Genomic DNA, 56372 nt, shown 5'->3' with positions numbered 1-56372 from the left:
TGGCGCGGCGCATCTGGTGGTGGCCCGGCATGTGCGCCACCCAGCGGTAGTACCAGGGCGGTGAATCCATGCTCACCAGCAGGTCGGCCGTGCGGCCGGCCAACAGCCGGTCCCACAGCATCGAGCCCTTGCGGTACTTGAAGGCGAAGCCCGGCAGAAAGATGCGGTCGATGAAGCCTTTGAGCAAGGCCGGCAGGCCGCCCCACCAGGTCGGATAGGCCCATGCCAGGTGGCTGGCCCAGAGGATGTCGGCCTGGGCCCGCTGCAGGTCAGGCTCCAGGGGCTGGTCCTGGCGGTAGCCGGCATGCAGCAGCGGGTCGAAGTCCAGCTCGCCCAGGCGCAGCAGGCGTACCTCGGCGCCGCTGTCGCGTGCGCCCTGGGCGTAGGCATCGGCAAGGCCGGCGCACAGGCTGCTGGGCGACGGGTGGCCGAGGATGATCAGGATGCGCTGGGGATGATGGGGGGGCGTGGTGCTTGGAGACATGGCACCCATGTTCGCCTTGCCCCAAGGGGCAGGGTCAAGTCCCTGGATCAAGCCAAGGCGGTTTCGCAGGCGCGTTCTCTGGCATCTGCCGGCTCCAGGCGGCATTCGAGCAGTTCACGCTCCAGTGCCGCCAACTGGGACTGCTGCGCCTGGAGGCGCCGGATGTCCGCCTGAACCTGGATGCTGCGCTCGCGCAGCAGCCGGGCCAGGGCTTCCCAGCTTGTGGCCTCATGGATGCGGTGCAGGCCGTGCAGCTCGTCCAGCCGAAAGCCCAGTCCCAGCGCCTGGCGTATGCGCTGCACAAGCACCAGGTCCTGCTCGCCATAGACACGGTAGCTGCCTGCCCGTGCCACGGCGCCGAGCAGGCCCCGTGATTCATAGAGCCGGACGGCCTTGGGCGAGCAGCCGGCGCGTCGGGCGAGTTCTCCGATATACATGGCGCGATCGTAGTCGTTGGCGACGGGGTATCCGGGGTCCGTGCCGCCTTGGCGCACAATGACCGGATCGCGGCGCTGGCTTCGCTCGAACGGTGCGCCGACCCATGACACGAGGACCCGCCATGAACGCACGCACTCCTTCACAACTGCTGCAGCCCGCAGCCGCGCTGGACCAGATCGGCCGCTCCTGGGACGAGCGCATCGTCCCGGCGCTGACCGAGTACATCGCCATTCCCGCCAAATCGCCCATGTTCGCGCCCGACTGGGAGCAGCAAGGCCACCTGGAGACCGTGCTGCGCAATGCGGCCGACTGGGTGCTGGCGCAGAAGGTGGCCGGCCTGACGCTGGAGATCGTGCGCCAGCCGGGCCGCACGCCGGTGCTGTTCTTCGAAGTGGAAGGCACGCAGGACAAGGCGGCCTCCAGCCCCACGGTGCTGATGTACGGCCACCTGGACAAGCAGCCCGAGTTCGACGGCTGGCGCAGCGACCTGGGCCCGTGGACGCCCAAGTACGAGAACGGCAAGCTCTATGGCCGTGGCGGCGCCGACGACGGCTATGCGGTCTACGCCAGCATCGCGGCCGTGCAGGAGCTCAAGCGCCAGGGCGTGCCGCACCCGCGCATCCTGGGCCTGATCGAGACCTGCGAGGAAAGCGGCTCGCGCGACCTGCTGCCCTATGTCGATGCCCTGCGTCCGCGCCTGGGCGATGTGGGCCTGGTGATCTGCCTGGACAGCGGCGCCGGCAACTACGACCAGCTGTGGCTGACCACCAGCCTGCGCGGCATGGCCAGCGGCACGCTGAAGGTGGAAATCCTCACCGAGGGCGTGCATTCGGGCGATGCCTCGGGCGTCGTGCCGTCGTCCTTCCGCATCCTGCGCCAGGTGCTGGACCGGCTGGAGGACAGCAAGACCGGGCGCCTGCTGCCCGCCAGCTTCCATTGCGAGGTTCCGGCCGAGCGCATGGCCCAGATGCGCGCCACGGCAGCCATCCTGGGCGAGGAAACCTATGCCCGCTTCCCCTGGGCGCACTACGACTGCGGCGGCTCCACGCTGTTCGCCCTGCCCACCACCACCGACCCGGTCCAGGCCCTGGTCAAGCGCACCTGGGAGCCCACGTTGAGCGTGACCGGCGCCGAGGGCCTGCCCGCCCTGCAGGACGCCGGCAACGTGCTGCGCCCGTATACCGCCTTCAAGCTCAGCCTGCGCCTGCCGCCCCTGGTCGATGCCGCCGCCTGCGTGCAGGAGATGAAGGTGCTGCTGGAGGACAACGCGCCCTACCAGGCCCGTGTGACCTGGCAGGGCCTGTCGGGCGCCAGCGGCTGGAATGCGCCGGCCATGGACGGCTGGTTCGAGGACGCGCTCAACGCGGCAAGCCAGGCGCATTTCGGCGCCTCCTGCGGCTACATCGGCCAGGGCGGCACGATTCCGCTGATGAACATGCTCAGCCAGGGCTTTCCCAAGGCCCAGATGATGGTCTGCGGCGTGCTCGGTCCCAAGAGCAATGCCCACGGTCCCAATGAGTTCCTGCACGTGCCCTATGCCAAGAAGCTCACGGCCGCCGTGGCCCAGGTGATCGCCGCCATGGCCTGCGCGCAGGCAGCCGCCGAGGCGGGCGCTGCGGGCGTGGCGTGATGGCAGTGCCGGCCCCCGTCCCGGGACCCGCCTCGCAAGGCCAGCTCACGCGCCTTGCGTCCGGCGACGGTGCCGAGCTGTCACTGCGCGACTGGCCCGTGGACGAGGGCCAGGCGCGCGCCACCGTGCTGCTGGTGCACGGCCTGGGCGAGCACATAGGCCGCTATGAGGCGCTGGCCCGGCGCCTCAATGCCTGGGGCTATGCGGTGCGCGGCTACGACCAATACGGCCATGGGCGCTCGGCAGGGCCGCGCGGCGGCTTGACGGCCGATGGCCGGCTGCTGGATGACCTTGCGGCCGTGGTCGATGCCACGCGTGCCCAGCAGCCCGCTGGCCAGCCGCTGGTGCTGCTGGGCCACAGCCTGGGCGGCCTGGTGGCTGCGCTGTTCGTGGCCCGGGCCATCCGGCCTGTCGATGCGCTGGTGCTGTCCTCGCCGGCCTTCGACGTGGGTTTGTCGCCCATCCAGAAGCTGCTCGTGGGCACGCTGCCGCGCCTGGTGCCCGACCTGCGCGTGTCCAACGGCCTGCAGATTCCCTATCTCTCGCATGACGCGGCGGTCTGTGATGCCTACCGTGCCGATCCGCTGTGCCATGACCGCATCAGCGCACGGCTGGCGCGCTTTCTGGCGCAGGGCGGGCCGCAGGTGCTGGCCCGTGCGGGCGGCTGGAGTGTACCCAGCCTGCTGCTGTGGGCGGGGGACGACAGGCTGGTGGCGCCGGCCGGCAGCCAGGCCTTTTCCGACCGCGCGCCGCCGGCCGTGGTACAGGCGCAGTGCTTTGACGGCGCCTACCACGAGCTGTTCAACGAGCGCGATGACTTCGCCGCGCCCGTGTTCGCGCGGCTGCGCGACTGGCTGGGCCGCTTCAGCCCAGCGTGAGCGCCGCCAGCGCAGCCAGGGGCGCGGTTTCCGCGCGCAGCACGCGCGGCCCCAGCGTGACGGGCACAAAGCTCTGGGCGCGGGCCAGGGCCTCCTCGGCAGGCGACAGGCCGCCCTCGGGGCCGGAGAGAAAGACCACGGGTGCATCCTCGGCCGTGGCATCCAGGATCTCACCCAGCGGCCGCGTGCCCTCGCCCAGCGACAGCAGCAGGCGCAGCGTGCCGGGCGGCAGCTGTTTCGCACCGCCATCCAGCCAGTCCTCCAGGTCTGCAGGGGTGTGCAGCGGGGGAACGCGGTTGCGCGTGCACTGCTCGCAGGCCGATACGGCCACGGCCTGCCAGTGGGCGAGTTTTTTCTCGGCGCGCTCGCCCTTGAGCTTGAGCACGCTGCGCTCGGCCACCAGCGGGGTGATGCTGGCGGCGCCCAGCTCGGCCGCCTTCTCCACCAGCCAGTCCATGCGTTCGTTGGCCGTGATGCCTGCCAGCAGGTGCACGGGGCGCAGGGGCTCGCGTTCCACGGCGTGGTGCGCGCCTATGCGCACGGCCACGTCGCTGCGGCCCATGCGCAGGACCGTGGCCTCGAACTCGCCGCCGCTGAAGCCTTCGCCGGCGCGGCCTTCGAAGAGGGTGATGCCGTCGCCGGGCTGCAGGCGCAGCACCTGCACATGGCGTGCCGCGCCGGGCGGCAGGTCGATGTCGGCGCCGCTGCGCAGCGCAATGGGGCAGTGAAAGCGTGGCATGGCGTATCCGTTCTCAGACGCGCCCGTAGGCCCAGCCGACCTGGGGCTGGATGTTTTCGATCTGGTCCACCAGGCGCAGCAGCGGCGTCAGCTCGCGGTAGCGGCTGCAGGTGGAGCGGATGTAGTGGATGAAGCGCGGCGCGTCGGCCAGGTAGCGGGGCTTGCCGTCGCGCAGCGTCAGCCGCGCGAAGATGCCGGCCACCTTGAGGTGGCGCTGCAGGCCCATCCACTCCACGCCCCGGTAGAACTCGCCGAAATCGTCGCCCCAGCCGCTTTGGCTGCGCGCGCCGACCAATCCCGACTTGCGCGCCTTTTCCCAGTAACGCACGGTAATGTCGATGACAAAGTCCTCTTCCCAGCTGATGAAGGCATCGCGCAGCAGGCTGGCGATGTCATAGGTCACCGGACCATAGACCGCATCCTGGAAGTCCAGCACGCCCAGCGGACCGCTGGCGGTCACGGGCTGCATGAGATTGCGCGTCATGAAGTCGCGGTGCACGAAGACGCTGGGCGCGGCCAGGTTGTGGGCCACGATCTGGTCGAAGGCCTTGGCCAGCGTGGCCTGCTGCTTGTCGTCGAGCACGGTCTCGCGGTGGCGCGCGATGTACCAGTCGGGGAACAGCTGCAGCTCGCGGCGCAGCAGGGCGTCGTCATACGCGGGCAGCACGTCGGGGCGAGAGGCGGTCTGCCAGGCCAGCAGGACCTCCAGCGCCGAGCGGTACCAGGCTTCCGCGTCCTGGGGCTTTTCCGGGTCCAGCGCCTCGATGACGGTGTGGCCGCCCAGGTCGGACAGCAGCATGAAACCGTGCACCGCATCCCAGTCCAGGATCTGCGGCACGGCCAGCCCGGCCGAGGCCATCAGCGCCTGCACCTTGGCGAAGGGCGCGCAATCTTCCTTGTCCGGCGGGGCATCCATGACGATGAGGCTGGCGCCCGCGCTGGTGTCCAGGCGCAGATAGCGGCGAAAGCTGGCATCGGCCGAGGCAGGACGCAGGGTTTCGGGGCGCAGCGCGTGGCGGGCGGACAGCGGGGCCAGCCAGGCGTCGAAGGCGGCGTGGCGGGCGGGGTCGGCCCAGACAACGCCGGCCGTGGGGGTGTTTGGATGGCTCATGGATAATCGCGATTCTACAAACCGCCACCCCGGCGAATGCCCGGCGGTGATGCTAGGCTTGCGCCTTTGTCCACCCGCCGCTGTTGACCACCGTGTACCTCCGACCGCCGCTCCCCGATCCGCTGGCTGCCCGCGCGCCCGCGCGCCCCGCTGTACGCCCGCTGGCCTGGCTTGTGGCTCTCGCATGGGCCGGTGGCTCGACGATGGCCCAGGCCCAGCCCGCTGCAGCCGACGAAGGCATGCTGCAGCAAGTCCGCCCGCTGCGCCCCAGCACGCTGATGCAGGAAACCTATCCCGAGGCGGTGCGCTCCCAGCAGCCCGTCTATGTGCGCGGCGACGCGCTCAGCGGCCAGCCGGACATCAACTCGGTGGTCGAGGGCAATGCCGAACTGCGCCGTGGCGACACCATGATCCGCGCCGACCGGCTTGAATACCAGGTGCCCGACGACCGCGTCAATGCCTCGGGCGCGGTGCACATCAACCAGGCCGGCAACGTCTACGAGGGCACGCAGCTGGACCTGGAGGTCGATGCCTTCAAGGGCTTTTTCGACAACGCCGGCTATCGCTTCCTGGCCAATGGCGCCTACGGCAAATCCTCGCGCGTGGACTTCATCGACCGCGACCATGCCGTGGTCCACGATGCCACCTATACCACCTGCCAGCGCGACGACGAGGCCAGCTGGGAGCCGGCCTGGATGCTGCGCGCCCGGACCCTGCACATCGATATGGCCGAGGAAGTGGGCGTGGCCGAGGGTGCGGCCCTGCAGTTCAAGGGCGTGACCGTGCTGCCCGTGCCGCGCATGAGCTTTCCGCTGTCGGACAAGCGCAAGTCGGGCCTGCTGCCTCCCACCATGGGCCTGGACAAGCTCAGCGGCATCGAATACACGCAGCCCTACTACTGGAACCTTGCGCCCAACCGCGACATGACCCTGTATCCCTCGGTCATGAGCAAGCGTGGCGTCAACCTGGGCGCCCAGTTCCGCTATCTGGAGCCCACCTATTCGGGCGAGGCCTATGCGGCCTACATGCCCGGCGACCGCCAGCGTGACCGGGACCGCTGGGCCTACTCGCTGCAGCACCGGGGCGTCATTGATTCGCCCATCGGTGGCCTGGGCCTGAACATGAACCTCAACCGCGTCAGCGACGACAACTACTGGCGCGACTTCCCGCTGGCGGCCAAAACGCTGCGCGAGCGCCTGCTGCCCAACGATGTGAACCTGTCCTGGGCGCGTGGCGACAACGTGCTGACCCTGCGCACCCTGTACTGGCAGACCATGCAGGATGTGACGGCGCCCATTGCCCCGCCCTACGGCATGAAGCCGCAACTGCAATGGCGCTACACGCCGCTGGACCTGCCGCACGGCCTGGACTTCAGCTTCGTGGCCGACACCACGCGCTTCGAGATCGACAAGCCGCTGGCCGGCATGACCTACAACAATGGCCAGCGCAGCTACATGCTGGCCCAGGTGAGCCGCCCCTTCCTGTCGCCAGGCGCCTTCATCACGCCCAAGATCCAGTTGCACACCAGCAACTACCAGGTGGACAGCCTGATGAGCAACGGCAGCCGCAATGCCTCGCGCACGCTGCCCACGGTCAGCGTGGACAGCGGCCTGGTGTTCGAGCGCGACACCACGCTGTTCGGTCGCCAGCTGCTGCAGACCTTCGAGCCGCGCGCCTTCTACACCTACACGCCCTACCGCGACCAGAGCTTTCTGCCGCTGTACGACACGGCGCGCAACGACTTCAACTTCGCAAGCATCTACTCCGAGAACGACTACAACGGCCAGGACCGCATTGCCGACAACCACCTGCTGACCCTGGGCGCGACCACGCGCCTGATCGACGGGGCCACGGGTGCGGAAAAGGCGCGCTTCGGCATTGCGCAGCGCGTGCGCTTCTCCGACCAGAAGGTCATCCTGCCCGGCGAGGTGCCTGCAACCAGCCGGCTGTCCGACGTGCTGCTGGGCGCGGCCATCAACTGGACCGATGCCTGGTCCACCGAAGGCACGACCCAGTACAACCGCGACCTCAACCGCTCGGTGCGCACGACGTTCGGCGCGCGCTACAGCCCCAGCTCGTATCGCACGGTGAACGTGGCCTACCGTACCCAGTACGACACCGTGGCGCGTACCGACGCCAGCAAGCTGGTCGATGTGGGTTGGCAATGGCCCATCAACGACCTGTGGGGCGACAAGGGGCGCGACCTGGGTGCCGGCCGTGGCCAGGGCGGCGGGCGCTGGTACACGGTGGGCCGGCTGAACTACAGTCTGAAGGATCGCAAGCTCGTCGATACCGTGGTCGGGCTGGAGTACGACGGCTGCTGCTGGATTGGCCGCGTGGTGCTGGAGCGCCTGCAAAGCTCCATCACCCAGTCCAACACCCGGCTGCTGTTCCAGATCGAGTTCGTCGGCTTCTCGCGGCTGAGCCTGGGTGCAGACCCGCAGCGCAGCCTCAAGCAGAATGTGCCGCGCTACCAGTACCTGCGCGAGTCCGTGACGCCTCCCAGCCGCTTCACCAATTACGATTAGAGCCAAGGCTCCAAACACGCTTTTTGCAAGGCATCTCTCCCATGCGTTTTCTTTCCCAGACCCATTGCTGCGCAGCTGCCGCTGTGGCGCTGGCCTTGCTGGCCACCACAGCCCAGGCGCAAGGCCTGCGTGTTCCGGGCCAGTCCAGGGCGCCCCAGGCCGGCGATGCCTCCGTCTCGCGTGCGCTGGACGCCACCAACCTGCCCTCGTCGCGCGATCGCGGCGCCAAGGCCGGCGTGCGTTCGGCCGACTACATCGTTGCCGTGGTCAACTCCGAGCCGGTGACCAACAACGAGGTGCGTGCCCGCATGGCGCGCGTGGCGCAGAACATCGCCGAGCAGGGCGGCCAGATGCCGCCCGAGGCGCTGCTGGCCCGCGAGGTGCTGGAGCGCCTGATCGTCGAAAAGGCCCAGCTGCAGGAAGCCAAGGACACGGGCCTGCGCGTGGATGACTACGCCGTGGACCAGGCGCTGACCAATGTGGCACGGCAAAACGGCCTGGACAAGGCCGGCCTGCAGTCCCGCCTGCGGGCCGAAGGCGTGAACGAAAAGCAGTTCCGCGAAGAGCTGCGCCGCCAGATCACGCTGCAACGACTGCGCGAGCGCGACGTGGACGGCCGCGTGCGCGTCACCGAAGCCGACATCGACCGCTACCTGGCTGAGCAGCGCAGCGGCGGTGCCGACAAGGCACCGGCCGCCGTGAACCTGGGCCACATCCTGATTTCCGTGCCCGAGAACGCCAGCCCTGCCGAAGTGGCCGAGCGCGAGGCCCGCGCCAAGCAGGCCGCCGAGGCCGCCCGCACGCAAGGCGACTTCCTGGCCGTGGTCAAGGAGTTCTCCGATGTGCCCGACGGCCAGGGTGGCGGCGCCATGGGCATGCGCCCCCTGGACCGCTATCCCGAGCTGTTCACCAAGGCCGTGGGCCAGACGCCGCAGGGCGGCATCATCGGTCCCTTCCGCTCGGGCGCGGGCTTTCACGTGCTCAAGGTGCTGGAGAAGTCGCAGGCCGGCATGCCGTCCGTGGTCACGCAAAACCATGCGCGCCACATCCTGCTGCGCATTGGCGACCAGATGACCGAGGCCGATGCCGCCAAGCGCCTGGCCGACTACAAGCGCCGCGTGGACAGCGGCCAGGCCAGCTTCGAATCGCTGGCCCGCGAGTTCTCGCAGGACGGCAGCGCGCGCAACGGCGGCGACCTGGGCTGGGCCTCGCCCGGCCAGTTCGTGCCCGAGTTCGAGCAGGTGCTCGATGCGCTGCAGCCCGGCCAGGTCAGCGACCCGCTGGTCTCGCGCTTCGGTGTGCACCTGATCCAGCTCATCGAGCGCCGCCAGGCTGCGCTGACGCCGCGCGAGCAGCGCGACATGGTGCGCAACGTGGTGCGCGAGCGCAAGCTCGAAACCGACTACCAGACCTGGCTTCAGGAGCTGCGTGGCCGCGCCTACGTCGAGTACCGCGAGCCTCCGCAATAAGACACCCCCCGAGCAGCTGCGGCTGCGGCAGTCCACAATGGAAGGCGGTGCCATGGCGCACCGCCTTGCTTTTTCTATGAAACACATTCCTCGCAAACGCTTCGGCCAGAACTTCCTGACCGATGACGGCATCATCGACGGCATCGTGCGCGCCATCGACCCCCGGCCGGGCCAGCCCATGGTCGAGATCGGGCCGGGCCTGATGGCCCTGACCCAGCCCCTGGTCGAACGCCTGGGCCGGCTCACCGTGATCGAGCTGGACCGCGACCTGGCCGTTCGCCTGCGCCTGCACGAGCAACTCGACGTGGTCGAGTCCGACGTGCTCAAGGTGGACTTCCGTGCCATTGCCGCGCGCCTGGGCGTGCCCAAGCTGCGCATTGCGGGCAACCTGCCCTACAACATCTCCAGCCCCATCCTCTTTCACCTGCTCGAACAGGTGGACGTGGTCGAGGACCAGCATTTCATGCTGCAAAAGGAAGTCATAGATCGCATGGTGGCCTCTCCGGCCACGGCCGCCTATGGGCGGCTGACGGTCATGCTGCAGTGGCGCTATGCGATGGAGAGCGTGCTGTACGTGCCGCCCGAGAGCTTCAATCCGCCGCCCAAGGTGGACAGCGCCGTCGTGCGCATGGTCCCGCGCGAGGCGCCGGCGGCCCTGGATGCCAGGCTGCTGGAGGAGATGGTGCAGGTGGCCTTCAGCCAGCGGCGCAAGATCCTGCGCAACACGCTGGGGCGCTGGCTGGAAGCCAAGGGCTTTGACGGGGAATTCGACCTGCAGCGCCGCGCCGAGGAGGTGCCGGTGTCCGAATACGAGGCACTCGCCGCCCGGTTCACGCGCGCCTAGGCACAGGGGCCCAGCGGCCTGCAGCGCCTGCAAGCGCCCATGGGGCGCTGTGCAATCAATGTCCTGCCCTTACAGGAACGAGTAGAAGCAGCGGAACGGAATCTTGCGCTCGGCCCAGTATTCGGCCGCGTCGCGGAAGCTGTCCAGCAGCTGCTCGCGCACTTCCTTGTCGAACTTGGGCGTGGTCGGGATCTGGTCGAGCACGAGCACAAAGCCCGGCTGCGGGCCGGCCTTGTGGATGGGGTCGGTCAGGCAGTCGTAGAGCGCGTCGAAGTTCTTGCCGAAATGCGCGGGAAAGAAGAACTGCGTGGCCAGCAGCTCCAGGATGTCGGCCTTGGTCTGCGCATGGGCCAGGTTGGCATACAGAAAATGGCACCCCAGCGTCTCGGCCGCCTGTTGCAGATCCTCCACCCTGTAGGCGCGGATCGACTGCACGATGTTGGCGCGCACGTTCCGCAAAGGGGTGTCCGGGATCTTACGAAGTGGTGCATCCATCTCCGTGGCTCTTTCTCTAACGTGGATGTGGCCTGCGGGGACGGGCTCATGGCCTTCGGCGTCCCTTGGCTGTGGATGAAATGCAGACCCCTGCCAGCGCACTGCGTCGGACACGGAGGGTCGAACTGGCTGTAGAGACTGGGTCGAGGTCATTCGATGATCTTGCGAAAGCTGCTGTAGTGGTCGCTGGTGTAGTAGCAGGCATCGGGCCGCTGGGGCTCTCCGCCGCAGACGATGCGGCGGGCTCCACGATCACGCGAACCGGGCGTGCGCACCGTGTACTCACGGTAATAGCCGCGCGACTGGCGCGGCAGGATGCGCTCGCGGTTGCCGAACACCGTGCCGTCCTTGTCGTGGGCAAAAGGCCCGCCGCGCAGGATCAGCGTATACGTGGAACGGCCTTCGCGCGGCAACTCGGACAGGGCGACGGTGGCCACGGCCGCCGTCGCTTCCACGCTCTCGGGCGCCGAGCGGCGCGCATCAGCGAGCGAGGGCGACAGCACAAAGGCGGCCCCGACGATGAGCGCTAGACCGGACTGGTACGCCTTGGCGGCGGCTGCCTTCAGCATCAACTACACCTTTCAGAAATCCAGGGAAGCCCTGAAATCTCGACCCGCTAGTGTGACGGAACACCCCTCAAAATGCAAGTTCTGCCCAAAAAACAGGCAGCTTGACCAAGGAAATGTCTGGGGATTGAACAGTGAGCAGGCAACTCTGCGCCTGAGTTGCCTTCTATTCAATGCAAATGCCGCCCGTTGCCTCAAAAACGCGCGCGGCCAAAACGAGGGACACCGAGCAAGGGCCGCCCCGCAGCGAGGGTGTCGTCCCCCTCCCGCGAAGCGAGAGAGGGGGAAGCGGCGAAGCCGCTCAGGGGGTGCTTACCGATTAGCGTTAGCGTCCGCCACCGTCAGCGCCGTCATGTTGACGATGCGGCGCACCGTCGTGCTCGGCGTGAGGATGTGCACGGGACGGGCGGCGCCCAGCAGCACGGGGCCGATGGCGATGCCGCCGCCAGCGGCCTGCTTGAGCAGGTTGTAGCTGATGTTGGCCGCGTCGATGTTGGGCATGACCAGCAGGTTGGCGTTGCCCAGCAGCGTGCTGTTGGGCATGAGCTGGGCGCGGGCCTTGCCGTCCAGGGCCACGTCGCCGTGCATCTCGCCGTCCACCTCCAGCCACGGGGCCTGCTCACGCAGCAGCTCCAGGGTCTGGCGCATCTTGACGGCGCTGGGCTGGTTGCTGGAGCCGTAGTTGGAGTGCGACAGCAGGGCGGCCTTGGGCTTGACGCCGAAGCGCATCATTTCCTCGGCGGCCATGATGGTGATCTCGGCCAGCTGCTCGGCCGTGGGGTCGTAGTTGACGTGGGTGTCCACCAGGAAGACCTGACGATCGGGCAGCAGCAGGCCGTTCATGCAGGCATAGGTCTGCACGCCGGCGCGGCGGCCGATCACCTGGTCCACGTACTGCAGGTGGTGCGATGTCTGGCCCCAGGTGCCGGTGATCAGGCCATCGACTTCGCCCTTGTGCAGCAGCATGGAGCCGATCAGGGTCAGGCGGCGGCGCATCTCGATCCTGGCGATGGGCACGGTGATGCCCTTGCGCTCGGTCATGCGGTGGTAGGTCTGCCAGAAGTCGCGGTAGCGCTCGTCGTGCTCGACGTTGACCACGTCGTAGTCCACGCCTTCCTTCAGGCGCAGGCCGAACTTCTCGATGCGCTGGGCAATGATGGCCGGGCGGCCGATCAGCGTGGGGCGCGCAATGCGCTCGTCCACCACGATCTGCGTGGCGCGCAGGATGCGCTCTTCCTCGCCCTCGGCGTAGGCCACGCGCTTCTTGGCGGCCTTCTTGGCCGCGGCGAACAGCGGCTTCATCATGGTGCCCGAGGCGTAGACGAAGGTCTGCAGGTGGGCGCGGTAGGCATCCATGTCCTGGATCGGGCGCTGGGCCACGCCGCACTCGGCGGCGGCCTGGGCCACGGCCGATGCGATCTTCATCATCAGGCGCGGATCGAAGGGCTTGGGGATCAGGTACTCAGGGCCGAAAGTCAGTTGCTCGCCCACGTAGGCGGCCGCCACTTCCTCGCTCTGCTCGGCCTGGGCCAGCTCGGCGATGGCGTGGACGGTGGCGATTTCCATCTCGGTGGTGATGGTGGTCGCGCCGCAGTCCAGCGCACCACGGAAGATGTACGGGAAGCACAGGACGTTGTTGACCTGGTTGGGGTAGTCCGAGCGGCCCGTGGCGATGATGGCGTCGCTGCGCACGGCCTTGACGTCTTCGGGAACGATTTCGGGGTTGGGGTTGGCCAGTGCGAAGATCACCGGGCGCGCGGCCATCTTGACCACCATTTCCTGCTTGAGCACGCCGCCAGCGGACAGGCCCAGGAAGACGTCGGCGCCTTCGATGACCTGGCCCAGCGTGCGCAGCTCGGTGGCGCGCGCGAACTGGGCCTTGTCCTCGTCCATCAGCTCGGTACGGCCCTCGTAGACCACGCCGGCCAGGTCGGTGACGAACACGTTCTCGCGGCGCAGGCCGACCTTGAGCAGCAGGTTCAGGCAGGCCAGGGCGGCAGCGCCTGCGCCCGAGGCCACGAGACGGACCTCCTCGATCTTCTTGCCCGCGACCTTGAGCGCGTTGACCATGGCCGCTGCCACGGTGATGGCCGTGCCGTGCTGGTCATCGTGGAAGACGGGGATCTTCAGGCGGCGGCGCAGTTCGCGCTCCACGAAGAAGCACTCGGGTGCCTTGATGTCTTCCAGGTTGATGGCGCCGAAGGTGGGCTCCAGCGCGGCGATCACATCGACCAGCTTTTGCGGGTCCTTCTCGTTGATCTCGATGTCGAAGACGTCCACGCCCGCGAACTTCTTGAACAGGACGGCCTTGCCTTCCATCACCGGCTTGGAGGCCAGCGCGCCGATGTCACCCAGGCCCAGCACGGCCGTGCCGTTGGAGATCACGGCCACCAGGTTGCCGCGCGCCGTGTACTTGAAGGCGGCGGCCGGGTCCTTGACGATCTCTTCGCAGGGCGCTGCCACGCCGGGCGAGTAGGCCAGGGCCAGGTCATGCTGGTTGGCCATGGGCTTGGTCGGCACGATGGTCAGCTTGCCGGGCTTGGGAAACTCGTGGTATTCGAGTGCGGCACGGCGCAGCTGGGCACGTTTATCGGAAGGGGTCGGGGCCGTGTTGTCGGACATCAAGCGTCTCCAGCGAAGGCATGGCCAACGCACGCGCGGTACAGCCCGCGTGCCGTCGGCCGAGGTAGGGGGGAACCGATTGTAGGCCGACAGGCAATAGTCGGGCCCTGCTGTGAAACTGTTGTGATGCCTGGTTGCCCAATGCCCCGCAGCGGCGGCGGTCTTTGCTTGCGCGCCGCTGCAAAGCCGGGCAATCACATGGCGTCCGTCAGATGGCGTCCAGCGGAAACACCGGGCGGCTGACCCGGGCGAACGGAAAGCGCGAATAGTCCGAGGTGGTCACGCCGGGGCTGTCGCACTCGACCAGGCCGGCGGACAGCGGCACGAAGACGGGTCGGCAGTACATGCGCGACTTGAGCAGCACGAAGCGAAAGCGCGTCGGGTCCATGCCCACGCAGTGGAACACGCCCAGGTCCCAGGGCTCGTGCGTCTGCTCGGTGATCACGATCTGCGCTGCGCCCGTGTCCAGGCAGACCGTGCGGCCCATCTGGCAGCGCTGGCCCGTGTAGATGGGGCCGCTGACCGTGTAGGCGCCGTCGCTGACGGCGCGCACCGTGCCGCGCAGCCGCAGCGGCTGCTTGTGCAGGCCGATGCGCTCCAGCGATACCTTGTTGCCCAGCGCGATCTCCACCTCGGCGCCTTCGCCCGCCGCCGTGAGCGAGGCAACCGCTTCGGGGTCGCACAGCGGGCCCACGGCAATGCCTGACAGGCCCAGCTCCAGCGCGGTCTGCAGCACATCCATGGTGTCGCAGGTGCCGCCCGACATGCAGTTGTCCCCATGGTCGAGCAGCAGCACGGGGCGGTCGGCGCCTTCGGCCAGGGCCTGGGCGCGGCGCAGCGAATCGGCCAGCGGCTCGCTGCGGTAGACGTAGTCGGCCCGCCGCTGCCAGATCCGGGCGGCCAGCGCGTCCACGCTCGCCTGGGTGGCCGCGCGCTCGTCGGTCCTGCAGGTGGCGACCACGCTCACGCAGGGCGCGGCGATGTCGGCCAGCGAGAAGCCGCCGAACACCGAGACCGCCGGCAGGCCTTCCGCTTCCAGGGCGCGCGCTGCGTTCACGGCGTCCAGCATGGGGCCGTCCAGCGTGGTGCTGCGCAGCGTGTGGCTCATCAGCGGCAGGCGGTGCCAGCACACGGCGTAGCGCGCGCGGCCGGCCAGCATGTCCAGCAGCAGGCGGCCCGCGTGTTCGCCGGTCTCGTACATGTCGATGTGCGGATAGGTCTTGAAGCCGACCATCACGTCGGCATTGCCCACCATTTTTTCGGTGATGTTGCCGTGCAGGTCCAGCGCCACGCCGATGGGCACGCCGGGTGCGGCGGCGCGCACGCGTTCGAGCAGGTCGCCTTCGCCGTCGGCGCTGTTCTCGGCCACCATGGCGCCGTGCAGGTCCAGCAAGATGGCATCGCAGCCCGGTGCGGCCGCCACGATGCGGCGCGTGAGTTCGTCATAGGCGGCCGCATGCACGGGGCCGCTGGGGTTGGCCGTGGCCGACACGGGCGTGACCAGGGTGGCGCCCGTCGCCTCGGCCAGGTCGATGAAGGCGGCCATGGCCGTGCGCATCCCCTTGTTGGCGGCATGGGCCGCCTCGCCATAGGTGGGCGCAAACGCCGCCATGGGCGTGGGCACGGGCGAGAAGGTATTGGTCTCGTGGTTGAGCCGGGCGATCAGGATCTTCATGCCGGCACCCCGCTGTCCGCTGGCTGCACCACGCCCGCCGCCGCCAGCATGGCGCGCAGCAGCACGTTGCAGCCGGCCTCCAGGTGGGCGGGCTCGGCATCCTCGATCTCGTTGTGGCTGATGCCGTCGGCACAGGGCACGAAGATCATGGCCGCAGGCGCCACGCGCGCCAGGTAGACGGCATCGTGGCCCGCGCCGCTGACCACGTCCATGGCGCTGTAGCCCAGGTCGGCCGCATTGGCGCGTACGGCCTCCACCAGATGCGGCGTGAACGGCTGGGGCGGGAAGTAGACCACCTGCTCCACGTCGATGGACACGCCGCGCGTGGCCGCAATGCGCTCGCAGGCCGCGCGCATTGCGGCGTCCATGTCCAGCAACTGGCCGTCGTCCGGCGCGCGCAGGTCCACGCTGAGCGTGACGCTGCCCGGGATCACGTTGCGCGAGTTGGGAAACACCTGCAGCGACCCCACGGTGCCGCGTGCGTGCGGAAGGCGTTCCATGGCAATGCGGTTGACCTCGGCCACGAGGTCGCTGGCGGCCAGCAGGGCGTCGCGGCGCAGCTCCATGGGCGTGGGGCCGGCATGGGCCTCCATGCCCTGCACGCTGACGTCGTACCAGCGCTGGCCCAGCGCGGCGCTGACCACGCCGATCACGCGCTCATGGTTTTCCAGCACCGGGCCTTGCTCGATATGGGCTTCGAAATACGCGCCCACCGCAGGCGCCGGGCCGGCCGGCCCGGCATAGCCGATGGCGCGCAGCGCCTCGTCCACGCTCACGCCCTGGGCATCGCGCTGGGCCAGCGCATGCTCCAGCGTGAAGGCATTGACGAACACGCCCGAGCCCATCATCACGGGCACGAAGCGCGAGCCTTCCTCGTTGGTCCACACGGCCACCTCCACCGGGGCGCGCGTGCGCACGCCGCCATCGTTGAGCGTGCGCAGCACCTCCAGCCCGGCCAGCACGCCGTAGTTGCCGTCGAACTTGCCGCCCGTGGGCTGGGTGTCGATGTGGCTGCCCGTCATCACGGGCGGCAGCGCATCGTCCAGGCCTGCGCGGCGCGCGAAGATGTTGCCGATGGCATCGACGCGGATGCTGCAGCCGGCCTCGCGCGCCCACTGCACGAAGAGATCGCGCCCCTGGCGGTCCAGGTCCGTCAGCGCCAGGCGGCACACGCCGCCCTTGGGCGTGGCGCCTATGCGCGCCAGGTCCATCAGCGATTGCCACAGGCGGGCGCCGTCGGTGCGCAGCCCGGCCGCAACGGCGGTGGCTGCAAGAGGGGTACTGAGATCCATGAATGACTCCTGGGAATGCGAAAGGCGGTGGATCAGGCGATCCCTACACCGAGATACCGGTCCTTGATGGCGTCATCGGCCAGGAAAGCGGCATTGCCTGCCTCGTGCGCAATCGCACCCTGTTCGATGATGTAGTGGCGGTCGGCCAGCTGGGTGCAGACCTCCAGGTTCTGCTCCACCAGCAAGATCGCCACGCCCGCGGCCTTGATGGTCTTGAGCTGGGCCACGATCTCCTCCACGATCACGGGCGCCAGGCCCTCGACGGGCTCGTCCAGCATGAGCAGCCGCGGCGCGTTCATCAGGGCGCGGCCTATGGCCAGCATCTGCTGCTCGCCACCCGACAGCTGGCCGCCGCCGTTGCCGCGCCGCTCCTTGAGGCGCGGGAAGATGCGGTAGATGTCGGCCAGTTGCCAGGGCGAGCGTTTGCGCTGGCCCAGCAGCAGGTTCTCCTCCACCGTGAGCAGCTTGAAGATGCCGCGGTGCTCTGGCACCAGGCAGATGCCGCGCTGGGCCACCTGGTGCGTGGCCAGCCGGTGCACGGGTTCACCGCCGAAGCGGATCTGCCCCTGCGAGGGCTGCATCACCCCCGCGATGGACTTGAGCGTGGTGGTCTTGCCCGCGCCGTTGCGGCCCAGCAGCGTGACCAGTTCGCCGTCCTGCACCTGCAGCGACACGCCCTGCAGCACATGGCTCTTGCCGTAGTGGGCGTGTATGCCCTCGACCGAAAGCAGGGGACCGCTCATGCCTTTCCTCCCGTGATCATGTTGCCCAGGTAGGCGCTGCGCACGCGCTCGTCGGCGCGGATTTCGTGGGGCAGTCCTTCGGCCAGCACGCGGCCTTGCTGCATGACGGTGATGGTGTCGGAGATGTCCATGACGATGTTCATGTTGTGCTCGATGAGGACCACGGTGTGCTCGTCCCTGAGGCCCTGGATCAGGCGCTTCATCTCGTCCAGATCGTCGATGCCCATGCCCGAGGTCGGCTCGTCCAGGAAGATGGCCTTGGGCCGCGCGGCCAGGGCCATGCCCACCTCCAGCCGCCGCTGCTGGCCATGCGAGAGGTTGCCGGCCGGCGTGTCCGCGTGGCGCTCCAGGCCCAGGCGCGAGAGCACGCTGGCCACGGTATCGGCCAGGGCGCGAGCACCCACGGGCGCGTTCCAGCAGTCCAGCGCCCTGGCGGGCGCCACGCCCTGGGCGGCCAGGCGCAGGTTCTCGCGCACGGGCAGGGTCAGGAACAGGCTGGTGACCTGGAAGGACCGTGCCATGCCACGGCGCACGCGTCGGTGGTCGGGCTCGCGCGTCACGTCGTGGCCGTCGAACACGATGCGCCCGCCGCTCACGCTCTTGGTGCCCGTGAGCATGTGGAACAGCGTGGTCTTGCCCGCGCCGTTGGGGCCGATCACCGAGTGCACGGTGTGGGCGCGGACCTTGAGGTCCACGCCGCCCAGGGCGACGAACTTGTCGTAGCGTTTCTCGACGCCCACGGCTTCGAGCAGGATGGGAGATGCTGCGGCGCTCATGCCTGGCCTCCTTTGGTTCCTGCAGCGGCCGCCTCGGCATCTGCCGGCCCTTTGCGGCGCACCAGGGCCCACAGGCTCTCGCCCAGGCCCCACAGGCCGCGCTGCAGGCCCAGGCTCACGATCATCAGCACCACGCCCAGCAGCAGCAGCCAGCGCGGCCACAGGGTGGACAGCCAGTCGCCCAGCAGCACATAGAAGGCCGCGCCCAGCACCGAGGCCAGCAGGTTGCCCGTGCCGCCGATCACGGTCATCACCAGGATCATTTCGCTGGTGTGGTACTCGGCGTTGGACAGCGGGGCGATGCCCGTCATCATGGCGTGCAGCGCGCCGGCCAGGCCCGTCACGGCGCCCGAGATCACGAAGGCCTGCAGCTTGAGCAGCCTCAGGTCGTAGCCCACGGCGGCGGCGCGTTCCTCGTTGTCACGCACGGCCAGCAGGGTGCGGCCGAACATGGAGTCGCAGACGCGGCGCAGCAGCCAGAACACCACCAGAAAGAGCACGGCCACAAAGCCGTAGTACTGCCAGGGCGTGGCCAGCGGCCACAGCGTCTGGCCGGCCACCGCGAGGGCGGGGCGGGGCACATCGAGCAGGCCGTTGTCGCCGCCGGTGATGCCCGTGGCCGAGTAGGCCAGAAAATAGAACATCTGCGCAAACGCCAGGGTGAGCATCACGAAGTAGGTGCCGCGCTGGCGTATGGCCACCCAGCCGACGATGGCCGCGCCCACGGCGCCCATGGCCGTGGCGGCCAGCAGGGCCAGCGGCATGGGCAGGGGCCAGCGCGTCAGCAGCAGGGCGATGGTGTAGCTGCCCAGGCCGAAGAAGATGCCCTGCCCGAAGGACAGCAGCCCCGTGTAGCCCAGCAGCAGATTGCAGCCCATGGCCGCGAGGCCGAAGATCAGCACCTCGCTGGCCAGCGAGCCCGACTGCATGCACAGCGGCATGGCGACCACGATGGCCAGCGCGAGAAGGAGATGGGAATGCCTGGTCATGGTCTTCATCCTTTGCGGCCCAGCAGGCCATGGGGTCGCAACAGCAGCACGGCGGCCATGGCCACGTAGATCATCAGGCGCGCGCCCTCGGGCCACAGCGTGCTCATCACGCTTTGCACGATGCCGATCAGCAGGCCGCCGACCAGGGCGCCGCCGAAGCTGCCCAGACCGCCCACTACCACGATCACGAAGGCCACGCCCAGCGCCTCCACGCCCATGAAGGGCTCGGCGCCGCGTATGGGCGCGGCCAGCACGCCGGCCAGCGCCGCCGTGGCCGCGCCCAGCGCGAACACCAGGCTGAAGATGCGCAGCACGTTCACGCCCAGCAGGGACACCATCTCGGTCGATTCGCTGCCTGCGCGCACCGCGCTGCCCAGCCGCGTGCCCTCCAGCAGCCACCACAGCAGCACGGCCAGCACGGCCGTGAAGCCGATCACGAACAGCCGGTACTTGGGATAGACGAAGCTGCCCCACATCACCACGCCCTGCAGCAGATCGGGCACGGCCACGCTGTCGCCCAGCGGGCCCCATTGCACGATCACCAGCTCCTGCACCACCAGGGCCAGGCCCACGGTGACGATGATGTGGAACTCATGCGCCTTGGCATACACATGGCGCAGCATGAGCTTTTCCACCAGCCAGCCCAGCGCGCCCACGGCCAGCGGCACCACGACCAGGGACAGCCAGAAGCTCATGCCCCAGCGCGTCATCTGGTAGCAGAAATAGGCGCCCAGCAGGTAGAAGGCGCCATGCGCGAAATTCACGAAACGCAGCAGGCCGAAAACGATGGACAGGCCCACGGCCAACAGGAAATACAGCATGCCTATGCCGATCCCGTTGATGGTCTGAAGCAGATAGATGCTCATACAGGGTCCGAAACGATGGACGAAGAAAGCGAAGTGCCCGTTGGCTCTGAAGCACGCCAGTCATGGTGCTGTACCTATGAAACTGGCGCGGCCTAAGTGAGGGACACCGAGGAAGGGCCGCCCCGCACCGAGGGTGTCGTCCCCCTCCCGCGAAGCGAGAGAGGGCGCCGTGCACACGGGGGAAGGCGCGCAGCGCCTCAGGGGGAGCCCTAAACCAGCTTGCAGCCGGTCTGATCGATGGGGAGGAAGGACTTGCCCGAACTCACCACATCCACGTAGTCGTCCTTGTTCTTCATCTTGGACTTGGCCTTGCCCTTGAGCAGGTAGTAGCTCTTGAGCACCTGGTGGTCGGCCTTGCGCACCTCTTCCTCGCCCGTCAGGCCCTGGTACTTCATGCCTTCCAGCGCGGCGACCACGGCCTTGGGGTCGGCCGTGCCGGCCTTGATGATGGCGTCGATCATCAGCTTGGTGCAGATGTAGTGGCCGGCCAGGCTGTAGTTGGGATTGGCCTTGAACTTGTCGTTGCAGCGCTGCACCAGGTCGCGGTTGAGCGGCGTGTCCACCGTGTGCCAGTACTGGGCGCCGAAGTACACGCCGTCGCACAGGTCGGCGCCCAGCGATTCGAACTGCTCCAGCCCCGAGGCCCAGGCGATCAGGATGGTCATGTTCTTGTTCATGCCGAAGCTGATGGCCTGGCGCAGCGTGTCCGACGACTGGGCGCCGAAGTTCAGCAGCAGCAGCACGTCGGGCTTGGCGGCCACGGCATTGGTCAGGTAGCCGCTGAACTCCTTTTCGGTCAGCGAGTGGTAGCTGTTGCCCACATGCTCGATGCCCTTTTCCTTGAAGATGTTCTTGGCCGCCGTCAGCAGGCCGTCGCCGAACACGTACTGCGGCGTGATGGTGTACCAGCGCTTGGCCTTGGGCAGGGATTCGACCAGCGGGCGCACGGTCTGCTCGATGGCGCCGAAGGTGGGCGCCGACCAGCGGAAGGTGGCGCTGTTGCAGTCCTTGCCCGTGATCTCGTCGGCGCCTGCGGTGGTGATGAAGATGCCGCCGGCCTTCTCGGCCTCCTTGCCCATGGCCAGCGCCTCCGACGACAGGATGCCGCCTGCGAAAAAGCGCGTGCCCTGCTGCTGCGAAGACTCCTGCAGCTTGCGCACGGCCGTGGCGGGCTTGCCCTCGGTGTCCAGCACGGTATAGGCCAGCGGCCGGCCCAGCGCCTTGCCGTACTGCTCGATGGCCAGCTTCATGCCCAGGTCCGCATACTTTCCGTTGGCCGCGAAGGCGCCCGACATGGGCACGGGGCAGGCGAACTGGATGCTGTCCTTGGACTGCGCCCAGACGCTGCGGCCCAGGCCCAGCGATGCGGGCAATGCGCCCAGTGCCGAGAGTTGCAGGAGGTGACGACGTTGCATGGGATCTCCGTGGTGGGGACTGAAGGCGCGGCGGCCCGGGTACGCTTTTCAGAGCAAGTTGCATGCCAGTCGGAATGGGTGCGTGCAGGCTCCTTGATTCATATTTATAGTGATAAATAGAAGAAATAGGGCGCGTGCTAACCCTAGGCGGGCACGGCCACGCGCCATGGCGGTGCATACTGCACCAAACCCGCATGCAGACTGGGCGCGGACACGATCCGGTGCCCTTCCGGAGAACACAGCAATGGATACACCCAAGTCGCCCTCCCTGGCAATCCGGCAGCTCAAGCGCCCGGATCTCGTGGCCCAGGAGATCAAGCGCCTGATCACCGAAAAGAACCTCAGCCCCGGCGACCGCCTGCCGCGCGAAAGCGAGCTGCAGGCACAGTTCCAGGTCAGCAAGGGCACGATCCGCGAGGCCCTCAAATCGCTGGAAGTGCAGGGGCTGATCACCATCTCCACCGGCCCTTCGGGCGGTGGCACGGTCGTCGAGGTGCCGCTGGACCGCACGCTGCAGTTCATGCAGAACTACCTGTTCTTCCAGGAGGTGACCATCGACGACATCTACACGGTGCGCCAGATGCTGGAGCCCGAGCTGGCGGCAGGCGCCGTGCCCCATCTGACCGAGGCGGATTTCGATGCGCTGGAGCACAGCATCGCCTGCTGCGACCCCACGCAAAGCAGCGAGGACCTGGTGAGCCAGCGGCGTGAGGACGTGAACTTCCACGACATCCTTGCAGCAGCCAATCCCAACCCCTTCCTGCGCTTCACCTGCGAGCTCATCAACGAGATGATTCGCCAGCTCATCGTCTTCGCCAACCGCACGCCCCAGTCCGAGCACCGGCGCTTTGGCGAGGCCAATGCCCGGATCCACCGCGACATCGTGCAGGCGGCGCGCGAACGGGATGCCGTGAAGGTGCATGCGCTGATGCAGCAGCACATGCGGGATGCGGCCAGCAGCGTCAAGCGCATGAAGGGCCGCATCCAGGGGCGGCTCATCCTCGATGCCGACAGCCTGCGCAGCCCGCGTCCGCAACGCGCCGTGCAGCCGGTGGAAAAGCCTGCGATGGCAGTGCCGAGGACTGCACCAAAAAAGGCAGCAGGGACGACACCCAGAACGGCAGCAAAGACGGCGCCAAAAACAACGGCAAGGCCGGCCGCAAAGACCACCGCAAAAGCCGTCGCAAAGACCAATGCAAAGCCCACTGCAAAGGCGGCTCCGAAGGCACCTCCGAAGGCGCTGCCCAAGCCACCCTCCGTGCGTGCCGCCGCCGCACGCAAGCGCGCGGCCTCCTGAACTGTCCCGCGCCGGTCATTGCCGCCCCGCGCCACGCGTTTCGCGCCGCCCGCTGCTGGTATGCTGCCGCGCGCTCGGCCTTCACGCATTCCACCCCCTCACGAGACAACAGCATGAGACAAACCCCTTTCGCATCCTCCCGCACCCCTGCCCTGTGGCGCGCCCTGGCCGGCGGCCTGGCGCTGGCGGCCACGCTGGCGGCGCCCCTCGCCCAGGCCCAGGGCGCAGGCAGCTATCCGTCCAAGACCATCCGCCTGGTCGTGCCCTTTGCGCCTGGCGGCTCCACCGACATCCTGGGCCGCCTGCTGGCGCAAAAGATGGGCGAGAGCATGCACACCACGGTGGTGGTGGACAACAAGCCCGGCGCCAACGGCACCATCGGCTGCGACCTGGTGGCCAAGGCGCCGGCCGACGGCTACACCGTGGTGCTGGGCGATGTGGGCTGCATGGCCATGGCCAAGGGCCTGTACACCAAGCTGCCCTATGACCCGCTGCGCGACTTCGCGCCCATCAGCCTGGTGGCACGCAGCCCGCTGGTGCTCACCGTGGGCGCGCAAAGCCCGTTCCACTCGCTCAAGGAGTTGACGGCGGCGGCCCAGGCCCAGCCCGGCAAGCTCAACTACCCCTCGTCGGGCACGGGCGGCCCCAACCACCTGGGCGCCGAGCTGTATGCCATGCAGGCCAAGGTCAAGATCGGCCACGTGCCCTACAAGGGCAGTGCGCCTTCCGTGGTGTCGCTGGCAGCCGGTGAGACCGACTTCGGCTTTCTCACGGCCGTGACGATTGCCGCGCAGCTCAAGGCCGGCAAGGTGCGTGCCCTGGCCGTGGCCCACAACGAGCGTCTGCAGTCCATGCCCGACGTGCCCACCATGTCCGAGGCCGGCCTCAAGGACTTCACGGCCGATGCCTGGTTCCTCGCGGCCGTGCCCGCAGGCACGCCCAAGCCCATCGTGGACAGGCTCTACGCCGAGATCGCCAAGGCCCTGCCCGCGCCCGAGGTCAAGGAAAAGCTGGACGCCATGGGCGTGCTGCCCTCGGGCCTCAAGCCCGATGCCTCGGCCCAGTTCCTGCGCGTGGAAGTGGACAAGTGGCGCGATGTGATCAAGAACGCGGGCATCACGCTGGACTGATTTCGCAGCCTTGCCGTTGCCATGTAAAAAGCCCCTGCGGCCTCACGGCCCAGGGGCTTTTCTCATATGCCGGAGATGCTCAGTGCGTTTCCGTCAGGGCATCGCCCAGGGCGCTGACCAGCCGCTCGATCTCGGCCTTCTCGCTGATGAAGGGCGGCGCGATCTGGATGGTGTCGCCGCCGTAGCGCACGTAAAAGCCCTTGTCCCAGCACTTCATGGCGATCTCGTAGGGACGGCGGGCCGGCTCGCCGGGCAGCGGCTCGATGGTGAAGCCCGCAGCCAGGCCGAAGTTGCGGATGTCGGCCACATGCTTTGCTCCCTTGAGGCTGTGCACGGCCTGCTCGAAGAACGGGGCCAGCGCGCGCACGCGGCCCGGGCCGTCCTCGCGCTGCAGCAGGTCCAGCGCGGCCACGCCCGCCGCGCAGGCGATGGGGTGGGCCGAGTAGGTATAGCCGTGCGGGAACTCCAGCATGTACTCGGGGCCGCCCGCTGCCATGAAGGTGTCGTAGATCTCCTTGCTGGCCACCACGGCGCCCAGGGGCTGGGCGCCATTGGTCACCTGCTTGGCGATGTTCATGATGTCGGGCGTGACGCCGAAGGCCTCGGCCCCGGTCATGGCGCCGCAGCGGCCGAAGCCCGTGATGACCTCGTCGAAGATCAGCAGGATGTTGTTCTGCGTGCAGATCTCGCGCAGGCGCTGCAAATAGCCGGCCGGCGGAATCACCACACCGGCCGAGCCCGAGAAGGGCTCGACGATGACGGCTGCGATGTTGCTGGCGTCATGCAGGGCGATCAGGTCCAGCAGCCTGTCGGCCAGCGCGCGGCCATCGGTGGCAGGCATGCCTTTGTGGAAGGACCCCAGCGCCGGCTGCGTGTGCGGCAGGTGGTCGGCCTCCACGCCCTGGCCGAAGGTCTTGCGATTGCCCACCATGCCGCCGACCGAGATGCCGCCGAAGTTCACGCCGTGGTAGCCCTTCTCGCGCCCGATCAGCCGGGTCTTGCCGCCCTGGCCCTTGGCGCGCCAGTAGGCGCGTGCCATCTTCAGCGCCGTGTCGGCCGCCTCCGAGCCCGAGCCCGTGAAGAACACATGGTCCAGGCCTGCAGGCGTCAGCTCCTTGATCTTGTTGGCCAGCGCGAACGAGGCCGGGTGGCCGAACTGGAAGGCCGGCGCATAGTCCAGCTGCTGGGCCGCGCGGCCGATGGCTTCGGCGATCTCGCGGCGGCCATGGCCCAGGCCCGAGCACCACAGGCCCGACAGGCCGTCGAAGATCTTGCGGCCGTCGGCATCGGTGTAGTAGGCGCCCTGGGCGCCGGTGATCATGCGCGGGCGCGCCTTGAACTCGCGGTTGCCGGTGAAGGGCATCCAGTGGGCGTCAAGCCAGGCGGCATCGGTGCGCGTGGCGGCTGCAGCGCCTTGTTCGGTGGGAACCAGGGTCATGGTGATCTCCTCGGGCCGGGAAAGAAAAAAAGGAACCGGCCCATTGTGATCGTGCCTTTTGATTTCTCGAAGTGCGTGATATCGAGGTTCACTTGCGGATTCCTGCAAGTGAGCAAGGGCTTGCCGATCCGGGCCCCGAGAGAGCGCATTGTGGGAATCCATGGCCGGCGCCGCCATGGTGCTCGCCTATAGTGGCTCCCCAGTAGTGGTGGCCAGTTCCGGCGGGCACCGGGAGGCGAAGGGCGATGGCGGATTTTTCGATGGACAGCACCCCGGGCCGCCCGGCTCGGGACGGGCGCGCACGGGCCGCGCTGGGCCAGCTGGGCGACATGGACCTGCGCCTGCTGCGCGTGTTCAAGGCCGTGGTCGAGTGCGGCGGCATGTCGGCTGCCGAGCTGGAGCTGAACATCGGCAGCTCCACGCTGAGTCGCCATATGAAGGACCTGGAGGAGCGCCTGGGCCTGACGCTGTGCCGGCGCGGGCGCGCGGGCTTCGCTCTCACGCCCGAAGGCCACCGCATCTACGAGGCCACCTTGCAACTGCTCGGTGGCGTGGAAGGCTTCCTGGGCCAGGTGGACGACATCCATGGCCGGCTGGCCGGCACGCTGGACGTGGCGCTGTTCGACAAGACCGTGGGCAACCCGCAGTCGCGCATTCCCGAGGCGATCGGCGTTTTGCACGACCAGGCGCCGCAGCTGCATCTGCGCCTGCATGTGGCCTCCATCCAGGCCATCGAGCGCGGGCTGATGGAGGGGCGCTGGCAGGTGGGCGTGCTGCCATCGGCACCCAGTTCGGGCGCGCTGGACAGTGCCCGGCTGTTTGGCGAGCGCATGCAGCTGTACTGCGCTCCCGGCCATCCGCTGCATGGCGCCGACCATGGCGCGCTGGACTGGGACAGCCTGGGTGCGCATGCCTTCGCAGGCCTGGGCTACCAGTCACCCAACATGGCGCTCAGCCACCAGGCCGGCCTGCAGCGCCAGGCCACGGGGTTCGATCAGGAGGCCATTGCCATGCTGGTGCGATCGGGCCGCTACCTGGGCTTTCTGCCCGATCACTATGCACGGGCCATGCAGGACCAGGGCCTGCTGCAGGCCGTGGCACCGCAACGCTTTTTCTATCTGTGCGATTTCTTCGCCGTCTGGCGCAATGCCGTGGCGCCTGGGCGTGCGGCCCGGGTATTCATTGACGCCTTGCTGGCCGTGCACCATGGATGAACGGGTTCATCACAGACTTGAAAAGAGGAAACCCACAGGTTTGAACTCAGGATGTGCACAGGCTTTTGCACAGTTTGCACCCAGGTTTTTGCAGCGTATGCGCTTGACAATGTTTGGCATTGTGGCCGGGGCCAGGGCTTCAGTCCGCCCCCATTGCGCCGAAATGCATGCATGGATTCCGTGTCGGCCCTGGGTCGCACGAGCAGCGCCTTGATACCAACGATTTCGCATTTCCCGGGTTCTTGCCACCATGCGCCGCCATATCCACCTCTCTTGCCGCCACGGCGGGGCCGGGCTTCAGCCCATGCCGCCATCGACCATCCTGGCCAGGGTCTCGGCCAGCCATTTCCCGAATGAGTCTGCGCCAAGCGGCTGCATGGGTGTTGGTATGGGCATGGTCATCTCCGTACTCCCGGCAGGTTCAGGCTGCAGCCGTGGGCGGCGCCATCACGGCGGCGGCATCGGTACGGCGGCGCAGGCCCCGTTCCCAGAGCTTTTCATGGAAGAAGAAGGCCACGGCCTGGACGGTGGGCTCCAGCAGGCTGAGCGTCAGCGCGGCCCAGAGGTTGCGGGTCACGGCATAGGCCACGGCCGCCGCCACGGTGACGTGGATGACGTAGTAGCTGGCGGTTTTCATCAGCGTGTGGCGATGGTGGTGCAAGGTCTGGCGGATGCGGGTCATGGGGCTTTCCTCGGGGCTTTTCTCGTGATGAGACTCCATGCTAGGCGTGATCAATAGCCAAGGCCAATCGAAAATGATTATCAAAGACATGAAGACTATCGATGGCGGGCAGGCAGGTGCCGTGGCCCTGTGCCATTCAGGGGGCGCGCCATGAATTGGGACGAGATCTTCGTGCTCGGGTGGGCACCCCATCCGCAGTGGTTCCAGTGGCTGCATCCGGGCCTGGTGGCGCTGTCGGTGGTGGTGGCCGTGGCCACGTCGATGATGGCCATGCAGATCGCGGGGCTGGCGCGCAATGCCGCCTCGCCCCGGATACGCCGCACCGGCGTGCTGACCGGCGCCTTCTGCCTGGGCGCGGGCATCTGGGCCATGCACTTCATCGGCATGCTCGCCTTTGTGCCCTGCACCTTCGGCGACTACGACCCCTGGATCACCGCGCTGTCCATGCTGCCCAGCATGCTGGCGTCCTGGCTGGCGCTGGCGCTGATGGTGCGGCCCCGGCTGTCCGTCCAGGCGCTGGTCGGCGGCGGCGTGCTCATGGGGCTGGGCATCGGCTCCATGCACTACATCGGCATGGCGGCGGCCCAGACCTGGAGCCTGATGCTCTACGACCCCTGGGGCGTGCTGCTGTCGGTGATCGTGGCCGCCACCATGGCCATGCTGTCGCTGTGGGTGCGCTTTCGGCTGGGCAACACGGGCCGCCTGTGGCCCACCCTGGTGGCCGGCACGGTCATGGGCCTGGCCATTTCCTGCATGCACTATGCAGGCCTGTACGCACTGCGCCTCAAGCCCGGGATCGATGCGCTGGCGCAGCAGGAGGCGCCCACGCATGCGCTGCTGGTGTTCTCCATCGTGGGCGTGGTGGTGCTGATCTTCGGCCTGGTGCTGGCGGTCAACATGACGCTGCGCTACCGCCAGATCTACCGGCAGGTCCAGCGCAGCGAGTCGCGCCTGCGCGCCGTGGTGGATACGGCCGTGGACGGCATCGTGATGATCGACGGGAGCGGCAGCATCGTCTCGTTCAACGGCGCGGCCGAGCGGCTGCTGGGCTGGACGGCGCAGGAGGTGCTGGGCCGCAGCGCCAGCCTGCTCATGCCTGCGTCGGGCTGCGATGGCGGGGGCGGTTCGCTGGAAAAGCAGCTGGCCGCGGGCTTTGCAGGCCTGCTCGGCTCCAGCCGCGATGTCCACGCCCTGCACAAGGACGGCACGCAGATCGCCGTGCGCCTGGCCGTGGGCCGGGTGGCGATTGCGGGCGATCCGCTGTTCGTGGGCTTTGTGACCGACATCCGCGAGCGCCGCCAGATGCTGCAGTCGCTGCGCCGCAGCGAGGAGCAGTACCGCACCCTGATCAACAACGTGCCCGGCACCACCTTCCGCTGCCTGTACGACGGCAAGTGGACGCCGCTGCTGCTCAGCCGCTCCATCAAGGAGCTGACCGGCTGGACGGAGCAGGACTTCACGGACGGACTCACGGGCTGGGACCGGCTCATCCATGCCGAGGACCGCGACCGGCTGGAGACTGCGGTCTCGCATTCGCTGTCACGGCGCCAGACCTACAACGCCGACTACCGCCTGCTGCACCGCGACGGCAGCACCCGCTGGGTGTCCGAGACCGGGCGCGGCGTCTTCAACGAGCACGACGAGCTGACCTGGATCGACGGCGTGATCATGGACCAGACGGCGGCGCGCGCGCGCAATGCCGAGTTCGAGGGCACGGTGCGCGCCATCGACCTGTCGCTGGCCACCATCGAGTACGACCTGCTGGGCCATGTGCTGCGTGCCAACCGCAATTTCCTGGACCTGTTCGGCTACCGGCTCGACGAGGTCGCGGGCCGCCACCACGGCATGTTCTGCGAGCCCGGCTATGCCCACACGCCCGAGCATGTGCAGTTCTGGCGCCGCCTGGCCGAGGGCGAGTTCCAGGCCGGCGAGTTCCTGCGCTGCGGGCGCGAGGGGCGGCGCATCTGGGTGCAGGCCACCTACAACCCCATACGCGACGCCGACGGCCGGCCCTACAAGATCGTCAAGCTGCTCACCGACATCAGCGCCCAGCGCAAGCTGGCCCAGGAGCTGGTGCTGGCCAAGGAGCATGCCGAGGCGGCCGCCGCCGCGCGCAGCACCTTCCTGGCCAACATGAGCCACGAAATCCGCACGCCCATGAACGCCATCATCGGCTTCACCGAGGCGCTGCGCGAGACCGCCCTGCAGCCCACGCAGGCGCGCTACCTGGACACGGTGCACTACGCGGCGCGCTCCATGCTGCGACTGCTCAACGACATCCTGGACACGGCCAAGCTCGACAAGGGCGCGGTGGAGCTGGAGATCGAGGATTTTTCGGTGCGCGAGCTGTGCCAGCAAATCCTGGCGTCGCTGCGCATCACGGCCGACCGCAAGGGCCTGGACCTGCGCCTGGACTACGACCCGCACACGCCGGCGGCCCTGCGCGGCGACGGCATGCGCGTGCAGCAGATCCTGGTGAACCTGCTGGGCAATGCCGTGAAGTTCACCGAGCGCGGCCATGTGCTGCTGCGCGTGCGCTACGAGCAGGGCGTGCTGCAGCTCGATGTGCATGACACGGGCATCGGTATCGCACCCGAGAAGATCCACCGCATCTTCGACCCCTTCGCCCAGGCCGATGCCTCGACCACGCGGCGCTTTGGCGGCACGGGCCTGGGCACGACCATATCGCGCCAGCTGGCCGAGCTCATGGGCGGCAGCATCCAGCTGCACAGCACGGTGGGCGTGGGCACGGTGTTCGAGGTGCGCCTGCCCTTGCCGGTGGGCGAGAGCCCGCTGTCCGAGCGCGGCGCCGTCAGCCGCGGCCTGCCGCCGCTGCACATCCTGGCCGTGGACGATGTGCCCGAGAACCTGGAGCTGCTGCAGATCAACTTCTCCAGCCAGAACCACCAGATGGTGCTGGCCCACGACGGCGCCGAGGCGCTGCGCTGCGTGCAGGCGCAGGAGCCGCCCTTCGACGTGGTACTGATGGACCTGCAGATGCCGGGCATGGACGGCCTGGCGGCGGCGCGTGCCATCCGTGTCTGGGAGCGGCAGCTGCAGCGCCGGCCCGTGCCCATCGTCGCGCTGTCGGCCAGCGTGCTGGAGAAGGACCGCAGCGATGCCACTGCCGCCGGCATGGACGGCTTTGCCTCCAAGCCGCTGGACATGGCGCGGCTGCAGGCCGAGATTGCGCGGCTGCTGTCGCTGCAGGTGGCGCTCAAGGAGGCCAGGCCGCCCGCGCCGGCCAGCGTCCAGGCGGGGCTGCCCGATGTCACGGTGGACTGGGCCTCGGGCATTGCGCTGTGGGGCCGGGTCGATCCGCTGGTGGCCGCCATTCGGCGCTTTCTGAACGAGCAGCTTGATCTGGCTGATCGCCTGCGCCGCGCCCTGCAGCGCCCGGGGGCCGAAGCCCTGGTGGGCCTGGCGCACCGCGTGCGCGGCGCGGCAGGCAACCTGGGGCTGCAGGCCGTGTACCGCCTGGCATCGCGCCTGGAAGGCCAGGCGCAGGATGGCGCCGCGCAGCCGCAGCTGCTTGCCCTCATCGACCAGTTGCAGCAGGCTCTGGATGCGGTGGCGCAGGAGCTGCGCCAGCGCCATCCGGCCGCCATGCCGGTGGCCGAGGTCGCGGGCCAGACGCTGCCCGGCGGCATGGCACCGGCGCCGCCCGTGGCCGATGCCGGGCCACAGGGCGGCGCGTCCTGCCTGCCGGCCGATGCCCGGCCCTGGCTGGAGCGCATCGTTGCCGCATTGCAAAGCGGGGAGCTGGACGGGCAGGCCATGCAGGCCCTGGTGCGCATGCTGACGGCCGATCAGCTGCAACCACTGCAGCAGGCACTGGATAATTTCGACTTCGAGCGTGCGCAGGAATGCGCCCAGCAGCTGCAGCAGCAACTGCCCTCGATCGATGGAGACAGAGCATGAATGCGCCCAATCTACTGGCAACGGACAAGCGCCCGCGCCTGCTGCTGGTCGATGACGACCCGACCAACCTGCATGTGCTGCGCCAGATCCTGGGCGAGGACTACCGGCTCTCGTTCGCCACGGACGGACGCAAGGCACTGCAGCTGGCACAGCACCAGCCGGACCTGATCCTGCTGGACATCATGATGCCCGAGCTGGACGGCTACGCCGTGTGCCGCCAGCTCAAGGCACAGGCCGACACCGCCCGCATCCCGGTGATCTTCATCACGGCCCTGTCGGACGGGCAGGACGAGGCGCTGGGCTTTGCCTCGGGCGCGGTGGACTACATCGTCAAGCCCGTGCGTGCGCCCGTGGTGCGCGCGCGGGTGCGCAACCACCTGTCGCTGGTCAAGCTCGACGAGCTGCGCAGCACGCGGCTGCAGATCGTGCAGCGCCTGGGCCGCGCGGCCGAGTACCGCGACAACGAAACCGGCATGCACGTGATCCGCATGAGCCACTACGCAAAGACGTTGGCGCTGGCGGCCGGCTGCACCGACGAATGGGCGGACGACCTGCTCAACGCCGCGCCCATGCACGACGTGGGCAAGATCGGCATCCCCGACGCCATCCTGCTCAAGAACGGCCCGCTGACGGCCGAGGAGTGGACGGTCATGCGCCGCCATCCGCAGATCGGCGCCGAGATCATCGGCGAGCACGACTCCCAGGTGCTGCAGATGGCCTACAGCATCGCGCTGACCCACCATGAAAAGTGGGACGGCACGGGCTACCCGCAGGGCCTGGCGGGCGAGGACATCCCGCTGGCCTCGCGCATCGTGGCCGTGGCCGACGTGTTCGACGCGCTCACCACGGAGCGCCCCTACAAGCACGCCTGGACCGTGGACGACGCCATGGAGCACATAGAGCAGCAGGCCGGCGCCCACTTCGACCCGCGCCTTGTGCCGCTGTTCATCGGCCTGCGCCCGCAGCTGGAAGACATACGCGAGCGCTGGAAGGATTGACTGCACCGGCAGCCCCGATTCCGGCAGGGCGTGCTGGGGCATGGGCCATCGCTTACCCTGGCGGGCCTGCCATCGGCGCTCAAATGACCTCTCCATGTCTTCTCCCCCGCCCCTCGCTGACCGCTTCCATGTCCGCGCACTGACCGCTGCCGACCTGTCCGATCTGCTGGGCATCCAGCTGGCCTGCTATGGCGCCGACTATGCCGAGAGCGGCGAGGTCTTTGCGCGGCGCCTGGCCAGCACGGCGAACTGCTCGCTGGCGCTGGAACAGGGCGGCCGGGTGCGCGCCTACCTCGCGGCCTACCGCAGCCGGATGGCCAAGATCACCCCGCTGCACGGTGACTTCGAAGCCGTGGAGCAGGCCGACACCCTCTACCTGCACGACATGGCCGTGCACCCCGAGGCCGCAGGCCAGGGCCTGGCGCGCGCGCTGCTGGCGCCGCTGTGGGAGCGGGCGCGCGCCGAGGGCCTGCGCCACACGGCCCTGGTCTCGGTGCAGGGCTCGCGCGGCTACTGGGAGCGCCATGGCTATGCCGTGCAGGCGCTGGCAAGCCCGCAGCAGCAGCAGCGGCTGGACAGCTACGGCGAAGGGGCCCTGTACATGATCAGGGTGCTCTAGGTTTGCCGGCGCGGCAGGCGCGGAAAAAACGTTTGTCCGGCCGGCGCGCCGCCTGGACAATCCTTGCCACCCCCACACCCGAGCGCGCCGCCATGCCCCTTTCCAGCCTGTTGCGTCTTCTCGCCCTTGCCGCCCTGTGGGGCGGCAGCTTCGTGCTGCTGCGCGTGGTCGTGCCCGCGCTGGGTGCCCTGCCCACGGCCTTCGTGCGGGTGCTGCTGGGCGCGGCAGGGCTGGCACTGCTGCTGGCCGTGCTGCGGCTGCGCCCGCGCTTCCAGGGCCTGCTGATGCCATCCATGGCGCTGGGCGTGGTGAATTCGGGCGTTCCCTTTCTCATGTATGCGCTGGCCGCGCGCAGCCTGCCGGCCGGCTACAGCGCCATCCTCAACGCCACCACGCCTCTGATGGGCGTGCTCCTGGGCGCCCTGGCCTTTGGCGAGCGCATCACGGCGGCGCGGGTGGCGGGTGTCTGCGTAGGCCTGGCCGGCGTGGCCGTCCTGGCCCAGGCCGGCCCGGTGGCGCTGACGGCCGAGGTGCTGCTGGGCATCGCGGCCTGCCTGGTGGCCACGGCCTGCTATGCAGCCGCGGGTTTTCTGACGCGGCGCTGGATCACCGCTGGCGGCGGGCTGGACAGCCGCATCGTTGCGCTGGGCAGCCAGTGCGGCGCGGTGCTGGTGCTGCTGCCCTTCCTGCTCTGGCAGTTGTGGCAGGAGCCACAGGCGCCCATGGCCTGGGTAGCCGTACCCCTGAAGGTCTGGCTTGCCATGCTGGTGCTGGGCCTGTTGTGCACGGCCCTGGCCTATGTGTTGTATTTCCGCCTGATCGCCGATGTGGGGCCGCTGAAGGCGCTGACAGTCACCTTCCTGATTCCGCTGTTCGGCGTGGCCTGGGGCTGGCTGCTGCTGGGTGAGCCCGCCACGCTGGCGCATGCGGGTGGCGGCGGGCTGATCGCGCTGGCGCTGTGGCTGGTGCTCAGGCCCGCGCCGCCGCTGGCCATGCCCAGGGAGCAGGGCAGCGGGGTCCGCTGATGGGGGTTTTGGCCGGGGACGGGCCGGCCGCCTCTGGTCATAATGCGCGCCATGCCCGATCGCTGGAAACCCAATGTCACTGTGGCGGCCATCATTGAGCGCGATGGCCGTTTTCTGCTGGTGGAAGAAGACACGGCCGATGGCGTGCGCTACAACACCCCTGCCGGCCATCTCGACCCCGCCGAGTCGCCCATCACCGCCTGTGTGCGCGAGGTCGATGAGGAGACCGCGCACGACTTCGTGCCCACGGCCCTGGTCGGTGTCTACCTGAACCGCTTCGTGCGCACGCGCACCGGCTCCGACATCACCTATCTGCGCTTTGCCTTCACGGGCGAGCTGGGCGACTTCCGGGCCGGCCAGCCTCTGGATGACGGCATCATCCGCACGGTCTGGATGACGCTGGGCGAGCTCAAGGCCTGCACCGCCCTGCACCGCAGCCCGCTGGTGATGCAAAGCATCGAGGACTACCTGGCCGGCCGCCGCTACCCGCTGGAGCTGATCCACACCGATCCCAGCGTGCTGCAGGCTCCGCTGTCCCACTGAGTCCATGCCGACCCTGTCTGTCACAAAACGCCGCGCTCGTGCGTCTTGATGGCATGCAGAGCCCCTCCGCCACCGATGCTCCCCTGGTGCTGTTCGAGCGCCACCGCCCGCGCCTGTTCGGCCTGGCCTACCGCATGCTCGGCCAGCGCGCCGATGCCGAAGACCTGGTCCAGGAAGCCTGGCTGCGCTGGCATGGCGCCGAGCGTGCCGGCATAGCGCAGCCCGAGGCCTGGCTGGTTTCCGTGACCACGCGCCTGGCCATAGACCGGCTGCGCCGCCTGCGCGCCGAGCGCGAGCACTACCAGGGCTTCTGGCTGCCCGAGCCCCTGGTCCAGCCTTGGGCCGAGGAGTCCGCGCCCTCGGCCGAAGACCTGCTGGAGCGTGCCCACGACGTGTCCACGGCCCTGATGTTCGTGCTCGAGCAGCTCACGCCCGACGAGCGCGCCGCCTTTTTGCTGCGCGAGATCTTCGATGCCGACTATGCCGAGGTGGCCCAGGCCCTGGGCCGCAGCGAGGCCGCCTGCCGCCAGCTGGTGCACCGCGCGCGCAGCCATGTACAGGCCGGCCGCCCGCGCTTTGCGGCGCCGCCCGAGGCCCATGCTGCATTGCTGCAGCGCTTTGCGCAGGCCGTGCAGGGCGGAAACTTCGCACAGATCCAGGCGCTGTTCGCGCCCGATGCCGAACTCATCAGCGACGGCGGCGGCAAGGTGCCCTCCTTCGGCCGCGTGCTGGAGACGGGCCGGCGCCTGGCCCTGCTGTACTTCGCCACCACGCGCCGCATGCGGCGCAACGGCCAGCGCCAGAGCCTGCATCTGGCGCGCGTCAACGGCCTGCCGGGCCTGCTGCGCTGCATCGACGGCGAACTGGAGTCCGTGCAGACGCTGCTGGTCGAGGGCGGCCTGATCCGTCGCATCTACACGCTGCGCAACCCCGACAAGCTGGCCGGCGTGGCCGTGCCGGCGCCATTGCCGTTCCCTGCAGGCCCTGCAGCTTAGTCAGATGGTCAGATGAACTGAAGATCGCGGGGCGTGACGCCCTCGAACACGCGCTGCAGCTGTGCCGGGCTCAATCCATACATGCGCTGGAACAGGCCGCCCAGCACGGCGCGGTACTCGTTGAGCACGGGATGGTCGCGGTTCTGGAACAGGTTTTTCTGGTTGACCTCGACCTGCTCGCCCACGATGCGCCCGCCCGCATGCGAGGACAGCCCGCCGCCCAGCAGCCAGTAGGTCGTGCCGTGGCCGTGGTCCGTGCCCTTGTTGCCGTTCTCGCGGAAGGTGCGGCCGAACTCGCTGATCACCACCACCACCGTATGCCGCCAGGCCTCGGGGCCTATCTCCTGGGCAAAGCCGGCCAGGCCCCGGCCCAGCTCGTCCAGCCGCCCGGCCAGCGCGCCCGTGGCGCCGCCCTGGGCCACGTGCGTGTCCCAGCCTCCCACATCGACGAAGCCCAGGTCGAAGCGCTCGCGCATCAGGGCCGCCATGCGCTGCGCCACCAGGGCAAAGCCGCGTGCGCTGATGGCATTGCGCCCGGCCTGGTCCATCTCTTCCTGCACGCTGCGCTGCACGGCATCACGCACGGCAAAGCCCTCCTGCACGGCCGGGCCCAGGGCGGTGCCCGCGTACATGGCGGCAATGGCCTGGCTGCGGCGATCGTCCAGGCCGCCCTTGCCCACGGATGCCAGCGCCATGTTGGCGGCCGGCAGGCTGCCGCGCAGCAGCAGCGGCAACTGCGGCGTGAAGGCCATGGGCGACACCGGGCCCCGCCCGTCCTGCCCCAGCACCTGGGCCAGCCGGTTCAGAAAGCCCGACTGGTAGCTGCGGCGCCCGTCCAGGTCCTGGCCCAGTTCGATGGAGTCCTGCGTCTCGAAATGGCTGCGCGACAGGTCGTGCGTGCCCGCAAACGGCACGAAGCAGGCCTGGCCGGCCTGGAACAGCGGATGGATGCTGTCCTCCAGCATCGGGTGCAGGCCCCAGCGGCCATCCAGCGCCAGCGCGCCACCGGCCTCGCCGGGACGGGGGATGGCGATGCTGGGGCGGGCCTCGTAGTAGAAGTCGCTGTGCGTGGGCACCAGCAGACTGTTGCAGTCATATGCGCCGCGCAGAAACACCAGCAGCAGGCGCGGCGTGGCCTGCTGGGGTGTGGCCGCCTGCAGCCGGCCCAGGTGGGCGGCAAAGGGCAGGGCCGATGCCATGGTCAGGAAGTGGCGTCGCTGCATGGAAAGTCTCCGGGGTTCAGCGGAACATCATCTCGGGCGCGGACAGGAAGTAGGTATTCCAGTCCGCCGGATTGCGGGCCTGGGCCAGTGCCGCCTGCGTGGCCTGGCTCCACAGCGGCAGGCGCTGGCGCACGCTGGCCCGTTCCGACAGCGTGGGGTAGGGCGGCTTCTCCAGCGCCTCCTTGGGGTCGGCGCGGAACAGCACGGCGCTGCGCGTGGCGATCTGGCGCGCCACCTCGAAGCGCGCCGCCATCTGGCCCGAGCTGGCCCAGTCGGACTGCATCTGCGGATAGCCGTCCGGCGTCTCGTGTGCGTAGAGGTTCTGGCCCAGCCGGTTGATCCAGCCCAGCACGGGCGCCACGTCGGCCGCCACGCGCTGCTCCACCGACAGCCGCGTGGCGGCCAGCACGTAGTGCAGCGGGTCGCGGAACTTGCGGCCAAAGCGCGCGGCCTCGGGATCGGTCAGCAATGCGGCCACGGTGGCCGCGATGTTGCCCCGGCTGCGCGTGAAGGCCTGTGCCGTGCGCTGCACCAGGGCCGGCGGCGGATCGTCGGCAATGAAGAACACCGCCAGCTTGCGCGCGATGAACTGCGCCGTGGCCGGCGAGGCGACGATGCGGTCCAGCGCCTCCTGGACCTCGGCCATGCCGCGTGCGTGCATGGGCTGGCCCAGGAAGGTCTTGGGGCCGTAGTCGTGCCGGTTGGGGTTGAACTCGAAGAAGCCCGAGCGCAGGTAGTCGCCCTGGCGCTCGGGGCGCATGCGTGGCGGCGGCGTGCCTGCCGGCTGCAGGCTGATGCCCACGCCAGTCAGGATGCGCGCCATCTCCTGCACATCGGCCTGGGTGTAGCCGCTGCCCACGCCCATGGTGTGCAGCTCCAGCAGTTCGCGCGCGTAGTTCTCGTTGATGCGGCCCGCCGCATTGCTGGCGTTGTCCAGGTAGCGCAGCATGGCCGGGTGGCGCAGCGAGGCTTCCAGCAGGCCGCGAAAGCTGCCCAGCGCATGCGGGCGTATGGCCTGCTCCTCGTAGTCGCCCACCCAGGCGCGGATATCGGACTTGCGCAGGCTGACGCTGAAATGGTTCATCCAGAACCAGGTCATCTGCTCCTGCAACTGCGCCGGCGAGTACAGGGCGCGAATCACGAAGCGCTTCTGGGCATCGTTGCCCAGCTGGTTCAGCGTGCGCTGGTAGGCCTGCTGCAGCGTGGCCTTCTCATCGGCCGATGCCGCCTCCTGCACGGCCTTGCGCTGGTCGCTCAGTTCCTGCAGTACCTGCTCCATGGGGCGCTGGCTGATGTCCAGCCCGTCAATGCGCTGCTGCGCCTGCGCGGGCAGCGGCTGAGGCCCCGGCTGCAGTTGCCGGGCCAGCCAGGCCTTGAGGCCCAGGCGCTGCAGCTGCGCATCCTCGCTGTCGTTGGCGCCCCAGGTCACGCGGTCCAGCCATTGCTGGCGCTGCGCGGCGGTGAGGGGCGCATCGGGCAGGGCCTGGAGTGCGGGCGTTGCGGAGGAGGGCGGCGCCTGCAGGGGCGCGCAGCCCGTGGCCAGGATGATGGCGCAGAACGTGAGAGCGATGGCGAACGGCGATGTGCGGCGCATGGTGTCTCGGTGGGTAGGGGGCATCCATTGGACGCCAGCATCCTCCGCCCATGTGCTTCGCCCTGTAAAGCGCCGGTAGCAAAAAGTAAAAGGCAAAAAAAAGCGGAGTGTGAAGCACTCCGCTTTTTCTGAGGAACCCGGCCTTACTTGCTTGCCCGGCTTGCGCACTCCGCGCAGTGTCCGTACAGCGCCATCGAATGGTCCTGGATCACCCAGCCCTTGGCCTTGGCGATCAGGTTCTGGCGCTTTTCGATATCGGGATCGTAGAACTCCTCGACCTTGCCGCAGCTGGTGCACACGAAGTGGTCGTGGTGCTGGCCTTCATTGAGTTCGTAGACGGCCTTGCCGCTCTCGAAATTGCTGCGGATGAGGATGCCGGCCTGCTCGAACTGCGTGAGCACGCGGTAGACCGTGGCCAGGCCGATGTCCGAGCGTTCGTCCAGCAGCACGCGGAACACGTCCTCGGCCGTCATGTGGCGTTGCGCGCCCGTCTGGAAGATCTCCAGGATCTTCAGGCGGGGAAGCGTGGCCTTCAGGCCGGTACTCTTGAGTTCGTCGATGTTCTTCATGTCTGGGTCTTTGGCAGAGACTGCCCGCTGGACTGCCACCATGGCAGGCGCGGGGCGGCGAACAAAATGGCCCTGGTGCCAGGGGCGTCGCATGATCGCAAGCCCTAGGGACCAGCCGCTACAATGATCCACGATCATATCCCTATGCTGATACCAATGCATGTTCAAGCCCGTTGCCGCACGAGTGCGGCCCTGATGCTGTCGATCGGGGTGGCGCTGGCAGGCTGCAGCAGCCTCGATGGCGCCGCGCACCGAGTCGCCAATGTCGTCACTCCCTACAAGGTCGAGGTCGTCCAAGGCAACTTCGTCTCCCGTGAACAGGTCGAGGCCCTGCAGCCCGGCATGAGCCGCCAGCAGGTGCGCGACATTCTCGGCACGCCGCTGGTCACCAGCGTATTCCACGCCGACCGCTGGGAATATGTGTTCACCATCAAGCGCCCCGGCGTCGATTCGCAGGTGCGCAAGCTGACCGTCTTCTTCAACGGCGACCTGTTCGCCCGCTCAGAAGGCGACGAGATGCCTACCGAGGCCGAATTCGTCGCCAGCCTGGGCTCCAAGAAGAAGCTGGGCAAGATTCCGCCGCTGCAAGCCAGCGAGGAGCAGCTGTCAAAGTTCCCGGTCGCCAAGCCCGTGGAGGAGCCCGTGGCCGCCGAGCCGCCACCCGCGGCGGCCAGCTACCCGCCACTGGAATCCGGCGCCCGTTGATATCGCCGCCCGCGCGCCGCAAGGCATGCGGGCGTTTTTCCGTGGATGAAGGCCGCCGCGGCGCCTGTCTGGCGCCCCTGTTGCCTGCTGTCCATGCATTGAGCTTGTGTATCCCTTTCCCGACATGAACGCCACGACCGCCACTTCCTCCAGCAACAACCAGCGCCTGCGCGTGGCCGTGGCCGGCGCCTCCGGCCGCATGGGCCGCATGCTGATCGAGGCCATCGCGCAAAGCGATGACCTTGCGCTGGCCGCCGCGCTGGACCGCGCCGACAGCCCTGCGCTGGGCACCGATCCCTCGGCCTTCCTCGGCCAGCCCAGCGGCATCGCCATCGAAAGCGATGTGCGTGCCGCGCTGTCCAAGGCCGATTGCCTGATCGACTTCACGCGCCCCGAAGGCACGATGGATCACCTGGCCATCTGCGCCGAGCTGGGCGTCAAGCTGGTCATCGGCACCACGGGCTTCAGCGACGAGCAAAAGGCCCGCATCGCCGAGTACGCCCAGCGCACGGCCGTGATGCTGTCGCCCAACATGAGCGTGGGCGTGAACGTCACCTTCAAGCTGCTGGAGATGGCGGCCAAGGCGCTGTCCAGCGGCTACGACATCGAAATCGTCGAGGCCCATCACCGCCACAAGGTCGATGCCCCCTCGGGCACGGCCCTCAAGATGGGCGAGGTCATCGCCGAAGCCCAGGGCACGAATCTGGCCGACCGCGCCGTCTACGAGCGCTTCGGCCACACCGGCGCGCGCGAGAACAACACCATCGGCTTTGCCACCGTGCGCGGCGGCGACATCATCGGCGACCACACGGTGCTGTTCGCGGGCACGGGCGAGCGCATCGAGATCTCGCACAAGTCCAGCAGCCGTGCCGGCTATGCGCAGGGCAGCCTGCGGGCGGCGCGCTTCCTGGCAGGCAAGGCAACGGGCCAGTACGACATGAACGATGTCCTGGGTCTGTGATGACACAGACCCAGGGCCGTAGCGCCGCGTACCTCTCTTTGGCCATACGGGCGAGATAAAGACCATGACCGGCCCACTCTGGCTCTGGTGGCAGCAAGGCGACGCCGTGGCGCGCGGCACGGCGCTGCTGCTGCTGGCGCTGTCGGTGGCCAGCTGGGTGGTCATCGTCTGGAAGATCTGGTTCATGGCCGCCAGCCGGCGCCGCGTTCCACAGGCCATTGCGGCCTTCTGGAGTGCGCCGGACCTGGCCACGGGCCAGGCCCGCATGGCCGAGGGCGATCGCCAGCAACTGGTGGCGCCCATGGCCGGGGCCGTGTCCCAGGTCCTCGCGCCCACGGGCGGCAGCGACATGGCGCTCTCGGGGCGCGCAGCGCGCTCCGTGCGCCTCACGCGCGGCCTGCGCCAGGCGCTGCAGTCGGCCAGCCACCAGCTTCAATGGGGCCAGACCCTGCTGGCCACCGTGGGCGCCACGGCGCCCTTCGTCGGCCTGCTGGGCACCGTCTGGGGCATTCACCACGCGCTGGCCACGCTGGCCGGCAGCGGACAGATCGGCATCGAGCAACTGGCCGGCCCTGTGGGCGAGGCCCTGGTGATGACGGCAGCCGGCCTGGCCGTGGCCCTGCCGGCCGTGCTGGCCTATAACCTGCTGGGCCGCGCCGCCGCCCAGATGGAAGCCCTGCTGGAAGGCTTTGCCCATGACCTGCAGGCCATGTTCGGCACCCAGCTGGCGGAGCCGGCGCAGCACGATGACGGCATGGCCGTCGCCGGCCTGCCGGCCGGCCCCATGGAAGCGCCCTGACCGGGCAGCTCACCAGGAGCGCACATGGCCTTTGGACGATTGAGCGGCAAGGAGGGCGCCCCCCAGCCCATGCACGCCATCAACGTCACCCCGCTGGTGGATGTGATGCTGGTGCTCGTCGTCATCTTCATCCTCGCGGCCCCCATGCTGGCTGCCTCGCTGCGCGTGCAATTGCCCCAGGCCCAGGGCACCCAGCCCATGGCCGCCGCTGGCGAGGACGATGCGTTGCTGCTGGAGGTCGACGCGAAGGGCGCGCTCTGGATGCAGGGCCAGCCCACCACGGCGGATGCGCTGCGCGAGCGCCTGGCACAGCTCGGCGCACGCAACCCCCTGGCAGAACTGCAACTTCGCGCCGACCAGGCCGTGCCCTATGGCCGCGTGGCCGAACTCATGGGCTGGGCCCATGCGGCAGGGCTGACGCGCATGGGCTTCGTGGCCGAGCCGGCGCGGAACCAGGATGGAAAATCCGCAGCCGTCCTGGGGCCCACCGGCGCCGGGCGCTGAAGCGCTCAAGCGCCGCCGGGCCTGCGCCCGCACATCTCGTCCTGTCCTTCGGGCCAGCGCTCGTTGCCCGCCAGCCGCAGATGCTGGCCATGGTCCGAGGAACGCTGGTACAGACTGAGCCCGAACAGCGGCAGCATGCCGATCAGGTGATCGAAGATCGCGCCCTGTATGGCCTCGTACTCCACCCAGACCGTGGTGCTGGTGTAGCAAAACAGCTCCAGCGGCACCCCCATGGGCGACGGCTCCATGGTGCGCACCAGCAGGAACATGTTCGGCGTCTTGTGGATGTGCGGATGGCGCAGCAGGTAGGCGTATGCATAGGCCTTGAACGCGGCCAGATTGCTCAGATGCTGCGCTGCCATCTCGCTGCCCGCCGGCGCGTCGGCCATGCGCAGGCCGCCGTCACTGCTCCAATAGTCCTTGAGAGGCTCAAGCAATGACAATTTCTGCCGCTGCTCGGCCGTCAGCAGGCGGATGGTGTGGGCGTCTATGTGCAGCGAGCGGCGGATGCGGCGCCCGCCCGACTCGAACATGCCGCGCCAGTTCTTGTAGCTGTCGCTCATCAGCCGCCAGGTCGGAATGGTGGTGATGGTCTTGTCCCAGTTCTGCACCTTCACCGTGTGCAGCGCGATGTCGATCACGAAGCCATCGGCGCCGACCTGGGGCATCTCTATCCAGTCGCCCACGCGCAGCATGTCGTTGGAGCCCAGCTGCACGCCGGCCACGAAGGACATGATGGTGTCCTTGAAGATCAGCATCAGCACGGCCGAGGCGGCGCCCAGGCCCGACAGCAGCAGCAGCGGAGAGCGGTCCACCAGGGTGGCGACGATGAGCACGATGGCGATCAGGAACACCAGCAGCTTGCCCAACTGCACATAGCTCTTGATCGAGTGGGCCTGCGTGGCCTTGCGCTCTTCCTTGAGCTCGTGCGCCTCGTTCATGGCGTTGAGCAGGGCGCTGATCACGCGGGCCACGTGATAGATGGTGCAGGCGATGGCCAGGTTCAGGATCAGCGTGGCCCACTGCGGCTGCAACTGCGGTATGGCCTGCACGCCCGACTGCATGACCAGCGAAGGAACGGCCTTGGCCAGCCGCTGCAGCACGCTGTCGTGCAGCAGCACCTGCGCCCATTCCATCTCCACCAGCGTGCTGCGCATGCGCGGAAGCACGCGCAGCAGCAGCCATTGCACGACAAACCCCGCCGAGCGGGCCAGCAGCACCAGCGCGCACAGCGCGGCCAGCGCCTGCATGACAGGATCCCAGCCGGAAATCAAAGACCAGTTCAGCAAGAGAAAACTCCAGGGCGCGGAAAAACCTGCCGCGCGAAAGCGGCATGCCCGGGATGTCCGTATTCGTTCCTGCGCAAGTCCGGGCTGGCGATGGCGGAACGTCTGCGGCAAGGCGCCGCAGATGGGCTCCAAGCATACGCAGCGCGGCTTTTCCCAGCGCAGAGGCCGGGCAAGCGCGCCGTGGCCGGCGGGCCGATGACGCAGTACCGCCTGCGGGCTTGTGGGCGGCTTCGGGCGCGGCCGGGCCGGGGGCCTAAAATCGCCGGTTGATTCCGGCAATCCACCTTGTCAGGCCCCTGGGCCGCAGCACCATGCAAGAGAAATACAACCACATCGACGTTGAGCGCGCAGCGCAAGACCACTGGTCCGCCCGCGACGCTTACCGCGTGACCGAAGACCAGGCCAAGCCCAAGTTCTACGCCTGCTCCATGCTGCCCTACCCCAGCGGCAAGCTGCACATGGGCCATGTGCGCAACTACACCATCAACGACATGCTGACGCGCCAGCTGCGCATGAAGGGCTACAACGTCCTCATGCCCATGGGCTGGGACGCCTTCGGCCTGCCGGCCGAGAACGCTGCGCTCAAGAACAAGGTGCCGCCCGCGCAGTGGACCTACGACAACATCGCCTACATGAAAAAGCAGATGCAGGCGATGGGACTGGCCATCGACTGGAGCCGCGAGATCGCCACCTGCGACCCCGACTACTACAAGTGGAACCAGTGGCTGTTCCTGAAGATGCTGGAAAAGGGCATTGCCTACCGCAAGACCCAGGTCGTGAACTGGGACCCGGTGGACCAGACCGTGCTGGCCAACGAGCAGGTCATCGACGGCCGCGGCTGGCGCACGGGCGCGCCGGTCGAAAAGCGCGAAATCCCCGGCTACTACCTGAAGATCACCGACTACGCCCAGGAGCTGCTGGACCATGTCCAGGTGGGCGGCGACAAGGCCACGCTGACCGGCTGGCCTGAAAAAGTCCGCCTGATGCAGGAAAACTGGATCGGCAAGAGCTCCGGCGTGCGCTTTGCGTTCACCCACGACATCCGTGGCGCCGACGGCCAGCCCATCCAGGACGGCCGCCTGTACGTGTTCACCACGCGTGCCGACACCATCATGGGCGTGACGTTCTGCGCCGTGGCGCCCGAGCATCCGCTGGCCCAGCATGCCGCGGCATCGCAGCCCAAGCTCGCGGCCTTCATCGATGAATGCAAGAAGGGCGGCACCACCGAGGCCGAACTCGCGCTCAAGGAAAAGGAAGGCCTGCCCACGGGCCTGTTCGTCACGCACCCGCTGACGGGCGCCCAGGTCGAGGTCTGGGTCGGCAACTACGTGCTCATGAGCTACGGCGACGGCGCCGTCATGGGCGTGCCCGCGCATGACGAGCGCGACTTCGCCTTTGCGAAGAAGTACGGCATCGCCATCCGCCAGGTCATCGCGGTCGAAGGCGAGACCTTCAGCACCGAGGCATGGGCCGACTCGTACGGCGACAAGCAGCGCGCTGCCTGCATCGATTCCGGCGAACTCGACGGCCTGCCCCATGTGGCGGCCGTGGACAAGGTGGCTGAGCTGCTGGCCGCCAAGGGCCTGGGCGAGAAGAAAACCACCTGGCGCCTGCGCGACTGGGGCGTGAGCCGCCAGCGCTACTGGGGCACGCCCATCCCCATCATCCACTGCGAGGACTGCGGCGCCCAGCCCGTGCCCGCCAAGGACCTGCCCGTGGTCCTGCCCCAGGACCTGGTGCCCGATGGCTCGGGCAACCCCCTGGTCAAGAGCGAAGCCTTCCACGCCGGCGTGGTCTGCCCCTGCTGCGGCAAGAGCGCACGCCGCGAGACCGACACCATGGACACCTTCGTGGACTCGTCCTGGTACTTCATGCGCTATTGCGACGCCAGAAACGGCGAGCAGATGGTGGCGGAAGGTGCCGAGTACTGGATGCGGGACCAGAATGCCGCCACCGGCGGCAGCGGCATGGACCAGTACATCGGCGGCATCGAGCACGCCATCCTGCACCTGCTGTACGCGCGCTTCTGGACCAAGGTCATGCGCGACCTGGGCCTGGTCAAGGTCGATGAGCCCTTCACCAAGCTGCTGACCCAGGGCATGGTGCTCAACCACATCTACAGCCGCCGCACGGCCAAGGGTGCCAAGGAGTACTTCTGGCCCAAGGATGTCGAGCATGTGTTCGACGAGACCGGCAAGATCGTGGGCGCCAGGCTCAAGGCCGAGGTGGACAGCGCCGATGGCCTGCTGCCCGTGGGCACGGACATCGACTACGAGGGCGTGGGCACCATGTCCAAGTCCAAGAACAACGGCATCGATCCGCAGGAGCTGATCGAGAAGTACGGCGCCGACACCGCGCGCCTGTACACCATGTTCACTGCGCCACCCGAGCTGACGCTGGAATGGAACGATGCCGCCGTCGAAGGCAGCTACCGCTTCCTGCGCCGCGTCTACAACTTCGGCGCCAGGCTGTCGCAGATGGACATGGCCGGTGCCGTGCAAAGCGTGGCCGGCGCCAAGTCGCTGGACGACGTGGAGTTCGGCAAGGCCGCCAAGTCCCTGCGCCTGGAGATCCATACCGTGCTCAAGCAGGTGGAGTACGACTACCAGCGCATGCAGTACAACACCGTGGTCTCGGGCGCCATGAAGATGATCAACGCGCTGGAGGACTTCAAGTCCTTCGACGACGCGGGCGCCCAGGTGGCGCTGATCGAAGGCTTCGGCATCCTGCTGCGCGTGCTCTACCCGGCCACGCCCCACCTGGCCCATGCGCTGTGGAGCGAGCTGGGCTACGCCGCCGACCTGGGCGACGTGCTGGATGCGCCCTGGCCCCAGGTCGATCCCCAGGCCCTGGTGCAGGACGAGATCTCCCTGGTGCTGCAGGTCAACGGCAAGCTGCGCGGGGCCATCCTGGTGTCCTCGACGGCCGACAAGGCCGAGATCGAGCGCATTGCCCTGGCCAACGAGGAATGCCAGAAGTTCACCAACGGTGCCGTGCCCAAGAAGGTGATCGTGGTGCCTGGCCGTCTGGTCAACGTCGTGGTCTAGGCCATGGCATGCCCCCTGAGGCGCTGCGCGCCTTCCCCCTCTCGCTTCGCGGGGGGGGACGACACCCTCGCTGCGGGGCGGCCCTTGCTCGGTGTCCCTCGCTTTGGGCGTGACCGTTGCAAGGGCTGTGAGTGGCGCAAGCGCCTTGGAGAACTGATATGCAAAAACGTACCCTGCTCACCGCCCTGGCCCTGGCTCCACTGCTGGGGGCCTGTGGCTTTCGCCTGCGGGGGGTGCCGACCTTCGTGTTCCGCTCGCTCTACATCCAGGCTAGCCGGGGCTCTGCGGTGGCGCGCGAGCTGTCGCGCAATCTGGCCAGTGCCAGCGACAAGCTGACCGTGCTGCGCGATCCGGCATCGCCCGACGATGCCGAAGCGATCTTCCAGATCGTCAGCGAGCGGCAGGAGCGGGTCATCGTCGGCATGAACGCGCTGGGCCAGGTGCGCGAGTTGCAGCTGCGCCTGCGCGTGCGCTTCAAGCTGCGCACGCCCAATGGCGACGAGCCGATTCCCGAGACCGAAATCCTGCAGCAGCGCGACGTGACTTACAACGAAACCAACGCGCTGTCCAAGGAAGCCGAGGAGGCCATGCTCTACAAGGACATGCGCACCGACATCGTGCAGCAGTTGCTGCGCCGCCTGGCCGCCGTCAAGAGCCTGACCTGAGTTCCATGCAGCTTGCCCTGAACCAGCTCGGCGGCCATCTGGCCAAGGGCCTGCGCCCGCTCTATGTGCTGCACGGCGACGAGCCACTGCAGCAGCAGGAGGCGGCCGATGCCATCCGCGCCGCAGCGCGCGCGGCCGGCTATACCGAGCGCAGCAGCTACACCGTGGCCGGCGCGCATTTCGACTGGAGCGCCGTGCTGGCGGCCGGTGGCTCGCTGTCGCTGTTTGCCGACCGGCAGATCGTCGAGATCCGCATTCCCTCGGGCAAGCCCGGCAAGGACGGCGGTGCCGCGCTGCAGCAGATCGCCGAGGCCGCACGCGGCAATGACAGCACGCTCACCCTGGTCCTGCTGCCGCGCCTGGACAAGGCCACCAAGACGGGGGCCTGGTTCAGCGCGCTGGACGCCCAGGGCATGACGCTGCAGATCGATCCCATTGAGCGCGCCCAGTTGCCGGCCTGGATTGCCCAGCGGCTGGCGGCCCAGGGCCAGCGCGTCGCACCCGGCGAGGAAGGGCAGCGCACGCTGCAGTTCTTTGCCGACCGCGTGGAAGGCAACCTGCTGGCCGCGCACCAGGAAATCCAGAAGCTGGCGCTGTTGCATCCCGAGGGTGAACTGAGCCAGGCCCAGGTCGAGCAGGCCGTGCTCAATGTGGCGCGCTACGACGTGTTCAAGCTGTCGGAGGCCGTGCTGGGCGGGCAGCTGGCGCGCGTCTCGCGCATGCTCGATGGCCTGCAGGCCGAAGGCACGGCCGAGGTGCTGGTGCACTGGACCCTGGCCGAGGACATCCGCGCCATCTGCCGCGTGAGGGACGCCATGGCCGCAGGCCAACCCCTGCCGATGGCGCTGCGCGCCCAGCGCATCTGGGGCATCAAGGAACGCTTGTTCGAGCGCCTGCTGCCGCGCATCACCGACGCCCAGGCCGCGCGCCTGCTGCAATCGGCCCACGCGGTGGACGGCATCGTCAAGGGCCTGGCCTTCGAAGGCTGGCCGCGCGACGGCTGGCAGGCCCTGCGTCGCTTGGCCGTGGACCTGGCCCAGGCCGGCGCCAAGGGCTGACGTACCGTTCCTAGCGCGCCTTTTCCAGCTGCGCCTGGGCCTTGGTGGCCCAGGTCTCAAGGTTGTCCAGCAGGTCCTTCTGGCTGAAGGAGCAGCTTTCCTCGCTGAACAGCGCGCTGGACTCCAGTCGGTCCAGCAGATTGAGCAGCACTTCGCCGTAGCGCGGCGGCAGGGCCTGCAGCAACTCCGATGAGGCCCTGGCCTGCTGTCCGAGCACGGCGGCCGACAGCTGCTGCTGTGCCAGTTGGGCGAAGCCGGCGTGCAGCTGTGCGAGCTGCTGGGCGGCGAGAAGAGTGTCGTGGCTGGTGGACATGGCGGGAAAACCTCTGCGTACTGGGCAGCAGTGTAGGGTGGCCGCGACATCCTGCCGGCCGCCGGAACGCGGGGTTTGCCCTCTGGTGGCCGTGTGCAGACGCATCCTGGCCGCATCGCGGCCGCATGTCGGCGCGGGGCATGCCCGGTCCCGGTGCGCAAATGGGCGCAACTCGGCGAGAATCTCGGAATGAACGCGCTCAATATCGTCGAATACACCCACAACCTGGGCGTTCAGGCCAAAGTGGCCTCCGCCCAGATGGCCCGAGCCTCGGCTGCCGTCAAAAGCCGCGCCCTGCTGGCGCTGGCGCGCCTGCTGCGGGAGAACGTGGAGCCGTTGCAGACCGACAACGCCCGTGACCTCGACCGCGCCGTGGCCAACGGCCTGTCCGCTCCCATGGTGGACCGCCTGCGCCTGACGCCCAAGGTGCTTGAAACCTGTGCCCAGGGCTGCGAACAGCTGGCATCCATGGCCGACGTGATCGGCGAGATCATCGGCATGAAGCAAATGCCCAGCGGCATCCGCGTGGGCCAGATGCGCGTGCCCATCGGCGTGTTCGGCATGATCTACGAGAGCCGCCCCAACGTGACCATCGAGGCGGCCAGCCTCAGCATCAAGAGCGGCAACGCCTGCATTCTGCGTGGCGGCTCGGAAGCCATCGACTCCAACAAGGCCCTGGCCGCCCTCGTGGCCAGGGCGCTGGCCGAGGCCGGCCTGCCCGAGCACGGCGTGCAGCTGGTGCAGACCACGGACCGCGAGGCCGTGGGCCAGCTCATCGCCATGCCCGACTACGTGGACGTCATCATCCCGCGCGGCGGCAAGGGCCTGATCGAGCGCATCAGCCGCGAGGCCAAGGTGCCGGTCATCAAGCACCTGGACGGCAATTGCCACACCTATGTCGATGATCCCTGCGACATCGCCATGGCCGTCAAGGTGGCCGACAACGCCAAGACCAACAAGTACAGCCCCTGCAATGCCAGTGAAAGCCTGCTGGTGGCGCGCGGCGTGGCGGCCGAGTTCCTGCCGCAGATCGGCGCCATCTACGCCGCCAAGGGCGTGGAGATGCGCGGCTGCCCCGAATCGCTGGCCATCCTGAAGTCCGTGGCCGGTGCCCAGCTGGCCGAGGCCACCGAGCAGGACTGGAGCGAGGAATACCTGGCGCCCATCATCAGCGTCAAGATCGTCGCGGGCGTGGACGAGGCCATCGCCCACATCAACCGCTACTCCAGCCACCACACGGATGCCATCCTCACGCGCGACCACATGCATGCCCAGCGCTTTCTGCGCGAGGTGGACTCGGCCAGCGTCATGGTCAATGCCAGCACGCGCTTTGCCGATGGCTTCGAGTACGGCCTGGGTGCGGAAATCGGCATCAGCACCGACAAGTTCCATGCGCGCGGTCCTGTGGGCATCGAAGGCCTGACCTCGCTCAAATACGTGGTGCTGGGTGAAGGCGAAGTCCGCACCTGACCGGACCGTGCTGCGCGCCGGCAGGCACCCGGCCGGGATGCCCCGGGCGGGCACCGCAGCACCGCAATGAACTCATGAAAATCATCATTCTTGGCGCCGGCCGTGTGGGCTACAGCGTGGCTGAAAGCCTGGTGTCCGAACGCAACGACATCACGGTGATCGACACCGATGCGCGGCGCCTGCGCGAGCTGGAGTCGCGGTTCGATCTGCGCGGCGTCGTGGGCAACGGCATCGATCCCCAGGTGCTGGCCGAGGCCGGCGCCAAGGACACGGACCTGCTGATCGCCTGCGCCGCGCTCGACGAAACCAACCTGGTGTGCTGCAAGCTGGCCCAGGTGCTGTTCGAGATTCCCACCCGCATCGCGCGCGTGCGCTCCTCGGGCTTTGGCGATGACGAGACGCTGCTGGGCAAGGAAGGCTTCGGCGTGGACCGCATCATCTGCCCCGAGGAATCGCTGACCAACTACATCAGCAAGCTCATCGAGTTCCCCGAAGCCATGCAGGTGCGTGCCTTCGCGGGCGGACGCGCCGCGCTGGCCTCGGTGCGCGCGCGCGACGGCGCCCCCGCCGTCGGCAAGCACATCGGCGAGCTGCGCGACTGCATGCCCGAGCTGGCCATGCGCATCGTGGCCATCTACCGGCGTTTCCTGGAGGAGCCCGACCGCTTCGTGCGCTGCGACGGCAACACCCGCATCGAGCCCGGCGACGAGGTCTTCATCCTGGCCGCGCGCGAGCATGTGGCCGAGGTGCTGCGCGCCATCCACCAGCCCGCGGGCCGGCCTTCGCGCCCCGTCTACCGCATCATGATCGCCGGTGGCGACCAGGTCAGCCTGCGCCTGGCGCTGCAGCTGTCGCGCGTGCCGGGCCGCTTTCACATCAAGATCATCGAGCCCGACGAGCAGCGCTGCCAGGACCTGGCCTCGCTGCTGCCGGCCGAGGTGCTGGTGCTGCACGGCGATGCCACCGACGAGGACCTGCTGGCCGATGAAAGCGTGGAGGACGTGGACCTGTTCCTGGCCCTCACCGACGACGACGAGAACAACATCATGGCCAGCCTGCTGGGCAAGCGCATGGGCGCGCGGCGCGTGCTCTCGCTGATCACGCGGCGCGCCTATGCCGACCTGATGCACGGCACGCAGATCGACATTGCGCTGTCGCCGGCCCAGGCCATGCTCGGCGAGCTGCTGGCCTATGTGCGCCGCGGCGACGTGCAGGCCGTGCACAGCCTGCGCCGGGGCGTGGCCGAGGCGCTGGAGATCGTGGCGCGCGGCGACCGCAAGAGCTCGCGCGTGGTCGGCCGCAAGGTCGAGGACCTGCGCGTGCCCGAGGATGCGCACATCGGCCTCATCGTGCGCGGCATTCCCGAAGGCGTGCCGGCCGACGAGATCGCGGCCGGTGCCGAGCCCGAGGTCATCATTCCGCGCGGCAACACCGTGATCGAGAGCGGCGACCACGTGGTCTTCTTCCTGCCCCACAAGCGGCTGGTGCGGGACGTGGAAAACCTGTTCCGCGTCAGCGCCACCTTCTTCTGAGCCCATACCCATGCGCGACCTGTTCCCCGTCCTGCGCGTGCTTGGCATGCTCATGGTCATGTTCGCGCTGTCCATGCTGCTGCCCTTTGCCGTGTCCTGGTTTGCCGACGACGGCATCTGGCGCATCTACCCCTGGGCCATCGGCATCACGGCGGCGGCGGGGCTGTCGCTGTGGGTAGGCCTGGACCATTTCCGGCGTGAGCTGCAGCCGCGCCACGGCGTCATCCTCGTCACCCTGGTCTGGGTGGTGCTGCCGCTGTGCGCCATGCTGCCGCTGGTGCTGGGCCTGGGCCATGTGGGCCTGAGCATCAGCTTCACCCATGCCTATTTCGAGGCCGTCTCGGGCCTGACGACGACGGGCGCCACCGTGCTCACGGGGCTGGACGCATTGCCCGTGTCCATCAACGTCTGGCGCACCTTCCTGCAATGGCTGGGCGGCATGGGCATCCTGATCCTGGCCGTGGCCATCCTGCCTCTGCTGGGCGTGGGCGGTGCCCAGCTGTTCCGCGCCGAGGCCGCCGGCCCCATCAAGGACACCAAGCTCACGCCGCGCATGACCGAGACCGCCAAGGGCCTGTGGGGCGTCTACGGCGTGTTCTCGCTGGCCTGTGCACTGGCCTTCTGGACCGCAGGCATGGAGCCGCTGGATGCGCTGATGCACATGTTCGCCACGGTGAGCCTGGGCGGCCTGTCCTCGCATGACGCCAGCTTTGCCTACTTCGACTCGCCGCTGATCGAGCTGATCGCCCTGGTCTTCATGCTGCTGGCCAGCTGCAACTTCGCGCTGTACTTCGTGGCCATGCGCAAGGGCCGCTGGGACGGCTTCTGGCGCGACCCCGAAATGCGCGCCACGCTGGCCGTGCTGCTGGGCGGCGGGCTCATCGTCGCGCTGCTGCTGTGGGCCAAGGGCGTGTACGGGCCTGTCGAGGCGCTGCGCTACGGCATCTTCCACGTGGTCTCGGTGGCCACGACGACTGGCTTCACCACGGTGGACTATCTGAGCTGGCCCGTCTTCGCGCCCGTGCTCATGCTGCTGCTGTCGGGCGTGGCCACCAGCGCGGGCTCCACGGGTGGCGGCATCAAGATGGTGCGCATGCTCATCCTGCTCAAGCAGGCGCGGCGCGAGCTCACGCGGCTCGTGCATCCTCGCGCCATGCAGCCCGTGCGGCTGGGCAACGGCGTGGTGGATGACCGCATGATCTTCTCGGTGCTGGCCTTCATGCTGGTCTATGGCGCCACCGTGATCACGCTCAGCATGGTGCTGCTGCTCACCGACCTGGACCCGGTGACCGCCTTCTCCGCCGTGCTGGCCAGCGTGCACTGCATGGGGCCGGGCCTGGGTGCGCTGGGTCCGAGCTCCAACTATGCTGTGCTCACCGACTTCCAGACCTGGATCTGCACCCTGGCCATGCTGCTGGGGCGCCTGGAAATCCTCAGCTTCATGGCGCTGCTTTCCCCGGCTTTCTGGCGCCGATGATGCCGAAGAGACTGGGGAAAACACTTAGACCATGGTCCAATCTCTACAATTGCCCCCCACCGCCGTACCCAGAGGGTCTTTATGGTTCCACATCTCATCACGGCCCTGACAGGCCCGATCAACGAGCTTGAGCAGCGCATCCTCGACTCCATGCCGGCGATCGAGCGCTGGTTCCGGCTCGAATGGATGGAACACACGCCGCCTTTCTATTGCTCGGTGGACATCCGAAACGCCGGCTTCAAGCTCGCGCCCGTGGATACCAACCTGTTTCCTGGCGGCTGGAACAACCTGACCGACGAAATGCTGCCGCTGGCCGTGCAGGCGGCCATGGCGGCGATCGAGAAGATCTGCCCCGAAGCGCGCAACCTGCTCATCATTCCCGAGAACCACACGCGCAACACCCATTACCTGGCCAACGTGGTGCAGCTCAAGCGCATCTTCAACATGGCCGGTCTGAATGTGCGCATCGGCTCCATCAGCCCCGATGTGAAGAAGACCACCACCGTCACCCTGCCGCATGGCGACACGGTGACGCTGGAGCCGGTGATCCGCAGCAAGCGCCGCATCGGCCTCAAGGATTTCGATCCCTGCACCATCCTGCTCAACAACGACCTGTCCTCCGGCGTGCCGGGCATCGTCGAGGAACTGTACGAGCAATACCTGCTGCCGCCCCTGCATGCAGGCTGGAGCGTGCGCCGCAAGAGCCGCCATTTCCAGAGCTACGAGGAGGTGGCCAAGCGCTTCGGCAAGCTGCTGGGCATCGATCCCTGGCTGATCAACCCGCTGTTCGGGCGCAGCGAAGGCATCGACTTCGCCAATGGCGTGGGCATGGAAGGCCTGGCCGAGCAGGTCGATGTGCTGCTGGCCAAGGTGCGCCGCAAGTACAAGGAATACGGCATCAAGGAAAAGCCGTTTGCCATCGTCAAGGCCGACAACGGCACCTATGGCATGGGCGTGATGACCGTGCGCGACGCCAAGGAGCTGGCCGAGCTGCCGCGCAAGAGCCGCAACAAGATGGGCATGATCAAGGACGGCCAGACCGTGCACGACGTGATCATCCAGGAAGGCGTGCTCACCCAGGAGCGCATGAACAACGCCGTGGCCGAGCCCGTGGTCTACATGATGGACCGCTACGTGGTCGGCGGCTTCTACCGCATGCACCCCGAGCGCGATGTGGACGAAAACCTCAACGCGCCCGGTGCCGGCTTCGTGCCGCTGGCCTTCCAGCACAGCACCCAGCTGCCCCAGATCGGCGCCCGCCCGGGTGCCAGCATGCCCAATCGCTTCTACATGTACGGCGTGGTGGCCCGGGTCGCCATGCTGGCGGCCAGCTATGAGCTGGAGGCGACCAACCCCAACGCGGAAATCTACGACTGATCGGGGTGCTGTCCGATGCGCGCGTCATCAGGACAGCGGACAATGCCGGCATTTCAATTGACTGAAGCCATCTCCCCACGGGATGGCGCATAGACCTGTGCAGAAAACCAAATCTTCGTTGGCCGCGCTCACCCTGGGCGCCATCGGCGTGGTCTATGGCGATATCGGCACCAGCGTGCTGTATTCGGTCAAGGAGGTGTTCGGCTCCGGCCATGTGCCGTTCACCCAGGAGAACATCTACGGCGTTCTGTCGCTGCTGTTCTGGACGCTGACGGTCATCGTCTCGCTCAAATACGTGGTCCTGGTGCTGCGTGCCGACAACAACGGCGAAGGCGGCCTGGTCGCCATGCTGGCCCTGGCCTCGCAGACCGTCAAGGACAAGCCGCGCCTGCGCAGTGTGCTGCTGCTCATCGGCATCTTCGGCACCTCGCTGTTCTATGGCGACGGCGTGATCACGCCGGCCATCTCCGTGCTTTCGGCCGTCGAGGGCCTGGAGGTGGTGTCCCCGCACTTCACCAAGGCGGTGATCCCGCTGACCCTGGTCATCCTGTTCCTGCTGTTCTGGTTCCAGAAGCACGGCACGGCAGGGATAGGGCGCTTTTTCGGCCCCATCACCCTGGTCTGGTTCGCCACCATCGCCGCGCTGGGCATACACCAGATCGCCGGCCATCCGGAAATCCTGGCGGCCATCAGCCCGCACTTCGCGGTGCGCTTCATCTGGGACAACCCCGGCACCAGCTTCATCATCCTGGGCGCCGTCGTGCTGTGCGTGACCGGGGCGGAGGCGCTCTACGCCGACCTGGGCCACTTCGGCAAGAAGCCCATTCGCCTGGCCTGGTTCTCCGTGGCCATGCCTGCCCTCACGCTCAATTACTTCGGCCAGGGTGCGCTGCTGCTGGCCAACCCGGCCGCCGTGAAGAATCCCTTCTACATGATGGCCCCGGCCTGGGCCCTGCTGCCCCTGGTGCTGATGGCCACCATGGCCACGGTCATCGCTTCGCAGGCCCTGATCACGGGCGCCTTCAGCGTCACGCGCCAGGTCATACAGCTGGGCTATCTGCCGCGCCTGGAAGTGCGCCACACCAGCGTGCGCGAGGCCGGCCAGATATACATGCCCCTGGTCAACTGGAGCCTGTTCGTGGCCATCGCGCTGGCCGTGGTGCTGTTCCGCTCCAGCGGCAACCTGGCGGCCGCCTACGGCATTGCGGTGACGCTGGACATGCTGATCACCACCACGCTGACCTTCTTCGTGATCCGCTACCGCTGGAACTACCCGCTGGCCCTGTGCATTGCCGCCACCGGCTTCTTCTTCCTGGTGGACCTGGCCTTCTTCTCGTCCAACCTGCTCAAGCTCTTCGATGGCGGCTGGTTCCCGCTGCTGATCGGCGGCACGGTGTTCTCGCTGATGATGACCTGGCGCAAGGGACGCGAGCTGCTGCACCAAAAGCTGCAGGCCGATGCCATCGACCTCAAGAGCTTCCTCGAATCGGTATGGCGCCATCCCCCGGCGCGGGTGCCGGGCACGGCCGTCTTCCTGTCCGGCGAGCCCGGCACCGTGCCCAACGCCCTGCTGCACAACCTCAAGCACAACAAGGTGCTGCACACCCAGAACATCTTCGTCACGGTGCGCAACCATGAAGTGCCCTGGGTGGGCCTGGACAAGCGCACCGAGATCGAGGCGCTGGGCAGCGACTGCTGGCAGGTCATCATCAACTACGGCTTCAAGAACGAACCCGATGTGCCGGCGGCGCTGTCCCTGTTGCGCCCCCGGGGCTGCCAGCTCGACGCCATGGAGACCAGCTACTTCCTGTCGCGCGACGTCATCATCCCGCGCATCAGCCACCGCATGGCGCCCTGGCGCGAAAAGCTGTTCGCCCAGATGCACCGAAACGCCAGCCGTGTCTCAGACTTCCTGCACCTGCCCAGCAACTCCGTGGTGGAGCTGGGCTCCAAGATCGAGCTGTAGGCGTCGCCCGCGCATCGCACGATCCGCGACTGTGGTGACAGAATCGCGCGATGCGCTTTCTCCGTGACTTGAGTCCTTCCGCCTTTGCGGCCGGCTTCGTGGCCGTGCTCGTGGGCTTCACCAGCTCGGTGGCCCTGGTCTTCCAGGCCGCCCAGGCCTTCCATGCCACGCCCGAGCAGATCACCTCCTGGGTCTGGGCGCTGGGGCTGGGCATGGGCCTGTGCTCCTTGCTGCCCTCGCTGATACTGCGCATGCCCGTCATGGTCGCCTGGTCCACGCCAGGCGCTGCCGTGCTTGCCACGGCGGGGCTTGCCGGGGGCTTTTCCATGGGCGAGGCCGTCGGCGCCTTCATCATCAGCGCGGGGCTGATCATCCTGGTGGGCGCCACAGGCTGGTTCGAG

48 protein-coding genes (2 of these 48 cut by a window edge) are annotated in these 56372 nt (G+C 68.0%); 27 read left to right on the top strand and 21 right to left on the bottom strand.

Going from position 1 to position 56372, the window contains the following annotated elements; genetic code table 11:
* Both ACFPFG_RS18110 and ACFPFG_RS18105 read right to left on the bottom strand, forming a co-directional pair.
* On the bottom strand, positions 1–493 hold the 5' portion of the coding sequence (locus ACFPFG_RS18110) for an NAD(P)H-dependent oxidoreductase (protein ID WP_380107687.1). It extends 149 nt beyond the left edge of the window; the window shows 493 of its 642 coding nt (coding positions 1–493); it begins with the start codon at positions 491–493; its stop codon lies off the left edge, out of view.
* A 38-nt stretch (positions 494–531) separates the two neighbouring features.
* Positions 532–1032: a MerR family transcriptional regulator gene (locus tag ACFPFG_RS18105; RefSeq protein ID WP_380107686.1), complete on the bottom strand. Its 501-nt coding sequence runs from the start codon at positions 1030–1032 to the stop codon at positions 532–534.
* A gap of 11 nt (positions 1033–1043) precedes the next feature.
* Here ACFPFG_RS18105 and ACFPFG_RS18100 point away from each other — a divergent pair, with 11 nt between their 5' ends.
* The gene (locus ACFPFG_RS18100) at positions 1044–2552 is read left to right on the top strand and encodes a M20 family metallopeptidase (RefSeq protein WP_380107684.1); all 1509 of its coding nucleotides are present in this window, start codon (positions 1044–1046) and stop codon (positions 2550–2552) included.
* Positions 2552–3430, top strand: a complete 879-nt coding sequence (locus ACFPFG_RS18095) for an alpha/beta hydrolase (protein WP_183018759.1) — start codon at positions 2552–2554, stop codon at positions 3428–3430. The genes ACFPFG_RS18100 and ACFPFG_RS18095 overlap by 1 nt, the downstream gene beginning before the upstream one ends.
* Here ACFPFG_RS18095 and ACFPFG_RS18090 read toward each other — a convergent pair.
* Positions 3417–4169: a 16S rRNA (uracil(1498)-N(3))-methyltransferase gene (locus tag ACFPFG_RS18090; protein WP_380107682.1), complete on the bottom strand. Its 753-nt coding sequence runs from the start codon at positions 4167–4169 to the stop codon at positions 3417–3419. The two genes, ACFPFG_RS18095 and ACFPFG_RS18090, sit on opposite strands and share 14 nt — an antisense overlap.
* 13 nt (positions 4170–4182) lie before the next feature.
* Complete coding sequence (locus tag ACFPFG_RS18085) at positions 4183–5280, bottom strand: aminoglycoside phosphotransferase family protein (RefSeq protein ID WP_197954157.1); 1098 nt, start codon at positions 5278–5280, stop codon at positions 4183–4185.
* Between the two features lie 92 nt (positions 5281–5372).
* Here ACFPFG_RS18085 and ACFPFG_RS18080 point away from each other — a divergent pair, with 92 nt between their 5' ends.
* The 3 genes from ACFPFG_RS18080 to rsmA all read left to right on the top strand — a co-directional run bounded on the left by ACFPFG_RS18080 (position 5373) and on the right by rsmA (position 10121).
* A complete protein-coding gene (locus tag ACFPFG_RS18080; RefSeq protein WP_183018762.1) occupies positions 5373–7808 on the top strand; it encodes an LPS-assembly protein LptD in 2436 nt (811 codons plus the stop codon).
* A 41-nt stretch (positions 7809–7849) separates the two neighbouring features.
* Positions 7850–9277 carry a peptidylprolyl isomerase gene (locus tag ACFPFG_RS18075; RefSeq protein WP_374617845.1) on the top strand — a complete coding sequence of 476 codons (1428 nt, stop codon included), beginning with the start codon at positions 7850–7852 and terminating at the stop codon, positions 9275–9277.
* Between the two features lie 76 nt (positions 9278–9353).
* Positions 9354–10121, top strand: coding sequence for a 16S rRNA (adenine(1518)-N(6)/adenine(1519)-N(6))-dimethyltransferase RsmA (gene rsmA / locus ACFPFG_RS18070; RefSeq protein WP_312373260.1), 768 nt, complete (start codon positions 9354–9356; stop codon positions 10119–10121).
* 69 nt (positions 10122–10190) lie between these two features.
* On the opposite strand, the gene ACFPFG_RS18065 is transcribed toward rsmA, so the two are convergent.
* The 10 genes from ACFPFG_RS18065 to ACFPFG_RS18020 form a co-directional block, all read right to left on the bottom strand.
* Positions 10191–10616 carry a barstar family protein gene (locus tag ACFPFG_RS18065; protein WP_013804792.1) on the bottom strand — a complete coding sequence of 142 codons (426 nt, stop codon included), beginning with the start codon at positions 10614–10616 and terminating at the stop codon, positions 10191–10193.
* A 149-nt stretch (positions 10617–10765) separates the two neighbouring features.
* Positions 10766–11185, bottom strand: coding sequence for a guanyl-specific ribonuclease (locus ACFPFG_RS18060; protein WP_183018765.1), 420 nt, complete (start codon positions 11183–11185; stop codon positions 10766–10768).
* 309 nt (positions 11186–11494) lie between these two features.
* Complete coding sequence (locus ACFPFG_RS18055) at positions 11495–13804, bottom strand: NADP-dependent malic enzyme (RefSeq protein ID WP_183018766.1); 2310 nt, start codon at positions 13802–13804, stop codon at positions 11495–11497.
* A 208-nt stretch (positions 13805–14012) separates the two neighbouring features.
* On the bottom strand, positions 14013–15479 hold the full coding sequence (locus ACFPFG_RS18050; RefSeq protein ID WP_183018767.1) for a M81 family metallopeptidase: 1467 nt from the start codon (positions 15477–15479) through the stop codon (positions 14013–14015).
* Entirely contained in the window at positions 15476–16771 is a 1296-nt protein-coding gene (locus tag ACFPFG_RS18045) for a Zn-dependent hydrolase (protein WP_380107677.1), read from the bottom strand. The genes ACFPFG_RS18050 and ACFPFG_RS18045 overlap by 4 nt, the downstream gene beginning before the upstream one ends.
* Before the next feature lie 32 nt (positions 16772–16803).
* Positions 16804–17514 (bottom strand): ABC transporter ATP-binding protein, encoded by a 711-nt coding sequence (locus ACFPFG_RS18040; RefSeq protein ID WP_013804788.1) that lies wholly within the window; start codon positions 17512–17514, stop codon positions 16804–16806.
* Positions 17511–18290 (bottom strand): ABC transporter ATP-binding protein, encoded by a 780-nt coding sequence (locus ACFPFG_RS18035; protein ID WP_012207823.1) that lies wholly within the window; start codon positions 18288–18290, stop codon positions 17511–17513. Before ACFPFG_RS18035 ends, ACFPFG_RS18040 begins: the two co-directional genes overlap by 4 nt.
* Positions 18287–19279 carry a branched-chain amino acid ABC transporter permease gene (locus ACFPFG_RS18030; RefSeq protein WP_197954148.1) on the bottom strand — a complete coding sequence of 331 codons (993 nt, stop codon included), beginning with the start codon at positions 19277–19279 and terminating at the stop codon, positions 18287–18289. Before ACFPFG_RS18030 ends, ACFPFG_RS18035 begins: the two co-directional genes overlap by 4 nt.
* Before the next feature lie 5 nt (positions 19280–19284).
* Entirely contained in the window at positions 19285–20145 is an 861-nt protein-coding gene (locus tag ACFPFG_RS18025) for a branched-chain amino acid ABC transporter permease (protein ID WP_012207821.1), read from the bottom strand.
* 209 nt (positions 20146–20354) lie between these two features.
* Positions 20355–21560 carry an ABC transporter substrate-binding protein gene (locus ACFPFG_RS18020; RefSeq protein ID WP_198819870.1) on the bottom strand — a complete coding sequence of 402 codons (1206 nt, stop codon included), beginning with the start codon at positions 21558–21560 and terminating at the stop codon, positions 20355–20357.
* A 244-nt stretch (positions 21561–21804) separates the two neighbouring features.
* On the opposite strand from ACFPFG_RS18020, the gene ACFPFG_RS18015 reads away from it, so the two are divergent.
* Both ACFPFG_RS18015 and ACFPFG_RS18010 read left to right on the top strand, forming a co-directional pair.
* Complete coding sequence (locus ACFPFG_RS18015) at positions 21805–22857, top strand: FadR/GntR family transcriptional regulator (protein ID WP_183018772.1); 1053 nt, start codon at positions 21805–21807, stop codon at positions 22855–22857.
* Positions 22858–22970: 113 nt separating this feature from the next.
* Positions 22971–23987 carry a Bug family tripartite tricarboxylate transporter substrate binding protein gene (locus ACFPFG_RS18010; RefSeq protein ID WP_183018773.1) on the top strand — a complete coding sequence of 339 codons (1017 nt, stop codon included), beginning with the start codon at positions 22971–22973 and terminating at the stop codon, positions 23985–23987.
* Between the two features lie 79 nt (positions 23988–24066).
* On the opposite strand, the gene aptA is transcribed toward ACFPFG_RS18010, so the two are convergent.
* A complete protein-coding gene (gene aptA, locus ACFPFG_RS18005) occupies positions 24067–25425 on the bottom strand; it encodes an omega-aminotransferase AptA (RefSeq protein ID WP_374617849.1) in 1359 nt (452 codons plus the stop codon).
* A gap of 245 nt (positions 25426–25670) precedes the next feature.
* Between aptA and ACFPFG_RS18000 the strand changes: the two genes are divergently transcribed.
* Positions 25671–26639 (top strand): LysR family transcriptional regulator, encoded by a 969-nt coding sequence (locus tag ACFPFG_RS18000; protein ID WP_380107673.1) that lies wholly within the window; start codon positions 25671–25673, stop codon positions 26637–26639.
* A 421-nt stretch (positions 26640–27060) separates the two neighbouring features.
* Here the strand turns inward: ACFPFG_RS18000 and ACFPFG_RS17995 are convergent, their stop codons facing one another.
* Positions 27061–27321: a DUF2061 domain-containing protein gene (locus ACFPFG_RS17995; protein WP_183018776.1), complete on the bottom strand. Its 261-nt coding sequence runs from the start codon at positions 27319–27321 to the stop codon at positions 27061–27063.
* Positions 27322–27471: 150 nt separating this feature from the next.
* Here ACFPFG_RS17995 and ACFPFG_RS17990 point away from each other — a divergent pair, with 150 nt between their 5' ends.
* The 6 genes from ACFPFG_RS17990 to sigJ all read left to right on the top strand — a co-directional run bounded on the left by ACFPFG_RS17990 (position 27472) and on the right by sigJ (position 35422).
* Positions 27472–31242, top strand: a complete 3771-nt coding sequence (locus ACFPFG_RS17990; RefSeq protein WP_197954143.1) for a PAS domain S-box protein — start codon at positions 27472–27474, stop codon at positions 31240–31242.
* Positions 31239–32240: an HD-GYP domain-containing protein gene (locus tag ACFPFG_RS17985; protein ID WP_012207812.1), complete on the top strand. Its 1002-nt coding sequence runs from the start codon at positions 31239–31241 to the stop codon at positions 32238–32240. The genes ACFPFG_RS17990 and ACFPFG_RS17985 overlap by 4 nt, the downstream gene beginning before the upstream one ends.
* Before the next feature lie 94 nt (positions 32241–32334).
* The gene (locus ACFPFG_RS17980) at positions 32335–32859 is read left to right on the top strand and encodes a GNAT family N-acetyltransferase (protein ID WP_183018778.1); all 525 of its coding nucleotides are present in this window, start codon (positions 32335–32337) and stop codon (positions 32857–32859) included.
* A gap of 92 nt (positions 32860–32951) precedes the next feature.
* Entirely contained in the window at positions 32952–33884 is a 933-nt protein-coding gene (locus tag ACFPFG_RS17975; RefSeq protein ID WP_380107670.1) for a DMT family transporter, read from the top strand.
* Positions 33885–33926: 42 nt separating this feature from the next.
* Positions 33927–34427 carry an NUDIX hydrolase gene (locus ACFPFG_RS17970; protein ID WP_183018780.1) on the top strand — a complete coding sequence of 167 codons (501 nt, stop codon included), beginning with the start codon at positions 33927–33929 and terminating at the stop codon, positions 34425–34427.
* Positions 34428–34480: 53 nt separating this feature from the next.
* Positions 34481–35422, top strand: coding sequence for an RNA polymerase sigma factor SigJ (gene sigJ / locus ACFPFG_RS17965; protein ID WP_380107668.1), 942 nt, complete (start codon positions 34481–34483; stop codon positions 35420–35422).
* Between the two features lie 8 nt (positions 35423–35430).
* Here the strand turns inward: sigJ and ACFPFG_RS17960 are convergent, their stop codons facing one another.
* The 3 genes from ACFPFG_RS17960 to fur all read right to left on the bottom strand — a co-directional run bounded on the left by ACFPFG_RS17960 (position 35431) and on the right by fur (position 38808).
* Positions 35431–36645 (bottom strand): DUF1501 domain-containing protein, encoded by a 1215-nt coding sequence (locus ACFPFG_RS17960; protein WP_380107666.1) that lies wholly within the window; start codon positions 36643–36645, stop codon positions 35431–35433.
* Positions 36646–36661: 16 nt separating this feature from the next.
* Positions 36662–38239: a DUF1800 domain-containing protein gene (locus ACFPFG_RS17955; RefSeq protein ID WP_380107664.1), complete on the bottom strand. Its 1578-nt coding sequence runs from the start codon at positions 38237–38239 to the stop codon at positions 36662–36664.
* Positions 38240–38382: 143 nt separating this feature from the next.
* Positions 38383–38808, bottom strand: coding sequence for a ferric iron uptake transcriptional regulator (fur, locus tag ACFPFG_RS17950; protein WP_034397437.1), 426 nt, complete (start codon positions 38806–38808; stop codon positions 38383–38385).
* Between the two features lie 156 nt (positions 38809–38964).
* Here fur and ACFPFG_RS17945 point away from each other — a divergent pair, with 156 nt between their 5' ends.
* From ACFPFG_RS17945 to ACFPFG_RS17930, 4 genes are all read left to right on the top strand, one after another.
* Positions 38965–39513, top strand: a complete 549-nt coding sequence (locus tag ACFPFG_RS17945) for an outer membrane protein assembly factor BamE (RefSeq protein ID WP_183018784.1) — start codon at positions 38965–38967, stop codon at positions 39511–39513.
* Positions 39514–39637: 124 nt separating this feature from the next.
* A complete protein-coding gene (gene dapB / locus ACFPFG_RS17940; RefSeq protein ID WP_312373227.1) occupies positions 39638–40474 on the top strand; it encodes a 4-hydroxy-tetrahydrodipicolinate reductase in 837 nt (278 codons plus the stop codon).
* A gap of 64 nt (positions 40475–40538) precedes the next feature.
* Positions 40539–41273 carry a MotA/TolQ/ExbB proton channel family protein gene (locus ACFPFG_RS17935; RefSeq protein ID WP_374617853.1) on the top strand — a complete coding sequence of 245 codons (735 nt, stop codon included), beginning with the start codon at positions 40539–40541 and terminating at the stop codon, positions 41271–41273.
* Between the two features lie 24 nt (positions 41274–41297).
* A complete protein-coding gene (locus tag ACFPFG_RS17930) occupies positions 41298–41777 on the top strand; it encodes an ExbD/TolR family protein (protein WP_380107660.1) in 480 nt (159 codons plus the stop codon).
* A 5-nt stretch (positions 41778–41782) separates the two neighbouring features.
* On the opposite strand, the gene ACFPFG_RS17925 is transcribed toward ACFPFG_RS17930, so the two are convergent.
* Complete coding sequence (locus ACFPFG_RS17925; RefSeq protein WP_380110292.1) at positions 41783–43027, bottom strand: mechanosensitive ion channel family protein; 1245 nt, start codon at positions 43025–43027, stop codon at positions 41783–41785.
* 350 nt (positions 43028–43377) lie between these two features.
* Between ACFPFG_RS17925 and leuS the strand changes: the two genes are divergently transcribed.
* The 3 genes from leuS (at position 43378) to holA (ending at position 47836) form a co-directional block, all read left to right on the top strand.
* Positions 43378–46113, top strand: coding sequence for a leucine--tRNA ligase (gene leuS / locus ACFPFG_RS17920; RefSeq protein WP_380107658.1), 2736 nt, complete (start codon positions 43378–43380; stop codon positions 46111–46113).
* A gap of 158 nt (positions 46114–46271) precedes the next feature.
* Positions 46272–46778 (top strand): LPS-assembly lipoprotein LptE, encoded by a 507-nt coding sequence (locus ACFPFG_RS17915; RefSeq protein WP_183018789.1) that lies wholly within the window; start codon positions 46272–46274, stop codon positions 46776–46778.
* A gap of 5 nt (positions 46779–46783) precedes the next feature.
* On the top strand, positions 46784–47836 hold the full coding sequence (gene holA / locus ACFPFG_RS17910) for a DNA polymerase III subunit delta (protein ID WP_380107656.1): 1053 nt from the start codon (positions 46784–46786) through the stop codon (positions 47834–47836).
* 10 nt (positions 47837–47846) lie between these two features.
* Here the strand turns inward: holA and ACFPFG_RS17905 are convergent, their stop codons facing one another.
* Positions 47847–48149 carry a hypothetical protein gene (locus tag ACFPFG_RS17905; RefSeq protein ID WP_197954125.1) on the bottom strand — a complete coding sequence of 101 codons (303 nt, stop codon included), beginning with the start codon at positions 48147–48149 and terminating at the stop codon, positions 47847–47849.
* Between the two features lie 189 nt (positions 48150–48338).
* Here ACFPFG_RS17905 and ACFPFG_RS17900 point away from each other — a divergent pair, with 189 nt between their 5' ends.
* The 6 genes from ACFPFG_RS17900 to ACFPFG_RS17875 all read left to right on the top strand — a co-directional run.
* Positions 48339–49619: a glutamate-5-semialdehyde dehydrogenase gene (locus ACFPFG_RS17900; RefSeq protein ID WP_012207797.1), complete on the top strand. Its 1281-nt coding sequence runs from the start codon at positions 48339–48341 to the stop codon at positions 49617–49619.
* Positions 49620–49693: 74 nt separating this feature from the next.
* Positions 49694–51151 (top strand): Trk system potassium transporter TrkA, encoded by a 1458-nt coding sequence (gene trkA, locus ACFPFG_RS17895; protein ID WP_012207796.1) that lies wholly within the window; start codon positions 49694–49696, stop codon positions 51149–51151.
* A 10-nt stretch (positions 51152–51161) separates the two neighbouring features.
* Complete coding sequence (locus ACFPFG_RS17890; protein ID WP_380107653.1) at positions 51162–52628, top strand: TrkH family potassium uptake protein; 1467 nt, start codon at positions 51162–51164, stop codon at positions 52626–52628.
* Between the two features lie 81 nt (positions 52629–52709).
* On the top strand, positions 52710–54005 hold the full coding sequence (gshA, locus tag ACFPFG_RS17885; protein WP_012207794.1) for a glutamate--cysteine ligase: 1296 nt from the start codon (positions 52710–52712) through the stop codon (positions 54003–54005).
* 97 nt (positions 54006–54102) lie between these two features.
* Positions 54103–55971, top strand: a complete 1869-nt coding sequence (locus ACFPFG_RS17880) for a potassium transporter Kup (protein WP_197954123.1) — start codon at positions 54103–54105, stop codon at positions 55969–55971.
* A 50-nt stretch (positions 55972–56021) separates the two neighbouring features.
* Positions 56022–56372, top strand: partial view of a benzoate/H(+) symporter BenE family transporter gene (locus ACFPFG_RS17875; RefSeq protein ID WP_183018792.1) — the 5' portion only. 831 nt of this gene lie beyond the right edge of the window; the window shows 351 of its 1182 coding nt (coding positions 1–351); it begins with the start codon at positions 56022–56024; the stop codon falls past the right edge of the window.

Source organism: Delftia deserti, assembly GCF_042653485.1.
Taxonomy (GTDB): domain Bacteria; phylum Pseudomonadota; class Gammaproteobacteria; order Burkholderiales; family Burkholderiaceae_C; genus Comamonas; species Comamonas acidovorans.
Note: the sequence above shows the minus strand (reverse complement) of the source record. Positions and strands in the feature narration are given on the sequence as shown.

Coding starts and splice junctions, on each gene's coding strand:
- ACFPFG_RS17985 (WP_012207812.1), top strand. CDS start 31,239: ATGAATGCGCCCAATCTACTGGCAACGGACAAGCGCCCGCGCCTGCTG.
- ACFPFG_RS17935 (WP_374617853.1), top strand. CDS start 40,539: ATGACCGGCCCACTCTGGCTCTGGTGGCAGCAAGGCGACGCCGTGGCG.
- ACFPFG_RS18020 (WP_198819870.1), bottom strand. CDS start 21,560: ATGCAACGTCGTCACCTCCTGCAACTCTCGGCACTGGGCGCATTGCCC.
- ACFPFG_RS17945 (WP_183018784.1), top strand. CDS start 38,965: ATGCATGTTCAAGCCCGTTGCCGCACGAGTGCGGCCCTGATGCTGTCG.
- ACFPFG_RS18075 (WP_374617845.1), top strand. CDS start 7,850: ATGCGTTTTCTTTCCCAGACCCATTGCTGCGCAGCTGCCGCTGTGGCG.
- ACFPFG_RS18015 (WP_183018772.1), top strand. CDS start 21,805: ATGGATACACCCAAGTCGCCCTCCCTGGCAATCCGGCAGCTCAAGCGC.
- ACFPFG_RS18035 (WP_012207823.1), bottom strand. CDS start 18,290: ATGAGCGCCGCAGCATCTCCCATCCTGCTCGAAGCCGTGGGCGTCGAG.
- ACFPFG_RS18040 (WP_013804788.1), bottom strand. CDS start 17,514: ATGAGCGGTCCCCTGCTTTCGGTCGAGGGCATACACGCCCACTACGGC.
- ACFPFG_RS17980 (WP_183018778.1), top strand. CDS start 32,335: ATGTCTTCTCCCCCGCCCCTCGCTGACCGCTTCCATGTCCGCGCACTG.
- ACFPFG_RS18050 (WP_183018767.1), bottom strand. CDS start 15,479: ATGAAGATCCTGATCGCCCGGCTCAACCACGAGACCAATACCTTCTCG.
- ACFPFG_RS17990 (WP_197954143.1), top strand. CDS start 27,472: ATGAATTGGGACGAGATCTTCGTGCTCGGGTGGGCACCCCATCCGCAG.
- ACFPFG_RS17995 (WP_183018776.1), bottom strand. CDS start 27,321: ATGACCCGCATCCGCCAGACCTTGCACCACCATCGCCACACGCTGATG.
- dapB (WP_312373227.1), top strand. CDS start 39,638: ATGAACGCCACGACCGCCACTTCCTCCAGCAACAACCAGCGCCTGCGC.
- ACFPFG_RS17960 (WP_380107666.1), bottom strand. CDS start 36,645: ATGCAGCGACGCCACTTCCTGACCATGGCATCGGCCCTGCCCTTTGCC.
- ACFPFG_RS17890 (WP_380107653.1), top strand. CDS start 51,162: ATGCGCGACCTGTTCCCCGTCCTGCGCGTGCTTGGCATGCTCATGGTC.
- ACFPFG_RS17900 (WP_012207797.1), top strand. CDS start 48,339: ATGAACGCGCTCAATATCGTCGAATACACCCACAACCTGGGCGTTCAG.
- ACFPFG_RS18030 (WP_197954148.1), bottom strand. CDS start 19,279: ATGACCAGGCATTCCCATCTCCTTCTCGCGCTGGCCATCGTGGTCGCC.
- ACFPFG_RS17905 (WP_197954125.1), bottom strand. CDS start 48,149: ATGTCCACCAGCCACGACACTCTTCTCGCCGCCCAGCAGCTCGCACAG.
- leuS (WP_380107658.1), top strand. CDS start 43,378: ATGCAAGAGAAATACAACCACATCGACGTTGAGCGCGCAGCGCAAGAC.
- ACFPFG_RS18045 (WP_380107677.1), bottom strand. CDS start 16,771: ATGGATCTCAGTACCCCTCTTGCAGCCACCGCCGTTGCGGCCGGGCTG.
- ACFPFG_RS18055 (WP_183018766.1), bottom strand. CDS start 13,804: ATGTCCGACAACACGGCCCCGACCCCTTCCGATAAACGTGCCCAGCTG.
- ACFPFG_RS18065 (WP_013804792.1), bottom strand. CDS start 10,616: ATGGATGCACCACTTCGTAAGATCCCGGACACCCCTTTGCGGAACGTG.
- ACFPFG_RS17930 (WP_380107660.1), top strand. CDS start 41,298: ATGGCCTTTGGACGATTGAGCGGCAAGGAGGGCGCCCCCCAGCCCATG.
- ACFPFG_RS18100 (WP_380107684.1), top strand. CDS start 1,044: ATGAACGCACGCACTCCTTCACAACTGCTGCAGCCCGCAGCCGCGCTG.
- gshA (WP_012207794.1), top strand. CDS start 52,710: ATGGTTCCACATCTCATCACGGCCCTGACAGGCCCGATCAACGAGCTT.
- ACFPFG_RS18025 (WP_012207821.1), bottom strand. CDS start 20,145: ATGAGCATCTATCTGCTTCAGACCATCAACGGGATCGGCATAGGCATG.
- ACFPFG_RS18010 (WP_183018773.1), top strand. CDS start 22,971: ATGAGACAAACCCCTTTCGCATCCTCCCGCACCCCTGCCCTGTGGCGC.
- aptA (WP_374617849.1), bottom strand. CDS start 25,425: ATGACCCTGGTTCCCACCGAACAAGGCGCTGCAGCCGCCACGCGCACC.
- ACFPFG_RS17925 (WP_380110292.1), bottom strand. CDS start 43,027: ATGCAGGCGCTGGCCGCGCTGTGCGCGCTGGTGCTGCTGGCCCGCTCG.
- sigJ (WP_380107668.1), top strand. CDS start 34,481: ATGCAGAGCCCCTCCGCCACCGATGCTCCCCTGGTGCTGTTCGAGCGC.
- ACFPFG_RS18000 (WP_380107673.1), top strand. CDS start 25,671: ATGGCGGATTTTTCGATGGACAGCACCCCGGGCCGCCCGGCTCGGGAC.
- ACFPFG_RS17955 (WP_380107664.1), bottom strand. CDS start 38,239: ATGCGCCGCACATCGCCGTTCGCCATCGCTCTCACGTTCTGCGCCATC.
- ACFPFG_RS17975 (WP_380107670.1), top strand. CDS start 32,952: ATGCCCCTTTCCAGCCTGTTGCGTCTTCTCGCCCTTGCCGCCCTGTGG.
- ACFPFG_RS17915 (WP_183018789.1), top strand. CDS start 46,272: ATGCAAAAACGTACCCTGCTCACCGCCCTGGCCCTGGCTCCACTGCTG.
- ACFPFG_RS18085 (WP_197954157.1), bottom strand. CDS start 5,280: ATGAGCCATCCAAACACCCCCACGGCCGGCGTTGTCTGGGCCGACCCC.
- ACFPFG_RS18095 (WP_183018759.1), top strand. CDS start 2,552: ATGGCAGTGCCGGCCCCCGTCCCGGGACCCGCCTCGCAAGGCCAGCTC.
- ACFPFG_RS17970 (WP_183018780.1), top strand. CDS start 33,927: ATGCGCGCCATGCCCGATCGCTGGAAACCCAATGTCACTGTGGCGGCC.
- rsmA (WP_312373260.1), top strand. CDS start 9,354: ATGAAACACATTCCTCGCAAACGCTTCGGCCAGAACTTCCTGACCGAT.
- holA (WP_380107656.1), top strand. CDS start 46,784: ATGCAGCTTGCCCTGAACCAGCTCGGCGGCCATCTGGCCAAGGGCCTG.
- ACFPFG_RS18060 (WP_183018765.1), bottom strand. CDS start 11,185: ATGCTGAAGGCAGCCGCCGCCAAGGCGTACCAGTCCGGTCTAGCGCTC.
- ACFPFG_RS18090 (WP_380107682.1), bottom strand. CDS start 4,169: ATGCCACGCTTTCACTGCCCCATTGCGCTGCGCAGCGGCGCCGACATC.
- trkA (WP_012207796.1), top strand. CDS start 49,694: ATGAAAATCATCATTCTTGGCGCCGGCCGTGTGGGCTACAGCGTGGCT.
- fur (WP_034397437.1), bottom strand. CDS start 38,808: ATGAAGAACATCGACGAACTCAAGAGTACCGGCCTGAAGGCCACGCTT.